This window comes from Prescottella equi (genome assembly GCF_020171745.1).
Lineage (GTDB): Bacteria > Actinomycetota > Actinomycetes > Mycobacteriales > Mycobacteriaceae > Prescottella > Prescottella equi_A.
Genome location: NZ_JAIVAH010000024.1, coordinates 1 through 57671, shown reverse-complemented (window position 1 = coordinate 57671; position 57671 = coordinate 1). Strand labels below are relative to the sequence as shown.

Annotated in this window: 55 protein-coding genes and 1 pseudogene (1 of these 56 running past the window's edge); 26 read left to right on the top strand and 30 right to left on the bottom strand. The window is 68.5% G+C overall.

What is annotated here, in order from left to right; all coding sequences use genetic code 11:
- On the bottom strand, positions 1 to 278 hold the beginning of the coding sequence (zapE, locus tag LCL87_RS20400; protein ID WP_225023252.1) for a cell division protein ZapE. Its footprint begins 736 nt before the window's first position; 278 of the gene's 1014 nt are visible here — the first part of the coding sequence; its start codon is at positions 276 to 278; its stop codon lies off the left edge, out of view.
- A 34-nt stretch (positions 279 to 312) separates the two neighbouring features.
- On the opposite strand from zapE, the gene LCL87_RS20395 reads away from it, so the two are divergent.
- The 6 genes from LCL87_RS20395 (at position 313) to LCL87_RS20370 (ending at position 5594) form a co-directional block, all read left to right on the top strand.
- Positions 313 to 1089 carry a pyrimidine reductase family protein gene (locus LCL87_RS20395; RefSeq protein ID WP_225023245.1) on the top strand — a complete coding sequence of 259 codons (777 nt, stop codon included), beginning with the start codon at positions 313 to 315 and terminating at the stop codon, positions 1087 to 1089.
- A gap of 29 nt (positions 1090 to 1118) precedes the next feature.
- Positions 1119 to 2660: an alpha/beta hydrolase gene (locus tag LCL87_RS20390; RefSeq protein ID WP_225023243.1), complete on the top strand. Its 1542-nt coding sequence runs from the start codon at positions 1119 to 1121 to the stop codon at positions 2658 to 2660.
- Positions 2661 to 2712: 52 nt separating this feature from the next.
- Positions 2713 to 3966, top strand: coding sequence for a glycosyltransferase family 87 protein (locus LCL87_RS20385; RefSeq protein ID WP_510850824.1), 1254 nt, complete (start codon positions 2713 to 2715; stop codon positions 3964 to 3966).
- Positions 3967 to 3997: 31 nt separating this feature from the next.
- On the top strand, positions 3998 to 4438 hold the full coding sequence (msrB, locus tag LCL87_RS20380) for a peptide-methionine (R)-S-oxide reductase MsrB (protein ID WP_225023239.1): 441 nt from the start codon (positions 3998 to 4000) through the stop codon (positions 4436 to 4438).
- 101 nt (positions 4439 to 4539) lie between these two features.
- Positions 4540 to 4902, top strand: a complete 363-nt coding sequence (locus LCL87_RS20375) for a PadR family transcriptional regulator (RefSeq protein WP_225023237.1) — start codon at positions 4540 to 4542, stop codon at positions 4900 to 4902.
- Entirely contained in the window at positions 4899 to 5594 is a 696-nt protein-coding gene (locus tag LCL87_RS20370) for a hypothetical protein (RefSeq protein ID WP_225023235.1), read from the top strand. The genes LCL87_RS20375 and LCL87_RS20370 overlap by 4 nt, the downstream gene beginning before the upstream one ends.
- Here the strand turns inward: LCL87_RS20370 and LCL87_RS20365 are convergent.
- The 9 genes from LCL87_RS20365 to hemE all read right to left on the bottom strand — a co-directional run bounded on the left by LCL87_RS20365 (position 5540) and on the right by hemE (position 13711).
- Positions 5540 to 6547, bottom strand: coding sequence for a DUF1648 domain-containing protein (locus tag LCL87_RS20365; protein WP_225023234.1), 1008 nt, complete (start codon positions 6545 to 6547; stop codon positions 5540 to 5542). The genes LCL87_RS20370 and LCL87_RS20365 overlap by 55 nt on opposite strands.
- Positions 6544 to 6894, bottom strand: a complete 351-nt coding sequence (locus LCL87_RS20360; RefSeq protein WP_225023232.1) for a GntR family transcriptional regulator — start codon at positions 6892 to 6894, stop codon at positions 6544 to 6546. Before LCL87_RS20360 ends, LCL87_RS20365 begins: the two co-directional genes overlap by 4 nt.
- Before the next feature lie 36 nt (positions 6895 to 6930).
- Entirely contained in the window at positions 6931 to 9201 is a 2271-nt protein-coding gene (locus LCL87_RS20355) for a molybdopterin guanine dinucleotide-containing S/N-oxide reductase (protein ID WP_225023285.1), read from the bottom strand.
- Between the two features lie 43 nt (positions 9202 to 9244).
- A complete protein-coding gene (locus LCL87_RS20350) occupies positions 9245 to 9613 on the bottom strand; it encodes a hypothetical protein (protein ID WP_225023223.1) in 369 nt (122 codons plus the stop codon).
- A 233-nt stretch (positions 9614 to 9846) separates the two neighbouring features.
- On the bottom strand, positions 9847 to 10224 hold the full coding sequence (locus tag LCL87_RS20345; protein ID WP_225023215.1) for a hypothetical protein: 378 nt from the start codon (positions 10222 to 10224) through the stop codon (positions 9847 to 9849).
- A gap of 139 nt (positions 10225 to 10363) precedes the next feature.
- Positions 10364 to 10525, bottom strand: a complete 162-nt coding sequence (locus LCL87_RS20340) for a hypothetical protein (protein ID WP_225023213.1) — start codon at positions 10523 to 10525, stop codon at positions 10364 to 10366.
- 57 nt (positions 10526 to 10582) lie between these two features.
- Complete coding sequence (gene hemQ / locus LCL87_RS20335) at positions 10583 to 11278, bottom strand: hydrogen peroxide-dependent heme synthase (RefSeq protein ID WP_225023212.1); 696 nt, start codon at positions 11276 to 11278, stop codon at positions 10583 to 10585.
- A gap of 4 nt (positions 11279 to 11282) precedes the next feature.
- The gene (locus LCL87_RS20330) at positions 11283 to 12647 is read right to left on the bottom strand and encodes a protoporphyrinogen oxidase (RefSeq protein ID WP_225023210.1); all 1365 of its coding nucleotides are present in this window, start codon (positions 12645 to 12647) and stop codon (positions 11283 to 11285) included.
- Positions 12644 to 13711, bottom strand: coding sequence for a uroporphyrinogen decarboxylase (gene hemE, locus LCL87_RS20325; RefSeq protein ID WP_225023208.1), 1068 nt, complete (start codon positions 13709 to 13711; stop codon positions 12644 to 12646). Before hemE ends, LCL87_RS20330 begins: the two co-directional genes overlap by 4 nt.
- A 118-nt stretch (positions 13712 to 13829) precedes the next feature.
- Between hemE and LCL87_RS20320 the strand changes: the two genes are divergently transcribed.
- Positions 13830 to 14420 carry a DUF3000 domain-containing protein gene (locus tag LCL87_RS20320; RefSeq protein WP_225023206.1) on the top strand — a complete coding sequence of 197 codons (591 nt, stop codon included), beginning with the start codon at positions 13830 to 13832 and terminating at the stop codon, positions 14418 to 14420.
- Here LCL87_RS20320 and LCL87_RS20315 read toward each other — a convergent pair.
- Positions 14417 to 15643 carry an alpha/beta hydrolase gene (locus LCL87_RS20315; RefSeq protein WP_225023198.1) on the bottom strand — a complete coding sequence of 409 codons (1227 nt, stop codon included), beginning with the start codon at positions 15641 to 15643 and terminating at the stop codon, positions 14417 to 14419. The genes LCL87_RS20320 and LCL87_RS20315 overlap by 4 nt on opposite strands.
- A 102-nt stretch (positions 15644 to 15745) precedes the next feature.
- Here LCL87_RS20315 and LCL87_RS20310 point away from each other — a divergent pair, with 102 nt between their 5' ends.
- Entirely contained in the window at positions 15746 to 17173 is a 1428-nt protein-coding gene (locus LCL87_RS20310; protein WP_225023196.1) for a WS/DGAT/MGAT family O-acyltransferase, read from the top strand.
- Here the strand turns inward: LCL87_RS20310 and LCL87_RS20305 are convergent.
- Positions 17118 to 17969 (bottom strand): alpha/beta fold hydrolase, encoded by an 852-nt coding sequence (locus LCL87_RS20305; RefSeq protein ID WP_225023194.1) that lies wholly within the window; start codon positions 17967 to 17969, stop codon positions 17118 to 17120. The two genes, LCL87_RS20310 and LCL87_RS20305, sit on opposite strands and share 56 nt — an antisense overlap.
- A gap of 267 nt (positions 17970 to 18236) precedes the next feature.
- On the opposite strand from LCL87_RS20305, the gene LCL87_RS20300 reads away from it, so the two are divergent.
- From LCL87_RS20300 to LCL87_RS20290, 3 genes are all read left to right on the top strand, one after another.
- The gene (locus tag LCL87_RS20300) at positions 18237 to 19478 is read left to right on the top strand and encodes a ribonuclease D (protein ID WP_225023192.1); all 1242 of its coding nucleotides are present in this window, start codon (positions 18237 to 18239) and stop codon (positions 19476 to 19478) included.
- Positions 19479 to 19598: 120 nt separating this feature from the next.
- Complete coding sequence (locus LCL87_RS20295) at positions 19599 to 20831, top strand: thiolase family protein (RefSeq protein ID WP_225023190.1); 1233 nt, start codon at positions 19599 to 19601, stop codon at positions 20829 to 20831.
- On the top strand, positions 20832 to 22937 hold the full coding sequence (locus LCL87_RS20290; protein ID WP_225023188.1) for a 3-hydroxyacyl-CoA dehydrogenase NAD-binding domain-containing protein: 2106 nt from the start codon (positions 20832 to 20834) through the stop codon (positions 22935 to 22937). It abuts the gene before it with no gap.
- Between the two features lie 9 nt (positions 22938 to 22946).
- Here LCL87_RS20290 and LCL87_RS20285 read toward each other — a convergent pair whose 3' ends face one another.
- Positions 22947 to 25190, bottom strand: coding sequence for an MMPL family transporter (locus tag LCL87_RS20285; protein WP_510850823.1), 2244 nt, complete (start codon positions 25188 to 25190; stop codon positions 22947 to 22949).
- A 213-nt stretch (positions 25191 to 25403) separates the two neighbouring features.
- Positions 25404 to 26816 carry a lipase family protein gene (locus LCL87_RS20280; protein WP_225023186.1) on the bottom strand — a complete coding sequence of 471 codons (1413 nt, stop codon included), beginning with the start codon at positions 26814 to 26816 and terminating at the stop codon, positions 25404 to 25406.
- Between the two features lie 179 nt (positions 26817 to 26995).
- Here LCL87_RS20280 and LCL87_RS20275 point away from each other — a divergent pair, with 179 nt between their 5' ends.
- A complete protein-coding gene (locus LCL87_RS20275; RefSeq protein WP_225023184.1) occupies positions 26996 to 28012 on the top strand; it encodes an iron-siderophore ABC transporter substrate-binding protein in 1017 nt (338 codons plus the stop codon).
- Positions 28013 to 28106: 94 nt separating this feature from the next.
- Positions 28107 to 29543 carry a sugar porter family MFS transporter gene (locus LCL87_RS20270; RefSeq protein ID WP_225023182.1) on the top strand — a complete coding sequence of 479 codons (1437 nt, stop codon included), beginning with the start codon at positions 28107 to 28109 and terminating at the stop codon, positions 29541 to 29543.
- 3 nt (positions 29544 to 29546) lie between these two features.
- Here the strand turns inward: LCL87_RS20270 and LCL87_RS20265 are convergent, their stop codons facing one another.
- Complete coding sequence (locus LCL87_RS20265; RefSeq protein ID WP_225023180.1) at positions 29547 to 30362, bottom strand: pentapeptide repeat-containing protein; 816 nt, start codon at positions 30360 to 30362, stop codon at positions 29547 to 29549.
- A gap of 222 nt (positions 30363 to 30584) precedes the next feature.
- Between LCL87_RS20265 and LCL87_RS20260 the strand changes: the two genes are divergently transcribed.
- Positions 30585 to 32180 (top strand): oleate hydratase, encoded by a 1596-nt coding sequence (locus LCL87_RS20260; RefSeq protein WP_237692533.1) that lies wholly within the window; start codon positions 30585 to 30587, stop codon positions 32178 to 32180.
- Positions 32181 to 32186: 6 nt separating this feature from the next.
- On the opposite strand, the gene dxs is transcribed toward LCL87_RS20260, so the two are convergent.
- Positions 32187 to 34130 (bottom strand): 1-deoxy-D-xylulose-5-phosphate synthase, encoded by a 1944-nt coding sequence (gene dxs / locus LCL87_RS20255; RefSeq protein ID WP_225023284.1) that lies wholly within the window; start codon positions 34128 to 34130, stop codon positions 32187 to 32189.
- Positions 34131 to 34295: 165 nt separating this feature from the next.
- Here dxs and glsA point away from each other — a divergent pair, with 165 nt between their 5' ends.
- On the top strand, positions 34296 to 36119 hold the full coding sequence (glsA, locus tag LCL87_RS20250; RefSeq protein WP_225023176.1) for a glutaminase A: 1824 nt from the start codon (positions 34296 to 34298) through the stop codon (positions 36117 to 36119).
- A 25-nt stretch (positions 36120 to 36144) separates the two neighbouring features.
- Here glsA and LCL87_RS20245 read toward each other — a convergent pair whose 3' ends face one another.
- The gene (locus tag LCL87_RS20245; RefSeq protein ID WP_225023174.1) at positions 36145 to 37023 is read right to left on the bottom strand and encodes a glycosyltransferase family 2 protein; all 879 of its coding nucleotides are present in this window, start codon (positions 37021 to 37023) and stop codon (positions 36145 to 36147) included.
- Between the two features lie 156 nt (positions 37024 to 37179).
- Between LCL87_RS20245 and LCL87_RS20240 the strand changes: the two genes are divergently transcribed.
- Both LCL87_RS20240 and LCL87_RS20235 read left to right on the top strand, forming a co-directional pair.
- Entirely contained in the window at positions 37180 to 38169 is a 990-nt protein-coding gene (locus LCL87_RS20240) for an ATP-binding cassette domain-containing protein (RefSeq protein WP_225023173.1), read from the top strand.
- Positions 38166 to 38996: an ABC transporter permease gene (locus LCL87_RS20235; RefSeq protein WP_225023171.1), complete on the top strand. Its 831-nt coding sequence runs from the start codon at positions 38166 to 38168 to the stop codon at positions 38994 to 38996. The genes LCL87_RS20240 and LCL87_RS20235 overlap by 4 nt, the downstream gene beginning before the upstream one ends.
- Positions 38997 to 39068: 72 nt before the next feature.
- On the opposite strand, the gene LCL87_RS20230 is transcribed toward LCL87_RS20235, so the two are convergent.
- The 4 genes from LCL87_RS20230 to LCL87_RS20215 all read right to left on the bottom strand — a co-directional run bounded on the left by LCL87_RS20230 (position 39069) and on the right by LCL87_RS20215 (position 44587).
- Positions 39069 to 40628 carry an MDR family MFS transporter gene (locus tag LCL87_RS20230; protein ID WP_225023282.1) on the bottom strand — a complete coding sequence of 520 codons (1560 nt, stop codon included), beginning with the start codon at positions 40626 to 40628 and terminating at the stop codon, positions 39069 to 39071.
- A gap of 44 nt (positions 40629 to 40672) precedes the next feature.
- Entirely contained in the window at positions 40673 to 41155 is a 483-nt protein-coding gene (locus tag LCL87_RS20225) for a MarR family transcriptional regulator (protein ID WP_225023163.1), read from the bottom strand.
- Between the two features lie 158 nt (positions 41156 to 41313).
- Positions 41314 to 42579 (bottom strand): class I SAM-dependent RNA methyltransferase, encoded by a 1266-nt coding sequence (locus tag LCL87_RS20220; RefSeq protein WP_225023161.1) that lies wholly within the window; start codon positions 42577 to 42579, stop codon positions 41314 to 41316.
- Positions 42580 to 42592: 13 nt separating this feature from the next.
- Complete coding sequence (locus LCL87_RS20215; RefSeq protein WP_225023158.1) at positions 42593 to 44587, bottom strand: APC family permease; 1995 nt, start codon at positions 44585 to 44587, stop codon at positions 42593 to 42595.
- 212 nt (positions 44588 to 44799) lie between these two features.
- Here LCL87_RS20215 and LCL87_RS20210 point away from each other — a divergent pair, with 212 nt between their 5' ends.
- Positions 44800 to 45465, top strand: coding sequence for a potassium channel family protein (locus LCL87_RS20210; RefSeq protein WP_510850822.1), 666 nt, complete (start codon positions 44800 to 44802; stop codon positions 45463 to 45465).
- Between the two features lie 46 nt (positions 45466 to 45511).
- The gene (locus LCL87_RS20205; RefSeq protein WP_225023156.1) at positions 45512 to 46168 is read left to right on the top strand and encodes a potassium channel family protein; all 657 of its coding nucleotides are present in this window, start codon (positions 45512 to 45514) and stop codon (positions 46166 to 46168) included.
- On the opposite strand, the gene LCL87_RS20200 is transcribed toward LCL87_RS20205, so the two are convergent.
- Together LCL87_RS20200 and LCL87_RS20195 are read right to left on the bottom strand one after the other, a co-directional pair.
- Complete coding sequence (locus tag LCL87_RS20200; RefSeq protein WP_225023154.1) at positions 46145 to 46852, bottom strand: DUF3159 domain-containing protein; 708 nt, start codon at positions 46850 to 46852, stop codon at positions 46145 to 46147. The two genes, LCL87_RS20205 and LCL87_RS20200, sit on opposite strands and share 24 nt — an antisense overlap.
- A gap of 72 nt (positions 46853 to 46924) precedes the next feature.
- Positions 46925 to 47302: an OB-fold nucleic acid binding domain-containing protein gene (locus tag LCL87_RS20195; protein ID WP_225023280.1), complete on the bottom strand. Its 378-nt coding sequence runs from the start codon at positions 47300 to 47302 to the stop codon at positions 46925 to 46927.
- A gap of 191 nt (positions 47303 to 47493) precedes the next feature.
- On the opposite strand from LCL87_RS20195, the gene LCL87_RS20190 reads away from it, so the two are divergent.
- Positions 47494 to 48216 carry an alpha/beta fold hydrolase gene (locus tag LCL87_RS20190; RefSeq protein ID WP_225023147.1) on the top strand — a complete coding sequence of 241 codons (723 nt, stop codon included), beginning with the start codon at positions 47494 to 47496 and terminating at the stop codon, positions 48214 to 48216.
- 7 nt (positions 48217 to 48223) lie between these two features.
- On the opposite strand, the gene LCL87_RS20185 is transcribed toward LCL87_RS20190, so the two are convergent.
- Positions 48224 to 49036, bottom strand: coding sequence for a DUF3710 domain-containing protein (locus LCL87_RS20185; protein WP_225023145.1), 813 nt, complete (start codon positions 49034 to 49036; stop codon positions 48224 to 48226).
- 2 nt (positions 49037 to 49038) lie between these two features.
- Positions 49039 to 49581: a dUTP diphosphatase gene (gene dut / locus LCL87_RS20180; protein WP_510850821.1), complete on the bottom strand. Its 543-nt coding sequence runs from the start codon at positions 49579 to 49581 to the stop codon at positions 49039 to 49041.
- Positions 49582 to 49600: 19 nt separating this feature from the next.
- On the opposite strand from dut, the gene LCL87_RS20175 reads away from it, so the two are divergent.
- Entirely contained in the window at positions 49601 to 50110 is a 510-nt protein-coding gene (locus LCL87_RS20175; protein ID WP_225023143.1) for a DUF3093 domain-containing protein, read from the top strand.
- Positions 50111 to 50145: 35 nt separating this feature from the next.
- Here LCL87_RS20175 and LCL87_RS20170 read toward each other — a convergent pair whose 3' ends face one another.
- Positions 50146 to 50448 (bottom strand): DUF4193 domain-containing protein, encoded by a 303-nt coding sequence (locus LCL87_RS20170; RefSeq protein WP_225023141.1) that lies wholly within the window; start codon positions 50446 to 50448, stop codon positions 50146 to 50148.
- A gap of 482 nt (positions 50449 to 50930) precedes the next feature.
- On the opposite strand from LCL87_RS20170, the gene cei reads away from it, so the two are divergent.
- On the top strand, positions 50931 to 51611 hold the full coding sequence (gene cei, locus LCL87_RS20165; RefSeq protein ID WP_225023139.1) for an envelope integrity protein Cei: 681 nt from the start codon (positions 50931 to 50933) through the stop codon (positions 51609 to 51611).
- A gap of 9 nt (positions 51612 to 51620) precedes the next feature.
- Here cei and LCL87_RS20160 read toward each other — a convergent pair whose 3' ends face one another.
- Positions 51621 to 52544, bottom strand: a complete 924-nt coding sequence (locus LCL87_RS20160) for an inositol monophosphatase family protein (protein ID WP_225023131.1) — start codon at positions 52542 to 52544, stop codon at positions 51621 to 51623.
- 145 nt (positions 52545 to 52689) lie between these two features.
- On the opposite strand from LCL87_RS20160, the gene ppgK reads away from it, so the two are divergent.
- Both ppgK and LCL87_RS20150 read left to right on the top strand, forming a co-directional pair.
- The gene (gene ppgK / locus LCL87_RS20155) at positions 52690 to 53466 is read left to right on the top strand and encodes a polyphosphate--glucose phosphotransferase (RefSeq protein ID WP_225023129.1); all 777 of its coding nucleotides are present in this window, start codon (positions 52690 to 52692) and stop codon (positions 53464 to 53466) included.
- Between the two features lie 123 nt (positions 53467 to 53589).
- A complete protein-coding gene (locus LCL87_RS20150; protein WP_225023127.1) occupies positions 53590 to 54966 on the top strand; it encodes an RNA polymerase sigma factor in 1377 nt (458 codons plus the stop codon).
- 15 nt (positions 54967 to 54981) lie between these two features.
- Here LCL87_RS20150 and LCL87_RS20145 read toward each other — a convergent pair whose 3' ends face one another.
- The 3 genes from LCL87_RS20145 to LCL87_RS20135 form a co-directional block, all read right to left on the bottom strand.
- Entirely contained in the window at positions 54982 to 56187 is a 1206-nt protein-coding gene (locus LCL87_RS20145; RefSeq protein ID WP_225023118.1) for a cation:proton antiporter, read from the bottom strand.
- Between the two features lie 21 nt (positions 56188 to 56208).
- A complete protein-coding gene (locus LCL87_RS20140; protein WP_225023116.1) occupies positions 56209 to 56691 on the bottom strand; it encodes a cation:proton antiporter regulatory subunit in 483 nt (160 codons plus the stop codon).
- Positions 56692 to 56767: 76 nt separating this feature from the next.
- On the bottom strand, positions 56768 to 57136 hold the full coding sequence (locus tag LCL87_RS20135) for a DUF952 domain-containing protein (protein WP_225023114.1): 369 nt from the start codon (positions 57134 to 57136) through the stop codon (positions 56768 to 56770).
- Between the two features lie 247 nt (positions 57137 to 57383).
- On the opposite strand from LCL87_RS20135, the gene LCL87_RS20130 reads away from it, so the two are divergent.
- Together LCL87_RS20130 and LCL87_RS25980 are read left to right on the top strand one after the other, a co-directional pair.
- Positions 57384 to 57587 carry a DUF7455 domain-containing protein gene (locus tag LCL87_RS20130; protein WP_225023112.1) on the top strand — a complete coding sequence of 68 codons (204 nt, stop codon included), beginning with the start codon at positions 57384 to 57386 and terminating at the stop codon, positions 57585 to 57587.
- A 12-nt stretch (positions 57588 to 57599) separates the two neighbouring features.
- Positions 57600 to 57671 (top strand): annotated as a pseudogene (locus LCL87_RS25980) (amidase family protein); the annotation flags it as partial.

Sequence of the window (57671 nt, the reverse complement as noted above, 5' to 3'; positions counted from 1 at the left end):
TGGGTCTTGCCGACACCGAAGCCGCCGTCGAGGTACAGACCGGCACCGGTGGACGGCGCCTTCTTGCCGAACAGTCCACGGCGTCCACCACTCCGGATCTTGGCGACCTTGCCCGAGAACTCCTCGGCCTTGGCGACCGCGGCGGCCTGGCTCGGCTCCTTCGGATCGGGAATGTAGGACGCGAAACTGACCTCGTCGAACATCGCCGGGGGCACCATCTGAGCAACCAATTGATCGGCCGGCACCACCGGATTGCGATCGACAAGACGTGCATGCATGCACTGAGCGTATCGACGTGCTGTGATCGAACACGTGCACCGTCTCGATATTGCGACCTACCTCACACGGGATGAAGGCAGCAGCGCGCGGCCGCCGGAGCTGAGCGACGACGACCTCCGTTCACTGTACGGATATCCGGACCAACTCGGCAGCCCTTGGATCCGCGCCAATTTCGTCGCGAGCGTCGACGGCGCCGTGTCCGTCGACGGTGTCAGCGCCGGACTCGGCACGCCCGCCGACAAGCGCGTGTTCACGGTGCTGCGCGAACTCGCCGACGTCATCGTGGTCGGCGCGGGCACCGCACGCAGCGAGAACTACGGGGGCGCCCGCACCGACACCGAGCTGGCCGCTCGACGGGAGCGATCCGGCCTGTCCGCGGTCCCGCCGATCGCGGTCGTCACAGCCGGCGCCCGACTGGATCCCGCATCGCGGCTGTTCACCGACACCACCGTCCCACCGCTGGTCCTGACCTCCGCGGGCGCCGATGCCGCACGCCTGCAGCGCCTTCGCGACGCCGGCGCCGACGTCGAGATCGTCGCCGAGCATGAGGTTCACGGAACGGATCTCGTGCGCGCCCTCGACCGCCGGGGGCTGCGGCGCGTGCTGTGCGAGGGCGGTCCCGGGCTGTTCGGCAACCTCGTCGCCGACGGCGTCGTGAACGAGCTGTGCCTGACGACGTCGCCGTTCCTGGTCGGCGGCGACGCCGGCCGGATCTCACTCTCCCCCACTGCCGTTCCGACGGCGATGACCCGAGGGCACGTGCTGGCCGACGCCGACGGCACGCTACTGACCCGGTGGGTACGGGCGTGACCGGTCACCGACCTGGCAGGCTGTCCGGCATGCGGAGAATCGGGATCGTCGCGATCGTGCTGGCCGTGTGCACCGCGTGCGGCGCGGGACCGTCGATCCGCCCGGACGTCGCGGTCGTCGAGCACGGCAGCGGATCCGCGCCGACGTCGGATTCGACGCCGGACGCGCCCGTGTTGCAGACGCCGACCCGCGATCTGGCGTGGTCCGACTGCACCGCGGCCACACTCACGCGGCTGGGGCTCGGCGCGGGACCCGCCGGTCTCGTCCTCGAATGCGGCAGCTACACCGCGCCGGTAGACCCGAGCGGCCCGGCCTCCGGCGCGATCGAGGTGGGCGCGCTACGCGCGCGGCTCGCCGCGACACCCGCCGATGCCGCCCCGCTCGTGCTCACCTCCGGCTCGGACATCGCGTCGGCGACGACGCTGGCCGCACTCGCCGCAGGCCCTGCGGCGGGCCTGCTCGAGCGGCATCCGATCGTGGCGATCGACCGGCGCGGCACCGGGTCGTCGACGCCGATCGACTGCGGCCGGACGTTCGATCGTCGTGTCCTCGCCGATCTCGGCCAGTCCGGCGGCGGCCCCGCCGACGCCGATCGGGTCGCAGAAGCGAGTCGTCACGCCACCACTGCCTGCACCGACACGCTGCAACCCGCCGAACTCGCCTTCGACACCGGCCATGCGGCGGACGACCTCGAACAGTTGCGCCGCACGTGGCAGGTCGACCGGCTGGGGCTGATCGGCACCGGGAACGGGGCGTCGGTCACGTTGGCGTACGCCGCGCGCTACCCGGACCGCGTCGGGCGGCTCGTGCTGGACTCGCCGCCCGCGACCACCGCGAACGCGGCAACCGTCGGCGAACAGCGCGTGCAGGGGCAGGAGGCCGCACTCACGGCCTTCGCCCGCCGCTGCGCCGCCCTCACCTGCTCCCTCGGCCCCGATCCGACCGCCGCCGTGATCTCGCTGCGCGACAAGGCGGCCACGGGCGGCGTGGGGACGGTGTCGGCGAGCGCGTTGCTCACGACGATCACGGCGTTCCTCGGCTCGCCCCGCAGCGATCAGCCGGACCGGGTCCGGGAGCTGTCCGACGTCCTCGCCGCTGCCGGGTCCGGCGACCCGGCTCCGTTGTCGGGTCTGGTCGCCGCGACCGAAGCGACGGTCGGCACCGACGGCCAGTTCGTCGCCCGGTGCAGCGACGGCCAGCAGTGGCCCGGGCCCGGCCGTGTCCGGGAACTGCAGACCGAGTGGGGCGCCCGCTACCCCACGTTCGGGTCGGATGCGGCCCTCGCCTTGCTGCGGTGTTCGGCATGGCCGACGATGCCCCCGCCGGCGCTGCCGAGCAGCATCCCGATCCCGGTCCTGGTGCTGTCCGGCGCGGCGGACCCGATCGTCGGCAACGCCGGGCTGCCGACCGTGACGGGCACGCTCACGAGCGCGGGCGCGAAGTGGTCCGGCATCTCGTGGGAGGGGTACGGCCATCCGGTGACGACCCATTCGGACTGTGCGCGCCAATTCCTCTCGCGCTACCTCGAATCCGGAGCCCTGCCGCCGAACGCGGGTGTGTGCCCCGCGTGACCGTACGGGGTGGCCGACCCCGACAATCACGGCGGCGGTGTACCGTGCCGTAGTGTTCCTTCGACGATTCGAGCCGCGTACGGGCCGCACCACCGCCGAGGTCATCAATTTCGTCATGTGGCCTCTGGCCGTCATGACCGTGATCCACCGGATAGTCGTCAAGGCTGTCAACGGTTCGATCACCGACGACTACGCGCCGGTCTACAACGCGGCACTGGCCTTCCTGAATCGTCAGGACGTCTACACCGCCAACTTCAACTCGGTGGACCCGCACTACCTCTACCCCCCGAGCGGCACCATGTTGCTCGCGCCGATCGCGGTCCTCGATCCGGAGAAGTCCCGCTGGCTGTTCATCCTGGCCAACGCGATCGCGGTGATCATCGCGCTGTTCGTCCTGCTGAAGATGTTCGACCTCGCGTGGAACTCGATCGCCGCGCCGATCCTGATCTTCGCCGCGTTCTCCACCGAGACGGTGTCGAACACCCTGATCTTCTCGAACATCAACGGCCTCGTCCTGCTCGCCGAGGTGTCTTTCCTCGCGCTGCTGTTGCGCCGCCGGGATCTGTGGGCGGGCACGGCGATCGGACTCACCTTCGCGATCAAGCCGATCCTCGCGCCACTGCTGCTGCTGCCGCTGGTTCGTGGCCAGTGGAAGGTGTTCGTCACCGCGATCGGCATCCCGCTGGTCCTCATGGCGGTGGCGTGGCCCCTGGCCGCCGACCCGATGGCGTATATCGAGCACACGCTGCCGTACCTGTCGGAGTCCCGCGACTACTTCAACAGCGCGATCGTCGGCAACGGCACCTACTTCGGACTGCCGGACGCGATGATCTGGGCACTTCGGATCGCGTTCGCGGCGATGGGCGCCGTGTCGCTGTGGCTGCTGTACCGCTACTACCGCCACGACGAACTGTTCTACGTGACCACGACGGCGGGCCTGCTGATGGTGGGATCGTTCCTGCTGCTGTCGCTGGGACAGATGTACTACTCGATGCTGCTGTTCCCGCTGCTGATGACAGTGGTGCTGCGCAACAGCGTGATGCGGAACTGGCCGGCGTGGCTCGCGGCGTACGGATTCCTCAGCGCCGACGCCTGGTTCTCGACCCGGTTCGTGGAGGAGGGCCGCGCCGTCGAGTACCTCAAGCCCACGTACGGCTGGAGTCTGCTGATCATCGTGATCTTCTCGGTGCTGGTCAATCGCTACTTCACCGCGAAGCGCGAGGGTCGGCTCGACAAGGGGATCGATCCGGACTTCCTGGTCGACGCCGACGGCCGTCCCGACTCCACGGTGCCCGCGAAGGTCTGAGCCGCGGGGCCGGACGTATTAGCGTGGTGCCATGAGTTCCACACAGGATTCCGGCCTGCCCGAACCGAAGTTCCGTCGCAACGACGGCGAGTGGCGCGCGCACCTCACGCCCGAGGAGTACCGCGTCCTCCGGCAGGCGGGCACCGAGCCGCCGCACGTCGGCGAGTACACGGACACCAAGACCGAGGGCGTCTACCGCTGCCGGGCGTGCGGGGCGGAGTTGTTCCGCAGCACCGAGAAGTTCGATTCGCACTGCGGGTGGCCGTCGTTCTTCGACCCGGCCGACTCCGACGCGGTGATTCTGCGCGCCGACGACACGCTGGGCATGCACCGCGTCGAGGTGCTGTGCAGCAACTGTCACAGCCACCTCGGTCACGTCTTCGAGGGTGAGGGCTACCCCACCCCGACCGACCAGCGGTACTGCATCAACAGCATCTCGCTCACGCTGCAGCCGGCCGAGGGAGAGGGATAACCGCTCCGCCCGAACACTGATGCCCCGTCGATCCCGGCGATCGGCGGGGCAGTTTTCCGAAACACTATCTTGCTTACCAAGATAGTGCTATCTTGCTGTGCATGAGTCCTTCGGTCGAGCGCCGCAGCCTGATCCTGCGGGGAGTGCTCGATCTCTGCCTGCTCGCTCTGCTTCAGGAAGAACCCGTCTACGGCTACGAACTCACCGAGCGACTGGCCGAGCGGGACCTACTGGTCGCGGGAGGTTCGTCCTACCCGCTGCTCGCCCGTCTCGAGAAGGCCGGATTGGTCGAATCCGAAAGCCGCCGATCCGATGCGGGGCCGCCACGGAAGTACTACTCGTTGACCGACTACGGCCGGACGGCGCTCGCGGAGGGCACCGCCGAGTGGTTCACCGTGGCCAAGAGTGTCACCGCACTACTGGATCCGATCTCGGAAACCACATCAGGGGAGGAAATTGAATGATCGAGGTAAACAGCGAGCACACGGACCCCTCAGGGCCGGATTCGACTCGGAAGATCCAGCGGGATGCCAGGCGCGTCTGGCGCCGGGCGGCCGTGCGACCCGCCGACCGCCGCGCCCTGCTCACCGAACTGTCGGAAGAACTCGCCGCGGCCGACGCGGACGGACTGCCGGCGAGCGCGGTTGTCGGCGAGGACCCCTCGGCAACGCTGCAGCAGTGGGCCGACGAACGCGGGTTGTCCGGGCGAGCGCTGCGCCTCGGCATCGTCCTGACCGCCGGACTCATCGGCGTCGGTGTCGGTTTCGCATTCCTGGGGGTGATTCTCTACGTGGGATTCACAACGGGTGAACTGCAAATCGAGCCGACGTACCTGATCGTCGGCATGTACGCGGCGGCCGGCCTGCTCGCGTATCTACTAGCGGTCAACTGCACGTTCGTGATGCTGCGCTGGGTAGGTGATCCCCGCTCCGGCAGCACCACGCGGTGGCTCGCCGCCCTCCTGCCCGCCGGCGCCGCGGTCGCGACGGCGGCGGGTGTCGGGGTGGCATATGCCCTCGGGTTCACTACCGAGCCCATCACCTTCGTCACGACGATCGGCGCGGTATGCATCACACTCGCGGCGACGGCGGCCGCGGCCCGCTACTGGGCGACCCGCCCCCGTGCTGCGAGCGAGTTGAGCACGGCGGCAGCCTGATCCGCGCCGTCGACGGTGACGGTGAACTTCGAACCGTCACCGCGGGTCACGCGCAGCGCCTCACCCGGTCGCACGAGTAGTCCGACACCGTCGGGGCCGACCCGGTAGCCGATGCCGCCGTAGCGGTTGATCAGCCCGATCTTCACGACATCCGCGCGGGCGATCTCGTCGAGCGGGATCCGGCGTCGGCCCCCGGTGAGCACATACCTCGTCTCGAGCCCGCGGCCGTCCACCACGACGTGCACGGGCGCGAGCGCGAGCCCCATCAGGATCGCGCCGACGACCGCCGCGACGAGCAGCATCGGCACCGCGTCCTCGGACGCCATCCAGACGGCGGACACGACGATCACGACCGGCACCAGCGCGAGCACCACGGCGAGCCAGCGCGGCATCGACGCCGTGCCCGTCCACACGACGGTCTCGGTGTCGGCGAGATCCATCCGCGCCGCATCCGACGGCGGAGCGACAACGACGGCGCCTACCGGGTCGGGGCGCCCGACCAGCGCGGACCCGACGACCGCAGCGACGACGCCGACGAGAACCGTCGGCACCAGCCACCACCCCGCGAACGATGCCGCGGCGGCGTCGGCGAGCCCGCGCTGGGATTCGAGCATGCCGACCGGCAGGACCGCGACGGCAGTTCCGGTGCCGGAGGCGATCGCCGCCCCGAGTCGGGCCGCCCGCACGTCGCGCCGCGTGAGCAGCAGCAGGATTCCGCCGAGCAGCACTGCGAACGCGAGACCGAGCATCGGCGACCACTGCGCGGCGCTGCTCGAGGCGAATCCGTCCGCCTCCCCGCCGGGCCCGAAGTGCACCGCTACCGGATCGGGCAGGTCTCCGGACCACGCCGCCAGTACCGCGATCGAACCCGCCGCCGCGACAACCGGGATCAGCAACGCACCGGCGAGCCCGCGGACCCACGAAACCGTCTGCGCCTGAATCGAGTCGTTCATGCCATCTCCTTCTTCACCAGATCCAGCAGGTCGGCCGCGCTCATGCCGTGACGTTTCGCCTCCGCGACGAGGCCGCGGACCGCCTCCTGCAACCGACCGCGGATCGAGGCGTCCTCTGCGACCACGGCACCGCGACCACGGCGAAGTTCGATGAGGCCCTCGTCGCGCAGCAGTTGGTATCCGCGGAGCACGGTGTGGATGTTGACGTCCAGCGACGTCGCGAGATCCCGGGCGGACGGCAGCCGCTCCCCGGCCGCGACCGAGCCGTCGGCAATGGCACCGCGCACGGAAGCGGCGAACTGCTCGTACAGCGGTACGGCGGACGACTGATCGATACGGATGAGCACACACCCACCCTATTGTTCTAGTTCAAATAGAACAAGTCAGAGCGGTGGATCGAACGCCTTGATCGGGGGCAGATCGCCATCGAAGCGCTCGACCTGCACCAGGACGTGCTGACCGGTGCAGCCGTGCGACAGACGCGACGCACCCACGTCGGCGGTGAGCACGTTGGGGTTGCCGTGCACGCACATCGAGTCGGGATCGGCCGGGTCGAGCGGGTCGTACCAGGCGCCCGTGGACAACTGCACCACCCCGCCCCGGACATCGGCGTCGATGACGACGCCGGCGAGACACGCTCCGCGATCGTTGAACACGCGGACCACGTCACCCGCCGCGAGCCCCCGCTCGGCGGCGTCGTCGGGGTGCAGCCGGATCGGTTCGCGCCCGCGAATCTTCGACGCCTGACTGGTCGCGCCGTGGTCGAGTTGCCCGTGCAGACGGGTGCGGGGCTGGTTCGCGATCAGGTGCAGCGGGAACTGCTGCGCGCGTTCGCCACCCAGCCACTCGTCGGGCTCGAACCAACGCGGGTGGCCGGCGCAGTCGTCGTAACCGAAGCCGTCGATGTCGGCGGAGAAGATCTCGATCCGCCCACTCGGCGTGGTCAACGGGTTCTTGCGTGGATCGTCGCGGAAGTCCGAGAACAGCGACAACCCGTCCTCGGTGCGCATCCGCACGTGGCCGCGCCGCCAGAACTCGTCGAACGCGGGCGCTTCCAGATGCGCCGGGTCCGTCAACACGAAGGCGCGCCACTGCTCGTACAGGTGCTCGATCCACTGCTGCGCGGTGCGGCCCTCGGTGAACCGCTCCCCGAACCCGAGCCGGTGCGCGAGCGCCGAGAACGTGTCGTAGTCGTCGCGCGCGCCGGCGTAGCGGGGCACCGCCTGCTGCATCGCGACCAGCAGCGGATCGTTGCGGGTGCAGGCCAGATCGTTGCGTTCGAGCGACGTGGTCGACGGCACCACGATGTCGGCGTGGCGGGCCATCGGCGTCCAGTACGGCTCGTGCACGACGATCGTGTCCGGCCGGGACAGCGCGCGCCGCAACCGGGCCAGGTCCTGGTGGTGGTGGAACGGGTTGCCGCCCGCCCAGTAGACGAGGCGGGTGTCCGGGTACGTGAGACGCCGGCCGTCGAAATCGAACTCCTCCCCCGGATGCAGCAGCAGGTCCGCGATCGCGGCAACCGGGATGAAGTCCGACACCGGATCGGCGCCCTGGAACAGCGTCGGCAGCGGGTACGGCACCGGCGCCAGACCGGGCTCGTTCATCGACCCGTAGCCGTGCCCGAATCCGCCTCCCGGAAGCCCGATCTGACCGAGCATCGCAGCGAGCGTCACCCCCATCCACGGGGCCTGCTCGCCGTGACGGACGCGCTGCAGCGACCACGTCACCGTCACCATCGTCCGCCCCGCGGCCATCCGGCGGGCCAGCGCGACGATCTGTTCGGCCGACATCCCGGACAGCGCCGCCGCCCACTCCGGCGACTTCGGGACGCCGTCGTCGATCCCCAGCAGATAGCGCTCGAACCGGTCGTAGCCCACGCAGTAAAGGTCGAGGAAGTCCTTGTCGTGCAGTCCTTCCGACGCCAGCACGTGCGCGAGGCCGAGCATGATCGCGACGTCCGATCCCGGGATCGGCGCAATCCATTCGCACCGACCGTGCAGGTCGTCGCGCAGCGGGCTGATCGAGACCACCTCACCGCCGCGCTCGCGCAGCCGATCCAGCGCGCTGCGGGTCGGATGTTCGCTGGTGCCACCGCCGTTCACGGCCGTGTTCTTCAGCGGTACTCCCCCAAAGCACACCATCAGATCGGTGTGGTCGGAGATGACGTCCCAGTTGGTGGAGCGGGCGAACAGCTTCCAGTGGGTGCCGACCACGCGCGGCATGATGACGCCGGTCGCGCCCAGCGAATAGGTGTGCACCGAGCGGGTGTAGCCGCCGAGCATGTTGAGGAACCGGTGGACCTGGCTCTGCGCGTGGTGGAATCGGCCGGCGCTGGCCCAGCCGTAGGAACCGCCGAAGATCGCCCGGTTGCCGTGCTGGTCGACGACGCGACGCAATTCGCGCGCCAGCAGTTCCGTCAGCTCGTCCCACGACACGGCCACGAACTCGTCGGCGCCGCGGACGTCGGACGGGCCGGGACCCGACTCGAGCCAGCCCCGCCGGACTGCCGGGCCGGTGATCCGGGCGCGGTGCCGCACCGACCCGGGCAGGTTGCCGAGAATCGGGGACGGATCGGCGTCACCCGCGTAAGGCTGCACGGCGCTCACGTCGCCGTCGGCGGACTCGACCTCGAACATGCCCCAGTGCGCCATGTGCTGGTACCGCGAACTCACGGGCCCAGTCTGCCAGCGGGACTCAGGGCACGATGAAGACGCCCGTTCCGGCGATGAAATCGAAGCCCGACGTCATCGAAGCCGTTGCGAGCCCCGGTCCGGTGTACACGCTGACCGCTTCGCTGACCTGAACCACCAAAGTCCCGGAGGTGCCGGTGCCGAGGTTCCTCCAGTGGACGAAATAGCTGCCCTTGACTGTCGGCTGTCCAGGCTCGGGCGGATACAGGGCGGGGAACGTCACCGTCCCAGGCGCCTCACCGGTGATCACCACCGGGGTGAACGAGCAGGGGAGAAAGAATGTGCTGCAATTCGCGACAATCGGAATCTGGAAGGTGTTCACGGTGGGCGCGGCCGATGCCTGGGGAATCGGGCCTGACGCCAGACCTGCCACGACGCCGGCCGCAATTACTCCCGCACCGAGAAACCGCCGTGACCGTCGCATCGCAATGCCCCTATCGTGGGCCCGCATGTTTGCTCAGAGTACGACAGCCGACCCACCTCGCATCGAGGTACACGAAAACACCCCGCACCTGTGAGGTGCGGGGTGTCGTCGGGTCGAGCGACGTTCGCGACGAGCCACTACAACCCGCCCAGGGGGAGGGAGGGCGTTCGGAAAGCCGGGGCTCAGTCGTCCAAAACCGACCAGCAGTCGTACCCCTTGTTCGGGTTCTGATCCTCCTCGACGGTGCACTCCATGTGGAGTGGCCGACCATTGTTGAAAAGCCGCGGATCATACGTCCACGTCGCGGCCGAGCGCGGGCCACGGAGGTTCGTGTAAATCACCCCTGAGTCCTGCCGGGTGATGGTGTTGACGGCCTCGACGACGTATTCGATCGCGTCCTCGGTCCGCTCGTCCACATCGTCGAACGTCACCACGACGCCCCCCTCCTCCTGGATGATCTCGGGCACCGCGAATGCGGAAGCCGGAGCGGCAAGTGCGATGCCGGCCGCGGCGACAGCGGTGGTCGAGGCGACGAGTGCACGTCGGATAGAGGGCTTCATGTGGAGTCCTTCCAATTGCGGACGGTGTCGAACACCATCGATTGGTAAAAACATACTTCGGTCATACCCATGTGCGGGCCCAAATGAGTTGTACTCGCTGCCAACTCGACGGAAGTCGCGGGTCGTGGACCACGCGGTCTCACGGCACGACGAAGACGCCCGCTCCGGCCATCGCCTGGTCGCGCGCCGCCGTCGACGCGGTCACGAGCCCGGCTCCCGTGAAGACAGTCGCCGAACGGTGCACGCCCAGGCGCGGCCGCAGCGTGGGGAATCGAACCTGCCGCGAGCCCGGCCACGACATCGAGGTACAAACGAGAACACCCCGCACCTTTCCGGTGCGGGGTGTTCTCGTATCAGGTCAGGGCAGCGAGTTGACCAGCTGCTCGACGCTCACGCGCGGACCGGTGAAGAACGGGGTCTCCTCGCGCACGTGCATGCGGGCCTCGGTGGCGCGCAGGTCGCGCATGAGGTCGACGATGCGGTCCAGCTTCGGGGCCTCGAACGCGAGGATCCACTCGTAGTCGCCGAGTGCGAACGCCGGGACCGTGTTGGCGCGGACGTCGGGGTAGGTGCGGCCGGCCATCCCATGATCGGCGAGCATCTTGCGACGCTCGGCGTCGGGCAGGAGGTACCACTCGTACGAGCGCACGAACGGGTACACGCAGATGTAGTCGCCCGGCTCCTCGCCGGCGATGAACGCCGGGACGTGGCTCTTGTTGAACTCGGCGGGACGATGCAGCGCGACGTTGGACCACACCGGATCGCAGGACTGCCCCAGGTCGGTGGTGCGGCGGAAGTCCGCGTACAGCTTCTGCAGATCCTCGAGGCGCTCCGCGTGCGTCCAGATCATGAAGTCTGCGTCGGCGCGGACACCCGCGACGTCGTAGATGCCGCGGACGACGGTGTCGGTGTCCTCGTAGGACGCGAAGAAGTCCTGCGCGTTCTTCACCGCGGCGGCGCGGTCCTCACCGAGGACACCCGGCTGGGCCTGGAAGACCGAGAACATCGCGTAGCGAAGGGTGGAATTGAGCTTGTCGAAATCGAGGCGTGCCATGGCCTCATCCTGCCACTCGGGCCGCGAGCCGTGTCGCGGCCGTCGTCGCCGACGCGACGCAGGCCGGAACCCCGACCCCGTGCAGATAGGCACCCGCCACCTCGAGGCCGTCGATGTCGGCGACCGCGGACTCGATCGCGGCCACCCGGTCCAGGTGTCCGGGCGCGTACTGCGGCAGCCCACCGTGCCAGCGCTGGACGAACGCCTCCACCGGCACGGTCGACACACCGGTCACCGTCTCGAGGTCGGCGCGGGCCATGGCGATGAGGTCGGCGTCGGAAGCGTCGACGACCGCGGCGTCCCCGAACCGGCCGTAGGACGCGCGTACCAGCGTGACGTCCCGTTCGGCCAGGTGCGGCCACTTGCGGCTCGACAGCGTGAAGGCCTTGGCGCCCAACGACTCCCCCGTCGCGACGAGGATGCCGGAGTTCTCCGGAACGCCGGTGTCGTCCGGCAGCGCGAGCGCGACGACCGCGGACGACGCGAGTTCGATACCGGCGGCCGCGTCGGACAGGCCGGGGACCGCGTCGGCGACCAGACCGACCATGTCGGGTGCGGGCGCGGCGAGAACGACGCCGTCGACGTGCCCGAGCGGGTCGAGCCACCAGCCGTCGCCGTCCCGGCGCAGACCGGTCGCGGCGGCGTCCAGGATCGTGCGCGGCCGGCCCGCGGCGCGCAGCGCGTCGAGCAGCGTGCCGTAGCCGTCGCGCAGGGTTCCGAACACCGGTCCGGGCGACGGCGTCGGCAGCGCTGCCGTGACGGCTGCGGTGAGGCTCGTCGCACCGCCGTCGAGCGCGGCCGCGAGCGTCGGCAGCGCGGCCCGGACGCCGATCGAGTCGGACAGTCCCGAGTAGACCCCGCCCAGCAGCGGGTCGACGGACCGGCGCACCACCTGCTCGCCGAACCGGTCGCCGACGAGTGTCGCGACGTCGACATCGGCGGACGGATCCCAGTCCAGCGGCACCGTCGGCTCCGCCGTGATGCGCGCGAGGGTGTCCGCGTCGACGAGCCCGGCCACGGACTGCGCGGTCGACGGGATACCCATGAGCGTCCGGGTGGGCAGCGGGTGCAGCGCACCCCCCGACCAGAGGAGCGGTTTCCGGCCGGCGGGATGGACCAGCTGGTCCTCGATGCCGAGTTCGACGATCAGCTCGGCGACCTCGGGCCGCCGGGCGATGAACGCCTCGGCGCCGACGTCGACGGGTCCGTCACCGAGGGAGACCGTCCGCAGCTTGCCGCCGAGCCGCGATCCCGCCTCCACGACGGTGATCTCGGCGTCGGCGCCCAACAGCTGACGCAACCGAAATGCGGCGACGAGCCCGGTGACGCCGCCACCGACGACCGCTACCGAGACGCGCCCACCGGTCACAGCGAATGCACCAGCTCCACGACGTCGGTCAGGATGGCCGGATCGGTGTCCGGGAGGACCCCGTGTCCGAGGTTGAAGATGTGTCCGGTGGCGCCGGCGGCGACGGCGGCGTCCGCCTCGCGACAGATGCGCCGGACCTCCTTCTCGGTCGCATCCCAGCCGGCGAACAGGACGGCCGGGTCCAGGTTGCCCTGGAGCGCCTTGCCCGGGCCGACACGCCGCGCGGCGACGTCGAGCGGGATGCGCCAGTCGACACCGACGACGTCGGCACCGGCCTCACCCATCGCACCGAGCAGCTCACCGGTACCGACACCGAAGTGGATGCGCGGCACGTGCGCGGACTCGACCTCGGCGAACACGCGCTCGGAGTGCGGCATCACGAACTCGCGGTACTCGGCCAGCGACAGCGCGCCCGCCCACGAGTCGAACAGCTGGACCGCGTCGACACCCGCGTGCAACTGGGCCTGCAGGAACGCGATCGTGATGTCGGTGATGCGGCCGAGCAGCGCGTGCCACGTCTTGGGGTCGGCGTGCATGAGCGCCTTGGTGCGCTCGTGATTGCGACTCGGACCGCCCTCGACGAGGTACGACGCGAGCGTGAAGGGTGCGCCGGCGAAACCGATCAGCGCCGTCTCGCCGAGCTCGGCGGTGAGCAGCCGGACGGCCTGCGCGACCGCGCCGACCTCGTCGGGCACCAGGCGCGGCAGGGCGGCGACGTCGGCCACCGTGCGCACCGGGTTCGCGACGACGGGGCCCACCCCGGCCACGATGTCGAGGTCGATGCCGGCCGCCTTGAGCGGAACGACGATGTCGGAGAACAGGATCGCCGCGTCCACCTTGTGCCGGCGGACGGGCTGCATGGTGATTTCGCAGACCAACTCCGGGTCGAAGCAGGACTCGAGCATCCCGATCCCCGCCCGGATCTCCCGGTACTCGGGCAGCGAGCGTCCGGCCTGACGCATGAACCACACGGGTCGATGCTTCACCGGACGGCCCGTGGCCGCCGCCAACAACGGTGCGTCGTCGAGAACCCGCCTGGCGGGGTACTCGGCGCGCCCGGTCATCCCTGCATTCGTATCTTCCAAGCCGCTCATCGGGGTCCATGCTGCCATGACGCGGCGCCGGGGCAGAATCGGCGCGCCTCCACCGCGCCACCAGGGGAGCCGTCTAACGTCCGCTGGTGTGACGACCCCGGGATTACCCAACGAACCCGCACCGTTCCGCGCCGCCGTCGACGCGATGAACTCGGCCGCGGGTCACCCGGATATCGAGGTCGGTCCGATCCGTCCGCCGCAGCGTCTCGCGCCCTTCAGCTACGCGATCGGCGCCGAGGTGCGGCACGACGAGACCGCGCCGGTCGCGGAACAGTCGGAGGGCGACGCCTTCGGACGTCTGATCCTGCTCTACGACCCCGACGGCGACGAGGCCTGGAACGGCACGATGCGCCTGGTCGCCTACATCCAGGCCGACGTCGAACCCGCGCTCGCCGCCGACCCTCTGCTTCCCGAGGTCGCCTGGAGTTGGCTGGTCGACGCGCTCGACGAGAAGGCCGACGAGATCGTCGCGCTGGGCGGCACCGTCACCGCCACCAGTTCGGTGCGCTACGGCGACATCGCCGGCCCCCCGCGCGCGCATCAGTTGGAGTTGCGCGCGTCCTGGACCGCGACGTCGACCGCCCTCTCGTCCCATGTCGAGGCGTTCTGCGACGTCCTCGCCTATGCCGCGGGCCTGCCCCCGGCCGGCGTCACCAAGCTCGGCAAGCGGGGTCGTTAACCCGCGTCCTCGCGTGCGCGCCCACTCTCGTCGCGCTGCGATGCCCGAGCCCAGCCCAGGAAGTCGGCAACCCCCTGCACGACGGCGGCGCTCCGGATCGACGGGAAGATGTCGAACGCGTGCTGCGCGCCACGCAGTTCCGCGTACGCGACCGGGTTCTCCGACACCTCACGCAGCCGGCGTACGAACTCCCGCGCCTCGCCGACCGGGATGAACGAATCGCTCGTGCCGTGCACGACGAAGAACGGCGGCGCGTCCGGACGCAGGTGGTTCAGCGGTGACGCGGCCTCGTAGTCCTCGGGGAAGCGCGCCTTCTTGCCGAGCACCATCGGCATGAGACCGGACTCGACGCGCTGGCGCGTCGCCTTGATTCCGGTCTCACCGGTGAAGTCGTAGACGCCGTAGTGCGGCGCGCACGCCTGGATCGACGTGTCGGCATCCTCGAAGCCCGGTTGCAGGCCCGGATCGTTCGCGGTCAGCGCCACCATCGCTGCCAGGTGCCCGCCCGCGGAGCCGCCGGTGACCGCGACGAATCCGGGATCGCCGCCGTAGCGGGCGACGTTGTCCCGCAACCACGCCACCGACTGCTTGACCGCGATCAGGTGCGCCGGCCACACCGCCCGCGGGGAGAGCGGGTAGTTGATCGCCGCGCACACCCACCCGCGCGAGGCCATCTCGAGCATGAGCGGGATCCCCTGGTGGTCCTTGCTCCCGATCACCCAGCCGCCGCCGTGGACCTGCAGGAGGACCGGCGCGTCCGACGGGACGTCGTTGCGGTGATAGATGTCGATCCGGAACCGGCGGCCGCCCGGCGCGTAGGCGAGGTTGCGTACGCGGACCACATCGTCGCGGCGCATCCGGAACGGCAGGGCGAGCTGCCGCCACGGCATCCCGACGGCCGGAGTCGGCTCACCGGCGACGGACCGGTAGTCGGGCCCGAGCGCCGACGTGAGCGCCGATTCGACCTCGAGGCGGGCGCCGCGGCCGGCCGCGATCACCGCCGCAAGGCCCGCGGCCGACATGCCGGCGACCGCGAGGCCTGCGACGTCGCCCTTGGTGCGCACGCCTCGGCGGGCGACGTGGAGGGCGGCGTCGGCCGCGGTTGCCGCGAGCAACTGCGGAGCAAGCTCGGCAGTGAGCCAGCCGGCCAGGAATGTGGGCACCGACAGCGGCATACCGGGAACCGGACGAAGCGCATTGGCGGTCAGTCCGGCGGTTGCCACCTGCCGTAACAAGAACCTGTTACTGATCCTCATAAACCTATTCAACCATGACCTTTGTCACAACGCACACGGTGAATTGGAACAGGTTCTACCGTTAGCTGCATGGAGAGACTCAGTGGAATGGATGCCAGCTTCCTCTACCTTGAAACCCCGACGCAGATGCTCCACGTGTGCGGCCTGATCATCCTGGACGGGTCGACCGTCCCGGGTGGCTATTCTTTCGCGAAACTGCGTGACGAACTCGCGATTCGCGTAAAAGCCATGCCGAGTTTCAAGCGGCGCCTCGCGGACAGCCGTTTCAATCTGGATCACCCGGTGTGGGTCGACGACACGGACTTCGACATCGACCGGCACTTCCACCGGATCGCCGTGCCGGCACCCGGCGGCCGCGACGAGCTGTCCGAGCTGTGCAGCTCGATCGCCAGCCAGCCGATGGACCGCTCTCGGCCGCTGTGGGAGATGTTCGTCATCGAGGGCCTCGAGGACGGCTCCGTCGCCGTCATGTCGAAGATGCATCACGCCAACGTCGACGGCGTCACCGGCTCCAACCTCATGTCGCAGCTGTGCGGGCTCGAACCCGACGCTCCTCGCCCCGACTTCGATCAGATCCCCGAGGGCGCCGGCCGCGCGAGCACGCTCGACATCGCAGTCGGCGGTCTGATGTCGTTCGCGTCCCGCCCCCTCAAGTTGGTCAAGCTGCTCCCGGAGAGCGCCACGCTGCTCCCCCGCTGGATCGGCCGGGCCCGCAAGGGCGAGGCGATGCCGACGCCGTTCACGGCGCCGCGGACCTCCTTCAACGGCGCGATCACCGGACGCCGGACGCTCGCCTACAAGGAACTGAGCCTCGACGACGTCAAGCTCGTGAAGAACACGTTCGGCGTGAAGGTGAACGACGTCGTGCTGACCCTGTGCGCGGGCGCGCTCCGCAAGTACCTCGAGGATCGCAACGAGCTCCCCGACAGCTCGCTGGTCGCGACGGTGCCGGTCTCGGTGCACGACAAGTCGGATCGGCCCGGCACCAACCAGATCTCGGTCATGTTCACCCAGCTCGGCACGGAGATCGCCGATCCGGTCGAGCGGTTGCACTTCATCGCCGAGCACAACGCGATCAACAAGAACCATCACGCGGAGTCGTTGGGCGCGACGCTGCTGCAGGACTGGGCGCAGTTCGCCGCGCCGGCCACGTTCGGCAGCGCGATGCGCGTGTACTCCAAGCTGAAGCTGGCCGAGCGGCACCCGGTGGTGCACAACCTGGTCGTCTCGAACGTCCCCGGGCCGCCGATGCCCCTCTACTTCCTGGGTGCACGCATCAAGCAGATGTACCCGCTCGGACCGGTCTTCCACGGCGCCGGACTGAACGTCACGGTGATGTCACTCGAGGGCCGGCTCGACGTGGGCCTCGTCTCGTGCAAGGAGCTCGCGCCCCGGCTGTGGGACCTCGCGGACGCCTTCCCCGAGGCCCTCGCCGAGCTGGTCAGCGCTGCACGCGCGCAAGCACCGAAGAAGAAGCAGCCAGCAGTCCCTCGGTGAACGGACCCGCGTTCATGACGCAGGACGAATGACCGCAGTCCACCTCGTACGTTGCGGCGCCGGCGATCTGGCGGGCGAGCCAGCGCTGGCGCCGCGGCGGGATGATCAGGTCCTTGGTGGGCACCACGACCGCGGTCGGGACGTCGATGTCGCCCACCCACGCCGTCGAATCGAACTTGCCGATCTCCGCGGTCGCCCGGCCGATCGCGCCGTAGCTCGTCTCCCGGAACTGGGCGTACGCCCACACCCGGTCGCCACCGAACCGCGGCCCGCCGACCGGTACCGGGCCGGGGCGTGGCTTGAGGGCCCCCAACCCGTAGCTGAGGGACTCGAGCGCCACCCGCTCGCGGGAGTTCCGCTTGAAATGCGCGGCACCGGCACACAACACCAGGCCCGCGACGCGATCGCGGTGCCGCTTCCACGTCAGCTGCGACACCAGCGAGCCCATCGAGTACCCGACCGGGACGACGCGGTCGAGGCCGAGCACGTCGGCCAGCGCGGCGACGTCGTCGGCGCAGTCCTCCAGGGTGAACCGCTCCGATCGGATGCCGCGCCCGTGCCAGCGCTGGTCGAGCACCACGACACGCGACTTCTCGGCGAGCTTGGCGATCGCCGGGTACCACGTCAGCGTCCCGGTGCACGCGAGCGCGTGCAGGAGCACGAGCGTCGGCTTGTCACTGTTCCGTTCGGTGGCGCCCGTGTCGATCACATAGGTGCTGCCACGCCCCGGTAACTCGACCATCGATCCGACCGGCACCTCGCCGACGGGAGCGACGGCGGCCGCAAGGTTGACCATCGAACTACCTCTCGATTCGTTTCCCGCCCCGCGGGCGATACCCACGAACGAGACCGGCAAAACTGGAACTTGTTCTACCTCATACCCCGGGACGACGCGCGGCATTCCGGCATTCCGGCCGAAGCCCCCGACCACCCGGGCCACGCCTACCGGCGCAATCGCCGTCGAAGAGTGTTCTTGGTCACACGTCCAACTCTTTGCCGAAATCCGGCCGGACACGCGTCCGCCGACATGGAAATCGTTCCTGCCCACGTAGAGTTCTGCCCTATGCCAGACAGCACCGAGCCCACCACCCCCGTGCCCCTGCTGGTTCCGGCCGACGGTGTGCCACCGGTGATCGAGACCGCGGCCGGCGTCCGCGACGCCGCCGAACGACTCGCGGCCGGGACCGGCCCGCTGGCCGTCGACGCCGAGCGCGCCTCCGGCTTCCGGTATTCGTCGCGCGCCTACCTCGTCCAGCTCCGCCGCGAGGGCGCCGGTTCGTTCCTGCTCGACCCGATCCCGACGGTGGACGACCTCGAACCACTCCGCGAAGCGATCAACGGCCTCGAATGGGTGCTGCACTCCGCCGACCAGGACCTGCCGTGCCTGGCCGAACTCGGCCTCGAACCGGCCGCCCTCTTCGACACCGAACTCGCCGGGCGCCTCGCAGGCTTCGATCGGGTCGGGTTGGCCGCGATCGTGGAACGCACGCTCGGACTCGAGCTCCGCAAGGGCCACGGCGCCGCCGACTGGTCCACCCGCCCGCTCCCGGACGCCTGGCTCAACTACGCCGCGCTCGACGTCGAGGTCCTCCTCGAACTGCGCGACGCGATGGCGAAGGAACTCGCCGAGCAGGACAAGACGGAATGGGCCGCACAGGAATTCGAGCACGTCCGGCTGGCCGGGCCGCCGCAGCCCAAACCCGACCGCTGGCGGCGGACCTCGCAGATCCACAGCCTCAAGAGTCCGCGCCAGCTCGCCGCGGTGCGCGAACTGTGGACCGCCCGCGACGAGATCGCCCGCAAGCGCGACATCTCCCCCAGCCGGATCCTGCCGGACTCGGCGATCGTCGCGGCCGCGACCGCAGACCCCAAGACCATCGACGCCCTGCGTGCGCTCCCGGTATTCGGAGGTCCGCGTCAGCGCCGGTCGTCGCGGATCTGGCTGGGGGCGCTCGAGCGCGCGCGAGCACTGCCGCAGGACGAGTTGCCCCCGATCAACCAGCCGTTCACGGGCCCGCCGCCGCCGAGCCGGTGGGCCAAGCGCGATCCCGAAGCGGCAGCGCGCCTGGCCGCGGCGAAGGCGGGGATCACGGAGCTGAGCGAGCGCGTGCACGTGCCGGTCGAGAACCTGCTCAGCCCGGACCTCGTGCGCCGGGTGTGCTGGGAACCGCCCGCGACGCCGTCGATGTCCGATGCCGACGCGGAGGCCGCCGTCGACGCTGCGCTCACCGCGGCCGGGGCACGTCCGTGGCAACGCGATCTGATGACGCCGATCCTGGTCGACGCCATCCGCACGGAGGCCTGACCAGCAGATACGAGCTGTCGGTCGCCCCGTATGTTACTGGCGGGTAATTAGCGCTACAGTGGTGCGTGTCGGGTCATCGCACCCGCGTGACCGCATCGTTCCCGCCAGGAGGAATCCAGCGTGGCTGCTTCCGCTAACTCCAGAAACGTCGTCTTCGTCGACGGCATCCGCACGCCGTTCGGCAAGGCCGGACCGAAGGGCATCTACGCCGAGACCCGCGCCGACGACCTGGTCGTCAAGGCCATTCGCGAGTTGCTGCGCCGCAACCCTCAGCTCGATCCCGCCCGGGTCGACGAGGTCGCGATCGCCGCGACGACGCAGACCGGCGACCAGGGCCTGACCATCGGCCGCACGTCCGCGATCCTCGCGGGCCTGCCCGAGACGGTCCCCGGCTTCGCAATCGACCGCATGTGTGCCGGCGCGATGACCGCCGTGACCACCACCGCGTCCGGCATCGGGTTCGGCCAGTACGACGTCGTCATCGCCGGCGGTGTCGAGCACATGGGCCGGCACCCGATGGGCCAGGGCGCCGACCCGAACCCGCGTTTCCTCGCCGACCGCCTGGTCGACCCGAGCGCGCTGGTGATGGGCAACACCGCCGAGAACCTGCACGACCGGTTCCCGTCGATCACCAAGGAGCGCACCGACGCCTACGCCGTCTCGTCGCAGAACAAGTACGAGGCCGCCAAGAAGGCCGGCTACATCGCCGACACCCTCGTGCCGGTCGCGACCCGCTCGGAGGCCGGTTGGGGCCTGGCCACCGAGGACGAGCCGCCGCGCCCGGGCACCACGCTCGAGGACCTCGCCAAGCTCAAGACCCCGTTCCGTCCCGCCGGCCGCATCACCGCCGGTAACGCTGCGGGTCTCAACGACGGCGCCACCGCGGCGATCCTCGCCGGCGAGGACACCGCCACCGAGCTGGGCCTGCCGATCGGCATGCGCATGGTCGGCTTCGCCTTCCAGGGCGTCGATCCCGCGGTCATGGGCATCGGCCCCGTCCCGGCCACCGAGAAGCTGCTGGCCCGTACGGGTCTGAAGATCGAGGACATCGGGCTGTTCGAGATCAACGAGGCGTTCGCCGTGCAGGTGCTCGCGTTCCTCGAGCACTTCGGCATCGCCGACGACGACCCGCGGGTCAACCAGTGGGGCGGCGCCATCGCGTGCGGCCACCCGCTCGCGTCGTCCGGTGTGCGCCTCATGACGCAGCTGTCGCGCCAGTTCGCGCAGAACCCGGGCGTCCGCTACGGCCTGACCACGATGTGCATCGGCCTCGGCATGGGCGGCACCGTCATCTGGGAGAACCCCAACCATGCCGACTACGCTGCGTCGATCCAAGAGCCGGGAGCCAAGTAGATGACCGACATCGCAACCGCATTCGCCGACGAGGTCGTGACGAACGCCTTCACGAAGCTGATCTCGGTCCCGGGCATCGACGGCCCGGTCGCGCTGATCACGCTCGACAACGGCTTCGACCACACCAAGCCGAACTCGTTCGGTCCGCGCGGACTCCTGGCGTTCGACAAGGCGCTGGACGAGGCGTTCGAGGCCAACCCGGCCGCGATCGCCGTCACCGGCAAGCCGTTCATCTTCGCGGCCGGCGCCGACCTCAAGGGCGTCCCGTCGATCACCACCCGCGAGCAGGGCATCGAGCTCGGCCGCCTGGGCCACAAGGTGTTCCGCCGGCTGCGCGAGTCCGAGGTTCCGACGTTCGCGTTCGTGAACGGCGTCGCGCTCGGCGGCGGCCTCGAGGTGGGCCTGCACTGCCACTACCGCACGTTCGCCGACAACGTCGGCGCCCTCGGTCTGCCCGAGGCGATGCTCGGCCTGGTGCCCGGCTGGGGCGGAACGCAGTTGCTGCCCAACCTGATCGGGCCGTCGAACGCCGTCACCGTCGCGATCGAGAACCCGCTCAACAACGGCAAGGTGATCAACTCGAAGAAGGCGCTCGACCTCGGCATCGCCGACGTCGTGCTCGGCTCCGCCGACTTCATCGAGCAGTCCCTCGCATGGGCCACGAAGGTCCTCGCCGGCGACATCACCCCGGCTCGTCCGGAGATCGACCGCGGCGCCGGCTGGGACGAGGCGATCGCGCGCGCCAAGGCGATCGTCGACGGCAAGACCAAGAACAACGCGCCGGGCGCGGTCCGCACCGTCGAGCTGCTCGAGCTGGCCCGCACCACCGACATCACCGACGCGAAGTCACTCGACGCCGGTTTCGCGGCCGAGGACGACGCGCTCGCCGACCTGCTCATGACCGACGAGCTGCGTGCCGGCCTGTACGCCTTCGATCTGGTGAACCGCCGGGCCAAGCGCCCGGCCGGCGCGCCGGACAAGTCGTTGGCGCGCAAGATTTCCGGTGTCGGCATCGTCGGCGCCGGACTGATGGCGAGCCAGCTGGCGATGCTGTTCGTCAAGCAGCTGAAGGTGCCGGTGATCCTCACCGACATCGATCAGGAGCGCATCGACAAGGGCGTCGGCTACGTGCACGGCGAGATCGACAAGCTGCTCGCCAAGGGCCGCCTGTCGCCGGACGGCGCGAACCGTCTCAAGGCGCTGGTCACGGGGTCGCTCGACAAGGCCGCGTTCGCGAAGACCGACTTCGTCATCGAGGCCGTCTTCGAGAACATGGACGTCAAGAAGAAGGTGTTCGCCGAGCTCGAGGAGCACATCTCCCCCGAGACCGTCCTGGCGACCAACACCTCGTCGCTGTCGATCACCGAGATGGCCGCGGACCTGAAGCACCCCGAGCGGGTGGTGGGCTTCCACTTCTTCAACCCGGTCGCGGTGCTCCCGCTGCTCGAGGTCATCAAGGGCGAGCAGACCGACGACGCAACGCTCGCAACGGCGTTCGCGACGGCGAAGGCGCTCAAGAAGTCGGCCGTCGGCTCCGCCGACCTGCCCGGGTTCGTGTTCAACCGCCTGCTCATCCGCGCCCTCGGCGAGGTCATGAACGCGGTCGACGAGGGCACCCCGTTCGATGTGGCCGACAACGCGATCGCCGAACTCGGCATGCCGATGACGCCGTTCACGCTGCTCGCGCTCGTCGGTCCGGCCATCGCGCTGCACACCGGTGAGACCCTCAACGCCGCCTACCCGGAGCGGTTCAAGCCGTCCCCCGGACTCGAGGCGATCGTCGAGGCCCGCAAGCCCGGCGTGTGGTCCTGGACCGACAAGGGCCAGGTCGTCGACCCCGAGGTCGCCGCGCTGTGGCAGCAGGGCGACAACCCGTCGACGTCCGAGCAGGTGCTCGAGCGCACCCGCCGCGCGTTCGCCGAGGAGATCCGGATCATGCTCGAGGAGGGCGTCGTCGCCGGACCCGAGGACATCGATCTGTGCCTGATCCTCGGTGGCGGCTTCGGTTTCTGGAACGGCGGCATCACGCCGTACCTGGACCGCACCGGCACGTCGGAGGCCGTGAACGGCAAGACGTTCCTGGCCAAGGGTGTCGCGAGCGTCTGACCCGACCGATCACGACAGGAGCGCGTCCCCCTCAGCGGGGACGCGCTCCTCTTCGGATGGGTCGACCGGTACCACGAGCTCGGGTACGCCCTCCCCGGTCAGTTCGTCGTCCAGGATCGGCTCGCCCAGCCCGATCTTCTGCTGGATGCGCTTCATCCAGGCCGGGGCCCACCAGCAGTCGTCGCCGAGAAGTTTCATCACGGCCGGCACCAGGAACATGCGGATCAGCGTCGCGTCGATGATCAGCGCGGCGATCATGCCGTAGGCGATGTACTTCATCATCACCAGCTCGGAGAATCCGAACGCGCCGGTGACGACGATGAGGATCAGCGCGGCCGCGGTGATGATCCGGCCGGTGTGCGCGGTCCCGATCCGGATCGCCTCGGTGGTGGAGGCGCCCTGCGATCTCGCCTCGACCATGCGGGAGAGCAGGAACACCTCGTAGTCGATCGACAGGCCGTAGACGATCGCGACGATCAGCACCAGCATCGGCGACGTGATCGGCCCGGGCGTGAAACCCAGCACGCCCGCACCGTGCCCGTCCACGAAGATCCAGGTGAGGATGCCGAGCGTCGCGCCGAGACCGAGCGCGCTCATCAGCACGGCTTTGACGGGCAGCACGATCGAACCGAACGCCAGGAACATCAGCAGCGTCGTGATGGTCAGGACCGTGACAATCATCAGCGGCAGGTTGTCCAGGAGCGCGCTGATGCTGTCCTGCTCGATCGCCGGGGTGCCGCCGACGAGCACCTGCACGCCGTCCGGAACATCGATGGCACGGAGGTAGTCGATCGTCGGGGCGGCATCGTTGCGGTCCACCAGGCCGGCCTTGAGAACCTGGACGCCGTCCTTCGCGGGGCCGGTGATCGCGAACTTCTCGACCAGGCCCGGCGCCGCGCTCGCGGACTTCATGATCTGTCCCACCTCGGCGCCCTCGGCACCCTGGATCACCAACTTCACCGGCTCGGTGCGGCTGCCCGGGAACAATTCGTCGAACTGCTCCTGTGCGACACGGGTCGGGTTGTCCGGCGGCAGGTACTCCTCGTTGATACCGCCGAACTTGATGCCCGTCATCGGCATCATGAGCAGCAGCAACCCGACGACGATCGGGATCGTCACCTTGAGCGGATTGCGCATCACCCAGCGGGTGAGCCGGCCCCAGATGCTCGACTCGATCTCCTCGGTCGACCTGATCTGACCGAACCGTTCGAGACCGAACTTGTCGATCCGACGGCCGAGCATGCTCAGGATCGCCGGCAGCACCGTCACGGACGTGAACGCCGCCAACAACACCGTCGCGATCGCACCGTAGGCCATCGACTGCAGGAATCCCTGCGGGAACAACAGCAGGCCACCGAGACTCGCGATGATCATCGTCGAGGAGAACAACACCGTCCGGCCCGCGGTCATGACACTGCGCCGCACGGCATCGCGCGTGGTGCGACCGTCGCCGAGCTCCTCGCGGAACCTGCTGACGATGAACAGGCCGTAGTCGATCGCAAGCCCCAGGCCGATCAGCGACACCACCGACACCACGAACGCATTGACGTCGGTGAAGTGCGTGATCACCCGCACGATGCCGTTGGCCCCGAGGATCGTCAGGCCACCGACGATCAAAGGCAACGAAGCCGCGACCGCGCCGCCGAACACGAAGAACAGCAGCACCGCGACCGCGGGGATCGCGAGGATCTCCATGCGGTGGATGTCGTTGGCGATGGTGTCGTTGATCGCGCTCGCCACCGGCTGCATGCCGGCGAGCTGAACCTCGACGCCGTCGATCGCGAACGCGTCCCGGATCTCACGGAAGTTGTTCGTGATCGCGGTGTCGTCGTCGCCCTTCAACGCGATGCTCGCGATCGCGTGCGAGCGGTCCGCCGTGGCCATCGCCGGCAACCGCGGGGTGTTCGGCAGCTGGAAGTAGCTGCCGTTCACCTTCGCGACCTGATCCGGATGGTCCTGCAGAAGTCGCTGCAGACTGTCGGAGACCTGCGCACTGAATATCGGATCGTCCACCGTCTTGCCCTCGGGGGCGGTGTACATCGCCACGACGTCCCCTGTGGCGTCCCGGCCGAACATGCCGTCCGCGAGTCTCGCGGCAGCGACGGACTCGGAACCGGGATCGTCCAGACCGCTCTGGCTGAGGTGTGCACCGAGGCCGGAACCGTAGGCGCCCAACGCCAACAGCCCGGCCACCATCACCGCAAGAACCGTGAATCTGGCCCGATAGACCAGATCCCCCCAACGAGCGAACACGTATCAACTCCTCGACGCCCGACGAGCAGGGCAGACAGTAGACGGAACCGGTTGCGCCCGAACTCCCTTCGAGGCGCGCCCGGTCAGGAACCGAAGATGCGCCCGAAGGCCTCGAGAAATGCAACGGGCCCCAGGGAGAACATGTAGCTGCTCCCGGTGAGCATGGCGTCGACCATGTCGGTCACCTCCTTCCCGTCGTGGGTCGTCTGCGGCTCATTCGACGAAGCTCCGTTCGATCCAGTCGATGGTCTGCATCCCGAACAGATCGGTGCCCCACCCGTACAGATCCGTCAGCATCCGAACCATGCTGCAGTCGCTCGGCGCATACGTCACATCGGTGCCCCCGGCCCGGTACTTGTCGGCCAGCTCCCATGAGTCCTTCGCCGGGACGAGCGACATCGGTGAATCGTCCTTGGCACACGATGTGATGAGAACCTTCGACGCCGGAGCCGCGGTCCCGAGGAGGTTGTCGTCGTAGACGGGCTGGAACTCCGGAATGTCGGCGGGACTACGCCCACCGACGAACAGCGCCTCCAGGGGAACGAACGGCATCGTGAAGTACGCGGGCGTCTGACACTGCGTACGGTACGCAGCCGCGATCGCCCTGCCGACCGGGTTCAGCTTCTCGTCGATCCGCATCTCCGGATACTTCGGCTCGAGACCGAGCAACGTCGCGAAGGCGAAACCGGACCCGATCGAACCGTCCGCCGTGCGCATGAAGTTCCGCTGGTCGACCACCATGCCTTCGAGGACGGTGGAGCGGACGTTCAACTCGGGGGCGTACCGAGCCTGCGATTCGGCCGCGAAACCGGCTCCGACGCCGCCTCCCGCGATACCGAACAGCGAGATGGGGGCGTCGGCGCTCAGCCCCGTGCCCGGGGTCGACAGGGCCGCGCGGACCGCATCGAGTTGCGCGTGGCCCGCGTACTTTCCGGCGAAGACGGCATGCGGATCGGGATCACCGTCGTTGCCGACGTCCGAGATGACCACCGCGTAGCCCTTGCCGAACATCAGGGCCAACGGCCCGAGCGCCGACCAGGCGGAGCCGTCGAGCGGGTTGCCACCCGTCCACTGCGTGCTCGGGTGACAGTAGGCGCCGACGCTGTCGTTGGCCTGCTGATAGCTGACCACCTTCTTCGCCGGCGCGGGTGTGCCATCGACCGGGATCATCACGATCCCGGTGCTGACCTCGGGGGTGGTTCCGTCGAGGCCGGTGGTGACGTACATCAACTTGTAGGCGTCGATCCTGCCCGGCTGGTAGCCCAGGAACATGACGTCGACCGGCTTGACCTTCAGCACGGTGCCCGGACTCTCCGCCCCGGTCAGTGGGGGTTCGTCGTAGAACGGGTCGCGCGCCGTCAGCGCCCTGAACGCGTCGACGCGCGATGCGGGCGATCCGGCGTCGAGCGCTCCGACCACGAACCCGTTGAACACCTCCCCGAGTTGCGGCGTCCGCACCGGCGACGGATCGTTCGGCGTCACCGAACCCACCGAACCCACCGAACTCGCCGAGCCGTCAACCGATTCGGCGTACACGACTCCGGGAGCCGCGATCGCCGCCGACACCCCCACCGCGCACGCCACGCACACGCGCGCAAACCGGCTTCTCCCCCATCCAGCTTCCATGTCGCTCCCCAGGGCTCATCGCGAAAAGGACCCCCGACACACGCTCGATCACCGGTGACAGTACTCAGCGACCGGTTTGTATTGTCGTGAATCCCGCGAATCGTCACCCTGGACGACCCCTCCCTCCGCCGCCAAGCCGGTAGGTTAGGCTTCCCTTCACCCCAACGAAGGAGTCCCAGGTGTTCGCGTTCACCAAGCGGCGTCGGATCGCCGCGACCATCGCCGCGCTCGGCGCCACCGCACTCGTCGCCGGCTGTTCGTCCGGCGACGATTCGACCTCGGCCGGAGCGGCGTCCGACGGCGCCTTCCCCGTCACGATCGCGAACACGTTCGGCTCCACCACGATCGACGCGGCGCCCGAGCGCATCGTCACCCTCGGCTGGAACGCCGAGGACATCGTGTACGCGCTCGGCGGCACCCCCGTCGGCATGCCGAAGAACAGCTACGGCGCAGACGAGAACGGCGTCATGCCGTGGCTGTCCGACAAGTTCGACGCGAGCAAGACCACGCTCCTCGACACCGCGACGTCGACGCCGATCGAGGCGATCGCCACGCTCGGCCCCGACGCGATCCTCGCGCCGTACGAGGGCTTCGACCAGGCCACCTACGGCCAGTTGTCCACGCTCGCGCCCACCGTCGCCTACCCCGGCAAGGCGTGGCAGACGACGTGGCAGGACCAGACCACCATCGTCGGACAGGCGATGGGCAAGCCCGACGAGGCCGCAGCGCTGATCGACGGCATGGACAAGATGCTCGCCGACACCGCGGCCGCACACCCCGAGTTCGCCGGCAAGACGCTCTCGGTGATCAACCTCGACACCACCAACGGTCAGATCAACGTCTACAAGCCGACCGACCCGCGCGTGCAGGTCCTCACCGAACTCGGCTTCGTGAACTCGCCCGGCGTCGAGAAGATCGCCGCCGAGAGCGACCCCGACAGCTTCTTCGCGAGCATCTCCGCGGAACGCATCAACGAGGTGGACGCCGACGTCGTGATCGCGTTCGTCTCGGATGAGGCCGAGGCCGCGAAGAACCCCGGCTACAACTCGCTGGCCGCCGTCCAGCGCGGCAGCGCCGTGCCGCTGTCCGACACCCAGGTGGTCGCCGGGCTGAGCCGCACCGGTGTCCTGGCCACCCCGTGGGTGATCGACCAGATCACCCCGCAGCTGTCGGCGGCGGCCGCGAAGGTCGGCTGACCACCGGGTCGCACACCAGTCCGGATAATCCCCGCGACAAGTACATTCGGCGTAGCGTCCCGCCTGAAGGATTCTCTTCGGCGGGAGGCGAGCCATGTCGAATCTCGACACCACCGGCCAGCCCCCGGCCGCTCACGCGGCCGTCGGGCTGGCCGTGCTGTTCTCGGCGGCGGCCGCACTCGGCGGCTTCCTGTTCGGCTACGACACCGCGGTCATCAACGGGGCCGTGAACGCGATCCGCGACCGCTACGACATCGGCGCTGGGGCGACCGGGCTGTCGGTGTCGCTGACGCTCCTCGGTGCGGCTCTGGGCGCGTGGGTGGCCGGCAGCATCGCCGACCGACTCGGCCGCATCCGGGTCATGCAGATCGCGGCCGTGTTGTTCGTCGTCGGCGCCTTCGGTTCGGCGTTCCCGTTCGGAATCGTCGACCTGACGCTCTGGCGGATCCTCGGCGGCATCGCGGTCGGTTTCGCGTCGGTGATCGCCCCCGCCTACATCGCCGAGATCGCGCCGGCCGCGATCCGTGGCCGGCTCGGCTCGATGTATCAGCTCGCGATCGTCCTCGGCATCGCCGTCTCGCAACTCGTGAACTACGCGATCTCCGACGCCGCCGGCGGCGGACGGGGTGAGCTGTTCGGCGTCGAGGCGTGGCAGTGGATGCTCGCCATCGAGTCGGTACCCGCCCTGCTCTATCTCGTCATGACGTTCACGATCCCGGAGTCGCCCCGGCACCTGGTGCGCTGCGGCCGGGAGGATGCCGCCCGCAAGATCATCAGCGAGCTCGAGGGCGGCGACGACGAGGCCGTCGGCCACCGGATCGAGGAGATCCGGACGTCCCTGGGAGCCGAGCGGTCCCGGGTGGGTGTGCGCGCCCTGTTCGCCAAGAGCACCGGGGTGTCCGCACTGGTCTGGGTGGGTATCGCGCTCGCCGCGCTCCAGCAGTTCGTCGGGATCAACGTGATCTTCTACTACTCCAGCACGCTGTGGCAGGCCGTCGGCTTCGGCGAGGACCGCTCGCTGCTGATCAGTGTCGTCAGCGCGCTGGTCAACATCGTCGGCACGTTCGTCGCCATCGCGGTGATCGATCGCATCGGCCGCAAGCCCCTACTGCTGGTCGGATCGGTGGGCATGGCCGTCTCGCTCGGGACCGCCGCCGTCTGTTTCCATTCGGCAACGGTCACCACGAACGAGATCGGCGAATCCGTCGCGACGCTGGAAGGGGCGGCGGGAACGGTCGCCCTGATCGCCGCCAACGCCTTCGTGTTCTTCTTCGCCCTGTCCTGGGGCCCCGTGGTGTGGGTGCTCATCAGCGAGTTGTTCCCGAACCGGGTCCGCGCCGCGGCCGTCGGGATCGCCACCGCCTCCAACTGGGTCGCCAATTTCCTGGTGTCCGCGACCTTCCCGTCACTGGCCGACTGGAACCTGTCGCTCACGTACGGGGGCTACGCCGTGATGGCGGTGGTCTCGATCTTCGTCGTCAGCAGGTTCGTCACCGAGACCCGCGGGCGCACCCTCGAACAGGCCGGCTGACCGCTACGTCCAGTGCGACGGCCTGGACAGCGATTCCGGGAGCATCGTGCGGGCGTCGCCGCGCGCCGCATTGATCTGGAACTGGCTGAGGAACAAGGTGTCCGCGAGGTTTGCGCCGCGCACGTCCGCGCCGCGCAGATCGGCACCGATCAGATCGGCCCACCGTAGGTCCGCCCCACGCAGGTTCGCGCCGATCAGCCATGCGCCCCGCAGATTCGCCCCGCGCAGGTCCTTGCCCGCCAGCTTCGCCCCCATCAGATCCGCGCCGCGATGATTGCGGCGGCGGCCCGGGGCCTGCGCGCGGACCAACTCGCTCACCTGCAACAGCACCGCGTTCACCGCGTCGCGCTGCTTACCCACGTCGAGACCCGCGAGCCCGGAGGCCGGCTGCCCGGTGAGCCGCCGTGTCGCGTCGCGAAGCGTCGCCAGCTCGGGACGGAGCTTCTCGGCGACACGCAGCCGCAGCGATTCCTCCAGGTACCACAGCAGCTCGTGCAACTGCCGCATCACCGGGAACACGTCGAACATCTCACGCGCAATGCCCGGGGACTCCCGCCAGCTTGTGCCGCCGAACGTCACCTGCGACACCTGCTGGCCGGCACCGAAGCAGTCGTACACGGTGCATCCGGCGAATCCCTTGTCCCGCAGCTGCGGGTGGATGCCGCACCGGGAGTCGGCGAGCAGATTGCGGCAGGGCACGCCCCCGGGCTTGTCCACGGCGAAGTCACTCGACGCCGCGAAGGGCAGCGCTACACAGCACAGCCCGAAACAGCTCGAGCAGTCCGAGACCAACTCGGGTGACGCGATCGGCTCCGGCACCGGGACCTCCTGACGGATCGGGAATCACCATTTCCGCACGATCCGGACCATGCGTGCAAATCATTTGCCGGACAGCGATACTCGACCCGGCCACCACGACCACCGGTTGACGGGCCCGAACGGCCCGGCCGACACTGGTCGTGGATCCCGCGACGTTGCACCGAGCGGCACCGGACGCCGTCGGGACGAATGCCACCGGGCGTGCCGCGGCGGGAGGAACCCATGAGCGTCGACCCGAAACAGGCCCACATCTGGATCGTCGGCGGCGGCATTGCCGGAATGGCCGCCGCCGCCTTCGCAGTCCGAGATGCCGGGGTACCGGGCGAGAACGTGCACATCCTCGAACAACTCGACATCGAAGGCGGCTCCCTCGACGGTGCCCGCTCCCCCGCCGTCACCGACGGCTGGGTCACCCGAGGGGGACGCATGCTCGAGGAGGAGGCGTACCAGTGCACGTGGAATCTGTTCGAGTCGATCCCCTCGCTCGAGAATCCCGACATCAGCGTCCGGCAGGAGATCCTCGACTTCAACGAGAGGGTCAAGACGAACGACAAAGCGCGCCTGATCGATTCGCGGCACAACATCATCGACGCGTCGCAGCTCGGACTCGACAACAGGGATCGACTCGAGATGATGCGCCTGCTGGGCCTGCCCGAACGCGCCCTCGGCGCCCGGCGCATCGACGAGATGTTCGGTGAGCACTTCTTCACCACCAACTTCTGGCAGATGTGGCGCACCACGTTCGCGTTCCAGAAGTGGCACTCCGCCGCCGAACTCCGGCGCTACTTCCTGCGTTTCGTCCAGGAGTTCCCCCGGATCCACACGCTCTCCGGCGTCCGGCGCACCGTCTACAACCAGTACGACTCGATGGTCGTTCCACTGCAGCGCTGGATGTGGACCCGGGGTGTCGACGTCCGGTTCGCGACCCGGGTCGTCGACATCGACTTCGCACAGGCAGGACAGCCCCGCCGGGCGACCCGACTGCACATCGAGGACGCCGACGGAACCTCGACGATCGAACTGGGCGAGAACGACTTCATGTTCGCCACGCTCGGGTCGATCACGGCGGACACCACCTACGGGGGCAACGACGACGTGCCCGCACTGATCCGCGACCGCGTCGATCGCAGTTGGTCGCTGTGGGAGGAGGTCGCGAAGAAGGCGTCCGACTTCGGCCGGCCCAACACCTTCTACGGGAACATCGACGAGAACAAGTGGGAGTCGTTCACCCTCACGATGCGCGGCGACAAACTGCTCCGCCGCATCACCGAGTACACCGGCAACGAACCCGGAACCGGTGCCCTGTCCACGTGGTTCGAGTCGGGCTGGCACCTGTCGACGGTGATCGCCTACCAGCCGCATTTCCCGCAGCAACCCGAGGACGTCACCACGCTGTGGGGATACGGCTTCGACATCGACAACGAGGGCGACTACATCAAGAAGAAGATGTCGCAGGCCACCGGGAAGGAGATCCTCACCGAACTGATCCACCAGTTCGGCTTCGAGGACATGCTCGACGAGGTGCTCGCCACCACCGACGTGACGACGGTGATGATGCCGTACGCGTCCGCGCTGTTCAGCCGCCGTGTCCCGGAGGACCGCCCGAAGGTGATCCCAGACGGGGCGCAGAACTTCGCGTTCCTCGGACAGTTCACCTCACTGCCCGAGGACGTCGTGTTCACCGTCGAGTACTCGGTCCACGGCGCAATGCACGCCGTCTACACGCTGTTCGCCGTCGACAAGCCCATTCCGCCGATCTACCACGGACTGCTCGACCCCAAGGTCGGGGTCAAGGCACTCGAGGCTGCCTTCCGATAGGCCCGGTCAGCCGATGGCGGGATTCGACTTGTCCGCGTCCTCGTCGATCCCGCCGCCGGTGCGAGCGCGGTCCAGGCCGACGACCCACCCGGTGATCTGGCGGGTGATGTCCTGCGCGGTGAGGCCGAGTTCGCGATGAATCTGGTCGCGCGACGCGTGGTCGAGGAACTGCTGCGGCACACCGAGATCCCGGCACGGCACATCCACGCCGGCGGCCCGGAGCGCCGCCGACACCGTGGACCCGATGCCGCCGTGCAGTCCGCTGTCCTCGATCGTGACGACCATCCGGAAGCTGTCGGCGAGCTTGATCACGGACTCGGGCACCGGCAGCACCCAGCGCGGATCGATCACCGCTGCGGTGATGCCGTGCTGCGCGAGACGTTCGGCCGCCTCCATCGCGACGCCGGCGAACGAGCCCACCGCGACGAGGAGCACGTCGCCGCGATCCCCCTCCGGCATCTGCAGTACGTCCACCACACCGTCGAGGCGTCGGATCGCCGGGACGTCGTCGCCGACGGCACCCTTGGGGAACCGGATGACGGTCGGTCCGTCGGTCACCGCCAGCGCCTCGTCCAGTTCCTCGCGCAGCGTCGCCGCATCGCGCGGGGCCGCGACCCGGATGCCGGGGACGATGCCGAGGAGCGACAGATCCCACATGCCGTTGTGGCTCGCGCCGTCGGCGCCGGTCACGCCGGAGCGGTCGAGGACGATCGTCACGGGCTGCTTCAGCAGCGCGACGTCCATGAGGAGCTGATCGAACGCCCGGTTGAGGAACGTCGAGTAGATCGCGACGACGGGGTGCATCCCGCCGAGAGCGAGACCCGCGGCCGAGGTGACGGCGTGCTGCTCGGCAATGCCGACGTCGAACATCCGCTCCGGGAATCGCTCGCCGAACGCCGCGAGCCCGGTGGGGCCGGGCATCGCCGCGGTGATCGCGACGACGTCGTCCCGCTGCTCGGCCTGCGCGACCAGCTCGGCGGAGAAGACCGACGTCCAGTCGGGTGCGGATGTTCCACGGGCCCGACCCGTGAGCGGGTCGATGACGCCGGTGGCGTGCATCTGGTCGGCGAGATGGTTCTCGGCGGGCGCGTAGCCCATGCCCTTGCGGGTGACCGCGTGGACGATCACCGGGCCGCCGAACGCCTTCGCGCGACGCAGCGCCGACTCCATCGCGGCCTCGTCGTGCCCGTCGACCGGGCCGAGGTACTTGATCCCGAGATCGGTGAACATCACCTGCGGGCTGACGGCGTCCTTGAGGCCCGCCTTCATCCCGTGCAGCAGCTGGTACGCGGCGCGCCCGACCCACGGCATCTTCTTGACCATGCGCCGGCCGTTGTCGAGGATCCGCTCGTAGCCGGGCTGCAGGCGCAGCGACGCGAGATGGTCGGCGAGGCCGCCGATCGTGGGCGCATACGACCGGCCGTTGTCGTTGACGACGATGACGACCGAACGGTCCTTGCCGGCAGCGATGTTGTTGAGCGCCTCCCAGCACATGCCGCCGGTCAGGGCACCGTCGCCCACCACGGCCACCACGTGGCGGTCACGCTGTCCCGACAGCTCGAACGCCTTCGCCAGCCCGTCCGCGTAGGACAGCGCCGCCGACGCGTGCGACGACTCGACCCAGTCGTGTTCGCTCTCGGCGCGCGACGGATAGCCGGAGAGTCCGCCCTGCTTGCGCAGCGAATCGAACTCGTCCTTGCGACCGGTGAGGATCTTGTGGACGTAGGCCTGGTGGCCGGTGTCGAAGATGATCGGGTCGGAGGGGGACTCGAACACCCGGTGCAGCGCGAGCGTCAACTCGACGACACCGAGGTTGGGACCGAGATGGCCGCCGGTCGCGGACACCTTCTGCACCAGGAACTCGCGGATCTCCGAGGCGAGCTCGCGGAGCTCCTCCGGGTCGAGCCGACGCAGGTCGTCAGGCGTCTGGATGCGGGCAAGGACACCCAACGAGATCGCTCCCTCCAGCAGGTTCACAGGCTGTCACGCGACAGCCCGACAAGTCTACGGAGCCACCGGAGACGGCGCCGTCCGGCACCGATTCCACGACACCGCCGCGGCCGATCCGTGCCGGATGACACAACCAAGACTGTTCGCTCATCCTACTGTTGCTCCATGGGCAACGTGGTCGACGAGTTCATCACCCGCGTGTACGACGTCGTCCGGACCGACCGGAACGGCGAGGTCGCCGACTACATCCCGGAACTGGCGGCCGTGGCGCCCGACGGCCTCGGCATCGCGGTGGCCACTGCAGACGGGCACGTCTACGAGGTCGGCGACACGTCCGTGCCGTTCACGATCCAGTCCATCTCGAAGCCGTTCACCTACGCGCTCGCGCTCGCCGACCGTGGTGTCGATGCCGTCGCCGAGAAGATCGACGTCGAACCGTCCGGGGAGCCGTTCAACGAGATCAGCCTGGATCCGGACACCGAACGCCCGCGCAACCCGATGATCAACGCCGGCGCGATCACCGCGGCCTCGCTCGTGACGGGCGCGAATCCTGCCGAGCAGTTCGAGCGCATTCGTACGCTGTACTCGCGCTGCGCGGGACGCAGCCTCACCCTCGACGAGGCCGTGTACGACTCCGAGGCCCGCACCGGACACCGCAACCGCGCGATCGGCTACATGCTCCGGTCCTTCGGCGTCATCACCGGCGATCCCGACGACGCCGTCGACGTCTACTTCCGGCAGTGCTCGATCGACGTCACGGGTCGCGACCTCGCCCTGATGGCGGCGACCCTCGCCAACAACGGCGTCAACCCACTCACCCGGGACCGCGTGCTCAACCCGGCACTGGTCGAACGGGTGCTCAGCGTCATGACGACGTGCGGAATGTACGACGCCGCCGGAGAGTGGGTGACCGAGGTGGGCATGCCCGCCAAGAGCGGCGTCGGAGGCGGCGTCCTGGCCGTGCTGCCCGGCCAGTTGGGAATCGCGGTCTACTCGCCCCGGCTGGACCGGCACGGCAACAGCGTTCGCGGAGTGCAGGCGTGCCGTGAACTCTCCCGCGATCTGGAACTGCACTTCCTGCACGTCACCCGCGCGGCCCGGTCGTCGATCAGGGCACGGTACAGCGTCTCCGAGGCCCCCTCGCGTACGCGGCGCACCGAGGCCGAGCAGCAGTCCCTGGAGGCGTTCGGCGATCGCGGACGGATCTACGAGTTGCACGGCGACCTGCTGTTCGCAGGCGCCGAAACCGCGGTCCGCGAGATCGATGCCGAGCGGACGGACCTCGAAGTGGTCGTGGTCGACGTGCGCCGGGTCGACGACGTCAGCGGCGTCGCCCGGCGGATGATCGAGGCGTTGCGTGCCGATCTCGCCACCTCCGGGTGCCGCACGGCCCTCGTCGACCCCGACGGCCTGTTCGGGCACGCCGTATCGAGCCTGACTCCCGACGATCCACACGGACGGGTGTTCGTGGACCTCGACTCGGCGACCCGCTGGTGCGAGGACGTCCTGTTGGACGGCCACTGCGGCGCCGGCCGGCAGCCGGAGTCGATCGAACTCGAGGAACATCCGCTCCTGGCCGACCTGACCGCCGCCCAGTTCGAGCGCTTCACCGACGAATTGGAACTACGGACCAGCGCGCGCGGCGAGATCATCGCGCGGCGCGGCGCACCCGCGTCGGGCATCCACCTCATCCTGTCCGGGCGGGCGAGCACCACCGTGACCACCGACGACGGCGCGATCCACCGGATCACCACGCTGTCCGCCGGAATGTCGTTCGGGGAGATGCCGACCCTGCTCGGGTCCACCTATCTCAACGACGTCCGCGCCGACACCACGCTCACCCTCGCCGTCCTGCCGCCGGACGGGTTCGCCCGGCTCACCGGGAGCGCGCCGGGGGTCAAGGCGGCGCTGCTCGAACGTCTCGCCGCGGTGGCCTACGGACAGCTGGAAGTGCTGTTGCGGACGTTCGAGCAGCACGGGCGGCCCTGACGCTGCTCCCGGCTCCCCGCCGTGTCTACCGGTCGACGGTTGCGACGACCGGCATGGTCCGCGCCGGCCCACCGAAGAACAATCGTCGGACGGTGAACCTGCCCAGATCGGGGTCGTACGGGCGATATGCAAGGTACGCACCGAGATGTGTGAACCAGTGCAGCCGCAGCATCCGACGATGCTGCGGGGTCAGCGCGCCGTGACGCTCGAGCGTCTTGATACCCGCGTCGATGTAGCGCGAGAACTCGAACGGCGGCGTCAGCGCGCGCCGCGGCGACACATCGGCCCGCATCTCGGTCAACTGGACGATACCGATGTCCTCGGCGCAGACGCACAACGCGAGATCCGCGTCCTCGTGTACGTCGAGGTCGGTGCTGACCGCGCCGCGCACCCGATCCCAGGTCGACCTGCGCAGCGCCATGTTGGCCCCGTGGAGGTTCCGGATCCGTTGCCCGCCACCCAGAATCCCCTTCCGGACGAGGCGGTCCACGTACCAGCCCTTGAAGCCGCGGTACGGCGAGTCGTACGAGTTGCTCAGCCCGGTGATCGCCCCGATGTCGGCGGTGTCGGGGCGAGCGAAGAAGTCCAGAACCGCACGGGCCCAATCGGACGCGACGCGGGTGTCCGCATCGACGCGCCCGACGATGTCACCGGTCGCGGCGTCGAATCCGGCGTTGCGGGCGTGGACCGCACCGGGCCGCGATTCCCGGATCAGCCGCACCATCGGGTGTCGTTCGGCGAACTCCTCGACGATCCCGGCGGTGCCGTCGGTCGAGTTGTTGTCGACCACGATGATCTCGTGCAGGTCCCGTTCCTGCGCGAGCAGCGACACGAGGCAGGCACCGATATAGGTTTCTTCGTTGTAGGCGGGTACGACGACGGTCAACGTAAGCGCGGAATCCACTTGTCCCGTATACCGCAAGACCGGTCCGTACGCGAGTCGGCGAGTTCGTCCGCGGACCGAAAAGTGTTTGCGCCCGGCACCCGCATCCGCGAGGCTGGGTCAGCGATCGAAAAGTGACGTCAACCAACCGCGCACCACGCAGACCACGAGGACCTGATGATCCCCGACAACGCACTGGCCATCGAAACGCACGGCTTGATCAAACGATTCGGCTCCAACACCGCCGTCGACGGCGTCGACCTCGCGGTACCGACGGGCGGCGTGTACGGCGTGCTCGGCCCCAACGGCGCCGGGAAGACGACGACGATCCGCATGCTCGCGACGCTGCTGCCGATCGACGGCGGCTCGGCGCGAGTGCTGGGCCACGACGTCACCAAAGAGGCCGAGACGGTCCGCGGCAAGGTCTCCCTGACCGGTCAGTTCGCGTCGCTCGACGAGGACCTGACGGGCACCGAGAACCTCATCCTGCTCGGCCGCCTCTACGGGTACTCGCGGGCCGCGGCACGATCTCGCTGCGACCAGCTGCTCGACGCATTCGGCCTCCGGGAGGCCGGCGGTCGCCAGGTCAAGACCTACTCGGGCGGCATGCGCCGACGCATCGACATCGCCGCGAGCATCATCGTCACCCCCGAACTGATCTTCCTCGACGAGCCGACCACCGGTCTCGATCCCCGCAGCCGCAACCAGGTGTGGGAGATCGTCCGCGCGCTGGTCGCGGGGGGAACCACCGTCCTGCTCACGACGCAGTACCTCGACGAAGCGGACCAGCTGGCCGACCGGATCGCCGTGATCGACCACGGCAAGGTCATCGCCGAGGGCACCACCGGCGAACTCAAGGCGTCGGTGGGATCGGGGGCGCTGCACGTCCGGGTCGCGGAACCGTCCCGGCGGGCCGACGCTGCCGCCACCCTCGAACGCACACTCGGCGTCCCCGTCACCCTGGAATCCGATCCCGCGGCGCTGACGGCGCGCCTCGACGACCCGCAGCGGGTAGCCCGCGCCCTCGCGGCCCTGGACGACGAGAACCTCGCCGTCACGACGTTCGCACTCGGCCAGCCCAGCCTGGACGAGGTCTTCCTCGCCCTGACCGGGCACGGCACCGAGACCACCGCAGACTCCGACACCCTCGAGGGGACCTCGTCATGACCGACACCATCACCACCTCGGCGCAGGCGGTCGGCAACGTCCTGCAGATGCCGGGGCCCCGCCCGCCGCGACCGAACGCGCTGTCGACCTCGATGTCGTTCGGCTGGCGCGCCCTGCTCAAGATCAAGCACGTGCCGGAGCAACTGTTCGACGTGACGATGTTCCCGATCATGTTCACGCTGATGTTCACGTTCCTGTTCGGCGGCGCCCTCGCCGGCTCGACCGACGCCTACGTGCAGTACCTGATCCCGGGAATCCTGGTCCAGACCGTCGTCATGATCACGATGTACACCGGCCTGACGCTGAACAAGGACATCGAGAAGGGCGTGTTCGACCGCTTCCGGTCGCTGCCGATCTGGCGACCGTCGCCGCTGGTCGGCGCCCTGTTCGGCGATATCGTCCGCTATACGATCGCGTCGATCATCGTGCTGATCCTGGGCCTGATCCTCGGATTCCGACCGGCCGGCGGCGTGGTCGGCGTGGTTCTCTCGGTCCTGCTGTTGCTGTTGTTCTCGTTCAGCCTGTCGTGGGTGTGGACGATGTTCGCGATGCTGATGCGGACCGAACAGGCCGTCATGGGCGTGTCGATGTTCATCCTGTTCCCGCTCACGTTCGCCAGCAACATCTTCGTCGACCCGTCGACGATGCCCGGCTGGCTGCAGGCGTTCGTCGAGGTCAACCCGATCAGCCACCTGGTCACGACTCTGCGCGCACTGTGCGACGGCTCGTTCGAGGTCGGCCAGATGTCGGGCGTGCTGCTCTGGTGCGCCGGATTCATCGTCGTCTTCGGTCCGCTGACGATGCGCCTGTACAACCGCAAGACCTAGACGGAATCGACCCACGAAAGCGGCCCGCAACCTCTCCGGTTGCGGGCCGCTTTCGTAGCTGTCGGGCGGGCGTCAGGCCTTGACGTCCGCGGACTCCACAGCCTCCGCCGCCTCGTCCGAGTCCACCGGCTTCTGGATGTCGATGGTCTTCCGGAGCGGCGTGTTCGGGATGAAGATCACGCAGGCGAGCGTGATCAGCGCGACAGCCGCCGCGATCAGGAACAACAGTCCGGTGGCATCGCCGTAGGCGCCGCGGATGATGTCCGCGATCGGGGCCGGCAGGGCATTCAGGTCGAGGTTGCCGCCGCTGCCCGGCGAATGCGTGTCGATGCCGAGCTTCTCGAACCCTTCGGCGGACAGCGTCGTCACCCGGGTGGCGAGCACCGAACCGAGGACCGACACGCCGATCGCACCACCGAAGGTCCGGAAGAACGCGACCGAGCTACTCGCCGAGCCGATGTTCTGGACGCTGACGGTGTTCTGAACCGCGAGCACCAGGTTCTGCATCAGGCTGCCGACGCCGACACCGACGATCGCGATGTACACGCCGATGAGCCACAGGCTGGTCTCGTGATCGATCGTGCCGAGCAGTCCGAACCCGATGACCAGCAGCACCGCGCCGCCGACGATGAACGGCTTCCACTTCCCGAATCGGGTGATCAGCTGGCCGGAGACGACCGACGAGACGAGCATGCCCATCACCATCGGGATGGTCAGGACACCGGCGATCGTCGGGGAGTGCCCGCGTGCGGTCTGGAAGTACTGGCCGAGGAACGTCGTGGCACCGAACATGCCCACGCCGACCGCGATGGACGCGATGATCGCCAGACCCGTGGTCTTCTCGGTGATGATCTTCAGCGGGATGATCGGCGACTTGACCTTCGACTCGACGATCACGGTCGCGATCAGCAGCAGGACGCCGACGCCCACGTAGATCGCCGACTCCCTCGAGATCCAGTCGTAGTAGTCCGCCTTGCCCGCGAACGACACCCAGATGAGCAGGATGCTCACACCGGCAGTGAGCAGCGTCGCGCCCAGCCAGTCGATGGAGACGTCCTCCTTGCGCTCCGTCGCGATGTGCAGCGTGCGCTGCAGCAGGAACAGGGCGACGACGGCGATCGGCACACACACGAAGAAGCACCAGCGCCAGCCCAGCGGACTGTCGACGATGACACCACCGAGGATCGGCCCACCCGACATCGACACCGCCATCGCGGCACCCATGTAGCCCGAGTAGCGACCGCGGTCACGCGGCGGGATGATGCTGCCGATGATCGCGACGACCAGCGCGGTCAGGCCGCCCATGCCGATGCCCTGCACGACGCGCGCGGCCAGCAGCACCGGCACGTTGTGTGCGAAGCCGGCGATGACCGAACCGATCACGAAGATCACGATCGAGGTCTGGACCAGGATCTTCTTGTTGAACAGGTCGGCGAGCTTGCCCCAGATCGGCGTCGACGCCGCGTTCGCGAGCAGTGCGGTGGTGATGACCCACGCGTACTGCGTCTGGTTGCCCTTCAGGTCACCGATGATCGTCGGCAACGCCGTGGAGACGATGGTCGAACTGAGCAGCGCAGTGAACAGCGCCGCGATGAGGCCCGCCAGGACCTCCAGGATCTGGCGATGGGTCATCGCCTCCTCACCGGTACCTGCCCGGCTCTCCCCCACTGATGTCGTCATCGAAGTGCTCTCCCACATTGATCGGCTACTAGAAGCGAGGGTTCGGGGCGCCCGGTGAGGGTGTCGGTAAGTCGTTCGACGGCGGTCAACGCCGCCGCCGCCTCGTCCTGACTCCACTCCCCGAGCAGGGCGCGCAATCGCGCGGACCTGTGTTCCTTGGTGGCACGCAACGCCTCGTCCCCCTTTTCGGAGACCTGGACGCGGAAAGCCCGCCTGTCGTCCGGGTCCGGGTGACGCTCGACCAGTCCGGCATCGACCAATTCGGTCATCTGCCGACTCAGTCCCGACTGACTCAGGCACAACATCGACGCGAGTTCGTTCTGCCGGCACGGACCCCGCGCCGACAGGGCGACCAACACCGCGACCAGCGCGGGGGCGATCGGATCGTCCGTCGCGCTCGCGAGCGCGTTCTTCAGAGAACGGCCGAACAGGAAGATCGCATCGACCAGGGCCTGCGCTGTGTCTGCCTGCACAGCCATCCGTGCACCCCGCATCCCTCGTAATTACTTGCAGAGCGCAACTATATGCATAGTTGCGTGTGTCAAGCAATTACTTCTCAAATGCGACATACCGCTTTTTATCGTCCTGACCAGCAGGTTCTTAAAAACAGACCGATAGGTACGTGTGCGGAGACACGTCAGCGGGTGAGCAGCGCGAGGCTCTCGACGTGGTGTGTGAGGGGGAAGGCGTCGAACGCACGGACCTGTTCGAGCCGGTAGCCACCCGCGCGGAAGAGGGAGATGTCCCGCGCGAACGAGGCCGGATCGCATCCGATGTGGACGATCCGCTGTGGGCCCGCGGCGACGATCGTCTCGACCACCTCGCGGCCGGCGCCGGTCCGCGGCGGATCCAGGACCACGACATCCGGCGTGGGCAGATCGTGCAGAGCCCGCTCGACCCGGGTGGCGTGCAGGTGAACCTGCGGGACGTCGGCCAGCGCGGCGGTGCCGTCGGCCACGGCCTGCTTCGAGAACTCGACGGAATCGACCCGCCCGGTCACCCCGACCTGGTCGGCCAGCGTGGCCGCGAACACTCCGACACCGCCGTAGAGATCCCACACGTCGTCGCCCGCGGACGCCTGCGCCCACTCCCCCACGACGTTCGCGTACGTCTCGGCGGCACCTCGGTGCGCCTGCCAGAAGCCGGTGGCGGCCAGATGCCATTCCCGGTCCCCGACCCGCTCGACGGGCCGGCCGGAACCGATGACGACCCGTTCGGCCCGAGTGCCCGACGACGCCGCCCGCCGCGCCGTAGCGCCCCGCCGTCCGGGACTGCGGCGACCGGTGCGCGACACCTTGGCAGGAGCGATTTCCACGACGTGACGGTCACCGTCCGCGTCGAGCACGATCTGAACCTCGGCACCGGGCTGCCACGACCGTTCGGAGAGCCCCACGTACGCGGACGGGTCGATCTGCGGGCATGCCAGGAACGTCTCGATGTCGAGGCTGCGGTAGCGGTGGAAGCCCGGCCGTCCCGCCGCGTCCACCGCGAGCCGAACGCGCGAGCGCCAGCCGACGCCCTTGCCGGTTCCGGGCAACTCCTCGACGACGACCTCTTGCTCGACACCCGCGATCCGGCGCAGCTGCTCGGCCACGACGAACGACTTCATCGCCCGGCCCGCCTCGAGGGTGGCGTGCGAATAGTCGCAGCATCCCGCACCGCCCGGACCCGCGATGGGGCACAGCGACTCGATCCGGTCGGGCGACGGGGCGAGGATCTCGACGGCGTCGGCGCGGCAGAACGAGCCACCGCGATCCTCGGTCACGAGTGCGACCACCTTCTCGCCGGGCAGGCCGTGCCGGACGAAGAGCACACGGCCCTCGTGCCGGGCGACACAGAATCCGCCGTGGCCGGGATTGCCCAACTCGACCTCGAGCCGACGCCCCGTCCAGTCCTCACTCACCACGTACCGCCAATCACTTGTCTTCGGTCTCGAATCCACGCCGAATCGCGCCGGGAGCATTGTCCACCCGTTCGCGCTTGACCTTCTCCGAGGAGCTCAACTGCCACGGCACACTCGTGACCATCACACCGGGCTGGAACAGCAACCGGCTCTTGAGGCGCAGGGCACTCTGGTTGTGCAGGATCTGCTCCCACCAGTGGCCCACGACGTACTCGGGGATGAACACGGTGACGACGTCGCGCGGCGAGTCCCTCCGGACTCGGCGGACATAGTCGAGCACCGGTTTGGTGATCTCGCGGTACGGCGACTCGATCACCTTGAGCGGCACGGTGATGTCGCTGCTCTCCCACTCACGCACCAGCGCGCGGGTGTCCGGCTCGTCGACGTTGACGGTGACCGCCTCGATGGTGTCGGGACGGGTGGCGCGCGCATACGCGAGCGCCCGCATCGTCGGCATGTGCATCTTCGACACCAGCACGATCGAATGCGTGCGGCTCGGCAGCACGCCGTCCCACTCCTGCTCCTCGAGTTCCGCTGCGACGCTGTCGTAGTGACGCCGGATCGACTTCATCACGATGAAGATCAGGATCATCGCGACGATCGCGATCCAGGCACCGGCGGCGAACTTCGTCAGCAGCACGATGATCAGAACCGCGCCGGTCATCGCGAGGCCGATCGAGTTGATGACCCGCGAACGCTGCATGCGCCGACGCTGCGCCGGGTCCGTCTCGGCCCGCAGATGCCGGGTCCAGTGCCGGATCATGCCGGTCTGGCTGAGCACGAACGAGACGAACACACCGACGATGTAGAGCTGGATGAGCTTCGTCACCTCGGCGCCGAAAGCGACCACGAAGGCGATCGCCGCACCCGAGAGGAACAGGATGCCGTTGCTGAATGCGAGGCGGTCGCCGCGCGTATGCAGCTGACGCGGCAGGTAGCGGTCCTGCGCGAGCACCGAGCCGAGCACGGGGAAACCGTTGAACGCCGTGTTCGCGGCGAGCACGAGGATCAATGCCGTCACGATCGCCATGAAGTAGAAGCCGACCGGGAACCCGGAGAAGACGGCCTCCGCGAGCTGCGCGATCAGTGTCTTCTGGTGGTAACCCTCGGGCGCGCCGACGAGCTGCGTCTCGGGGTCGTGCGCGTAGACGATGCCGATCTTCTGCGCCAGCATGATGATGCCCATCAGCAGCACGATCGCGAAGGTACCCAGCAGCAGGAGGGTGGTCGCGGCGTTGCGGGACTTGGGCTTCTGGAACGCCGGCACACCGTTACTGATGGCCTCGACACCCGTGAGCGCAGCACAGCCCGACGAGAACGCCCTGGCGATGAGGAACGCGAACGCGATGCCGTACAGGTGGGAATCCTCCGCCTGCAGGTCGAACGCAGCCGACTCGGCCTGCACGTCGTCGCCGAAGATGTAGATCCGCGCGAATCCCCAGCCGAGCATGATCAGCATGCCGACGATGAACGCGTACGTCGGAAGTGCGAAGGCCGAGCCCGACTCGCGGATACCGCGCAGGTTGATCGCGGTGAGCAGCGCGATCGCCGCGATCGCGAACAGCACCTTGTGCTGCGCGACGAACGGCACGGCGGATCCGATGTTCGACGCTGCCGACGAGATCGACACCGCGACAGTGAGCACGTAGTCGACCATGAGTGCACTGCCGACCGTCAGGCCGGCGTTCGGCCCCAGGTTCACGGTCGCGACCTCGTAGTCGCCGCCACCAGACGGGTAGGCGTGCACGTTCTGGCGGTAGCTGGCGACCACGACCGCCATCACGACGGCGACGGCCAGGCCGATCCATGGGGTGTACGCGTACGCGGAGATGCCCGCGACGGACAGGACCAGGAAGATCTCCTCGGGCGCGTACGCAACCGAAGACATTGCATCCGAGGCGAAAACGGGTAGCGCGATGCGCTTGGGCAGAAGCGTGTGCCCGAGCTTGTCGCTACGGAACGGCCGCCCCAGGATCAGCCGCTTTGCAGCTGTGGAAACCTTCGACACCGCCAAAGCGTAAGCCGTCCGAAGCGCTCCGCGACACGGGGGCGGCTGCCGTGAGCATTTCATCGACATTACTCTGCGTCCGAACTGGGGCGACACGCGGCCTCCCGCACACCACGACCGCGGATACTTGCTCTTCCCCGGGTGCGCTGTACGGTTCGATTCGACGCCGGCGGCAACCCGTCGGCTCTGAGTGCGATGAACGGAGTGGACGGGTGTACGTAGTCGTCATGGGGTGTGGCCGGGTCGGCTCGTCCCTCGCTACAGCACTGAGCCGGATCGGCCATGAGGTTGCGGTCATCGACCGCGACGCGAGCGCCTTCCTCCGCCTCGGGTCCGATTTCTCGGGTCACACCGTGGTCGGTATGGGATTCGACCGTGATGTGCTGGTCCGCGCCGGGATCGAACGCGCCGAAGCATTCGCCGCGGTGTCCTCGGGCGACAACTCGAACATCATCTCCGCGCGGGTCGCGCGGGAGAACTTCGGCGTCGACCGTGTCGTCGCACGCATCTACGACGCCAAGCGCGCCGCGGTCTACGAGCGCCTCGGCATTCCCACCATCGCGACGGTGCCCTGGACCACCGATCGCTTCATGCTCGCTCTCGCGCAGGACGACCAGATCTCGAAGTGGCGCGATCCGTCGGGCACCGTGGTCGTCACCGAACTGCCGCTGCACGAGGACTGGGTCGGCCGCAACATCGCAGAACTCGAGACCGCGACGAGCTCGCGTGTGTCGTTCGTCATTCGCTTCGGATCGGGCATCCTTCCCGACCGCAAGACCGTCATCCAGGCCCAGGACCAGGTGTACGTCGCCGCAGTGTCCGGGACCGTCGCCGAGGCCGTCGCCCTGGCCGGCAACCCGCCTCCGTCGGACGACTGAGCCCGCCGATGTCCCACTTCTCGCACGACCCGATTGGATGCCCCCGATGAGAGTCGCCATCGCAGGAGCCGGCGCTGTCGGCCGCTCCATCGCCCGTGAGCTCGTCCGCAGCGAGCACCACGTGATGCTGCTGGAACGCAAGCTCGAACACGTCGAACCAGAGGTGATCCCTCAGGCCGAGTGGGTGCATGCGGACGCCTGCGAGCTGAGCCTGCTCGAATCCGCCCAGTTGGAGACCTACGACGTCGTCATCGCCGCCACCGGCGACGACAAGGCCAACATCGTGGTGAGCCTGCTCGCGAAGACGGAGTTCGGGGTCCCCCGGGTCGTCGCCCGCGTCAACGATCCCCGCAACGAATGGCTCTTCGACGAGTCCTGGGGCGTGGACGTCGCGGTGTCGACGCCCCGAATGCTCGCCTCACTCGTCGAGGAGGCGGTCACGGTGGGCGATCTGGTGCGCCTCATGACTTTCCGTCAGGGGCAGGCGAACCTGGTCGAGATCACCCTGCCGGACGACACTCCACTGGCCGGCAAGCCGGTGCGCAAGATCAAGCTGCCACGCGACGTGGCGCTCGTGACGATCCTGCGCGGCGGCCGGGTCATCGTCCCCCAGCCGGACGATCCGGTCGAGGGCGGAGACGAACTACTGTTCGTCGCCGCGGTGGAGGTCGAGGACGAGCTACGCGCCGCGATCGATATCTGAGTCGGCCGGAGGCCCCGCCTCACTGGCGGGGTCGGGCATCTCGGATCCCGGCTCGGCCACCGCATCCGACAGTACGGGCGCCGGCTCGACCAGCCGGTCCGCCCGGCGCACCGCCCAGATCGTCACGAGCAGCACCAGTCCGGTGAGCGGCCATCCCATGCCGATCCGCGCGGCAGCGAGCCAGCCGGTCTGATCCGCGTCGTACAGCTCGGACTGCACGAGGTAACGCGCCCCGAACACCAGCGCCCATGCAGCCGTGGCGATGTCGTAGGCGTGCACGGCGCCCTTGTGGGACTTCCAGGTGTTCCGGTGACCGTTCAGATAGCCCCACACGACACCCACGAGCGGCCATCGCACCAGGATGGAGACCAGGAACGCGGCCCCGTACAGCAGGCTCGTATAGATGCCGAAGAGGAAGTAGCCCTTGGCGTCGCCGGTGCGGTAGGCGATGAAGGCACACACGCCGACCCCGAGGAATCCGGAGATCGCCGGCTGGATCGCGCCCCGCCGAACCACTCGCCAGACGAGGATCGCGGCCGCCACGCCGAGCGCGGTCCACACCGCGGGCGCCAGGCCCCACAGGCTGTTCGCCGGGACGAATACGACGATGGGCAGCGACGAATAGACCAGCCCGCTCAGCCCACCGAGCTGTTCGAGGATCGTCTTCTGCTTCGTTTCGGTCACGCGACGAGGGTGCCACATTCGGACGGCAAGCCGTCGACAGCGCTGAATTGCGCGTGCCGAGACGGACTGACGTCAGGAGTCGCCACGAAGCTCGTAATACGGATTGAAGATCACCTTCTGACCGTCGCGGTCACCGATCCGCCCACGGACCATGAGAGTCTTGCCCGGTTCGATACCCGGAATTCGGCGGCGCCCGATCCATACCAGGGTGATCGGATCGGTGCCGTCGAAGAACTCGGCCCGGACGCTGGCGTTCGCCGACTTCGGACACGCCTCGACACTTCGGAGCCGGCCGAACATGGTGACTTCTTCACCTCGCGCGCAATCACACGCACGGGTAGCGCCGGACGCCTGGGAGGTCTCGACCATCTCCTCCGCATCGAGCTGCTCGAGATCTTCGGTGAGTCGGCGAGTCAGCCTGCGAAAGTAGCCTGCCGCGGCGGGGGCCATAGCGCGCTCCTGGAGCAAATGGCGACGCGTCGAGCGTCGCACGAAGGGTTGTATCTGGGTGTTGCTTCGGGTCCCGAGCGGGATCCGGTGAGGGTCCCGTTCGTGTCCATGAGGGTCACTGTAACCCTAAAGTGACCCGACAACCACAGCCGTCCGGATCTCCCGCGAAACGGACAGTGCAAGATCGAACCATGCAGCTGCAGCAGTGGCCCTCGGTGGCCGTCGCCCTCCCCGGAACAGGCTCCGATGCAAGCTTCGCCGAACGCGCCTTCCGGGCCGCATTGTCGCAGGTAGGAGTTGCGACGATCGCGGTGGAACCCGATCCGAGGCGCGTGGTCGGCAGCTACCGCGACGCCATGGATCGTGCGGCCCGGGAACACGGGACGATCGTCGTCGCGGGCGTGTCGATCGGCGCGGCCGTCGCCCTCGAATGGGCGGCCGACAATCCCGACCGCGTCCATGCCGTTCTCGCGGCACTCCCGGCGTGGACCGGATCGCCCGTGGATGCGCCCGCGGCGGCCAGTGCCATCTTCACCGCGTCCCGCCTACGCGCCGACGGACTCGATGCCGTCACCGCCGAGATGACCGCGTCGAGCCCGCCGTGGCTCGCGGACGAACTGAGCCGCTCGTGGCGATCCCAGTGGCCCGACCTGCCCTCCGCGCTCGAGGAGGCGGCGTCCTACCACGCTCCCGATGTCGACGCCCTCCGGCGGCTGCGAGTGCCCGTGGGCATCGCCGCCGCCGTCGACGACGCCGTGCATCCCTTCACGGTGGCGCAGCAGTGGGCCTCGACGATGCCGGCCGCCGAACTCGTCGAACTGGAGCTCCAGTCGATCGGAGACGATCCCGGCGTGCTCGGACGGGCCTGCCTGACCGCACTGGGGCGCCGGATCCGGACATCCGATCCGGTCTAGGCGCCCGTCAGAGACCGAGCTGCTGCATCGCCGAACCGGACTCACCGCGCCGCGGTGGCTCGGAACCGTTCCCGGACGGCTGCTGCTGCATCGCAGCGGACTGGGCTGCCTGCTCCTGCGCGGCCTGCTGCTGGGCCGCCAGCTGCTGGGCCTGAGCCGCCTGCAACTGCTCGACCAGGACCTGGGGCAGCACGATGGGCAGCGGCGTCCGCACCGGGTGCGGATCGCTCCCCCGCGCGATGACCGTGTTCAACAGGACGGCACGCGCGGTCGCGACGAGCGGCCCGTCGCTCACGACGGCACCGGACGGACCCGCCACGACGCAGCGGACCATCCAACGCGGTCCGTCCACGCCGATGAAACGCAGATCGGCGTTGGGCGTCGCAGCCGCCACCTCGCGGCCCCAGGGACCGGACTCGATGCTGACCTCCGCGTTGTCCGCACGCAGCGACTCGGCCAGCTCCGACGCGACCTCGCGCCACTGGCCGGGAGACTTGGGCGCCGCATAGGCAGAGACCGTGATACGGCCGTACTGGGTCACGAGGTGGACGTTCTGCGGTGCACCCTCCGGCGACATCTCGACCTGCAGCTGGGCGCCGTCGGGCATCGGCAGGAAGACGGACCCGAGATCGAGTCGGGTCGCCCCCGGCTCCTCGCCCTCGGCGAGCTCGGTGACGTCGTACGGACCGCCGTCGAGGGCTCCGACGGGAGCATCCAGTTCGGACTCCACGTCGCTTTCGACGTCCTGGTCGACCGGGGTGGCCTCGACCGATGCGGTGTCCGCCTGCTCGGCTTCCTTCTTCTTGCGACGTCCGAACATGATCAGGCCCCTTCCCTCGGCTGCCGCGTCAACTCGTGCGGGCGGCCTTCCGTACCGTCGACAGCTCGATCGGCATTGTGCGCGTCGAGGATCGCATGCCCACCGCTCGATCCGTAACCACCTGTCCCACGGACCGTTTCGTCGAGCGTGTCGACCTCGACGAAGTCGACGAGTTCCACCTTCTGCACCACGAGTTGCGCGATGCGGTCGCCGCGACGGAGTTCGATCGGAGTCTCGAGGTCGTGGTTGATCAGGCAGACCTTGATCTCGCCTCGGTAGCCGGCGTCGATCGTGCCGGGGGTGTTCACGACGGACAGTCCGGTCTTGGCCGCCAGGCCCGAGCGGGGATGGATCAGACCGACCGTGCCGATCGGGAGGGCGACTGCGATGCCGGTGCCGACCAGGACCCGGCGGCCGGGCTCGATCGTGACGTCGGTCGTAGTGCAGAGGTCGACGCCGGCGTCACCGTCGTGGGCCCGCCTGGGCAGCGGAATACCGGAGTCAAGTCGCATCAACGCGATGGCAGGAAGATCGCTCACGTGCACCGAGACTACTCTTGAAGGCGTGCCCGAATCGTCTCAGCCCGCAGCGACCACACCCGATACCCGCGCGCCGATCTACTCGGAACGTCTGTGGGTGCCGTTGTGGTGGTGGCCTGCCGGATTGTTCATCGCAGGACTCCTGGCCGCCGAGATCCACATGGGGTCTCCGGGCGTCCGGGCCTGGCTGCCGTACGTGCTTCTGTTCCCGTTCCCGGTGTGGGCGCTGCTCTGGGTGTCGCGCCTACGGATCGAGGTGTTCGACGGGCCGGACGGCGAGCTTCGTGTGGGTCGTGCGCATCTGCCGCTGTCGGTGATCTCGCGGACCGCGACCATCCCGCCGTCCGCGAAGAGCGCCGCGCTGGGCCGCCAGCTCGACCCGGCCGCGTTCGTGACCAATCGGTCCTGGGTCAAGCAGACCGCTCTGATCGTCCTCGACGATCCCGAGGATCCGACGCCGTACTGGCTTGTCAGCACGAGGCGGCCAGCCGAACTGCTGGCCGCCATCGGTAGCGGAAGTTCGCCGAAGGCGTAGCCCCACTTCCTCGTGCGTGTCCGAAGGGACCGGCGTCAGACCGCGCAGTCCATGCAGATCATGACGCCGTTCTCTTCGGTCGCGAGCCGGCTGCGGTGGTGTACCAGGAAGCAGCTAGCGCAGGTGAATTCGTCGGCCTGCTTGGGCACCACCCGTACCGACAGCTCTTCGCCGGACAGATCTGCGCCCGGGAGTTCGAAAGACTCCGCGGTATCTGACTCGTCCACATCGACGACCGCGGACTGCGCCTCGTTACGTCGTGCCTTCAGTTCTTCGAGCGAGTCCTCGGAGACCTCGTCGGTCTCCGAGCGCCTCGGTGCGTCGTAGTCGGTTGCCATTTCCTCTTCCCCTCGTCCTCGTGCGTACATCCCCGGTGTCCGGGCCGTCACCCCTCAGCGGGTGTGACGATCCTTGGGAAACCGACGATCAGGCAGATACATTCCTGCGGCTGGAACAACGCCCCAGAACTTCCGGAAGTGCCCGAAACACCTTCCGGAAAACATGACCTGCGCCTCACTTCCGTCTTCCTCCGGACCCATTCGAAATCGTGTGTTCTCACGACTGGGGCCGCCAGACAATAGCCGACGCACCGGGAAAAGTGGCAACCGAACCGGACACAGTCGGAAACTGTCCACCAATCGTCACCAACAACAGTTCGAGCCGAGACATTCCTGCACGCGGCATGTGCACGACGGTGGCGGGGCGTCGATCTACAGTGATCAGGAGTTCGGTCGCAGTAGGCGGATCGTGGCCGGAACCACATCGATTCCCCCGCGGGCCACCGCATCCGCGTTCATCTACGGAGAGGTCGACAGACACCGTGGTTTCCCTGATCACCGAAGGCAGCTCGACCGACGATCAGGGTCGGAGGTTCCGCCGGCGCCGCCTTCTGCCCGCGATCGCCCTCCTCTCGGTGCTTGCGCTCGTCGGCATCACGGTCTGGGCCCGCATCCTGACCGAACCCGAGGTGTACGCGACCACCGTCGACTGCAATCCGCCGGTGAAGCCGAAATCTGCGGACGCCCCCGCACCACTACCGCTCGGCGAGAAGGTGGGGCGCGCCACCCTGCTCGACGTGGCCCCGGCAGCCCTCTCGTCGACACAGGTGCGCGTGTTCAACGCGAGCGGCGAGCGCGGACAGGCCGCGCACGTCGCAGCGCAGCTGGGCGAGTACGGCTTCGCCAGCGCGCCCGACGTCCAGGCCGGCAACGATCCCGTCTACGTCGATCAGACACTCCAGTGCTACGGCCAGATCCGCTTCGGCGAACAGGGACTGGCCGCTGCCAGTGCGCTGTGGCTCGTCGCGCCGTGCGCCGAACTGATCCAGGACGGCCGGACCGACGACACCGTCGACCTGGCACTGGGCACGTACTCGAAGGACATCGCACCCAGTGCCGACGCCGACGAGGTCCTCAAGTCGCTGAAGGACCCGGTCGCCGGGGCCGAGCCCGCGCCGCTCGACAGCGGACTGCTCGACGCCGCCCGCACGGCGCGCTGCTGACGCACCGGATCACGGAATCGGCGCGTACGCCCCCACCGATCGCATGACGGCCTCGAGCTCGTCCGCGATGCCCGGGGCCATCGCGACCACCACTTCACCGGAAGCGCCGCCCACGTCGGGTCCGGGCAGGTGCACCCGCGCACCGGCCTCGCTCGCGATGAGTCCGCCGGCCGCCCAGTCCCACGGGTTGAGGCCGTGTTCGAAGTGGGCGTCGACGCGGCCCGAGGCGACCATGCACAGGTCCAGCGCGGCAGAACCCACGCGGCGGATGTCGCGAACGTGTGGGAGCAGGTCCCCGATCAGCCGCCCCTGAGCGCGGCGGCGCTCGACGCCGTAACCGAATCCGGTGGCCAGAAGCACCGAGGAGGCATCGGTGATCGGGTTGCACGACAGGGTTCCCTCTACGCTCCCGTCCGGCGCACCCGAGTCGACGAACCGGGCCCCCTCCCCCTTCGCAGCCGAATAGGTGACTCGCGCAGCGACGTCCACGACGGCACCGGCGACGGAGACACCGTCGATCTGAGCAGCGACGGAAACCGAGTACGCGGGAATTCCGTAGAGGAAGTTCACCGTCCCGTCGATCGGATCGACCACCCAGCGCACCCCCTCGAGCACGTCCCGGGCACCGCCGCCCTCCTCGCCGAGCACGGCGTCGTGCGGGCGCAATTCGGCGAGGTGCGCCCGGATCAACTGCTCGGCCTCGGTGTCGACGACGGTGACCGGATCCGTCGGAGTGCTCTTCGCCCGCACCGACTGCCCGTCGCTTCCGTCCACACGCGCGCCCATCACGCCGAACACCTCGGGACGACGCACCCGCACGTGTTCAGCGGCGGCCTCGGCGACGGTGACGGCGACCCTCAGGAGGTCTCCAGGGGCGGTCGAGGTCGGATTCGGATCGGTCTGATCGACAGACGAACTGTTCATGCGGTGCATGTGTGTATCGCACCACACCCACGAACCACCCCACCACCGGTATCGCGGACCTGCTATCCCGCGGCCGAATGCTGCGGAAGCAACTACTGTTTCGACGCAGACGGTCATCTCGGCAGACGAGGATCTCGATCGAAGGGAGACGGTGGTGGGCGCACGCGGGTTCGGCGTCGACGTCGGCGGCAGCGGCATCAAGGGGGCCCTGGTCGATCTCGTGACCGGTGAACTGGTCGAGGAACGCATCAAGATCGAAACGCCCCGTCCGGCGACGCCGACCGCCGTCGCGGCAACCGTCGCCGAGATCGTTTCGCGCGCCGACTGGAGCGGGCCGGTCGGTATCACCCTCCCGAGCGTCGTAACCGCGGGCGTTGCCCGTACTGCCGCGAACATCGACCCGTCGTGGATCGGAACCGACGCACGTGCCCTGCTGTCCGAGGCGCTCGGCGGCCGCGACGTCACAGTCCTCAACGACGCCGACGCCGCCGGCATCGCCGAGGACCGATTCGGCGCCGGCAAGGACGTCGACGGCGTCGTCGTGCTGCTGACGTTCGGCACCGGGATCGGATCGGCGATCCTGCACCGCGGCGTCCTCCTTCCGAACACCGAACTCGGCCACCTGGAGGTCGACGGCAAGGAGGCCGAACACCGTGCCGCGTCGTCGGTCAAGGACGAGAAGGGACTCTCGTACAAGGAGTGGGCCACCGAGGTGACCCGCGTACTGCGTCGCTACGAGGACCTGTTGTGGCCGGACCTGTTCATCGCCGGTGGCGGTATCAGTCGCAAGCACGACAAGTGGATTCCGCGTCTCGAGAACCGCACGCCGGTCGTTCCCGCAGCTCTGCTCAACACGGCGGGCATCGTCGGTGCCGCACTGGCCTCGGCGAACGGCATGCCCGACGCGGTGGAAACCGGCATCGCTCCGTAACATTTTCCTAGCTGTCGTTACAATGGATGGCGGCCGACTGTGAGTCGGCGAAACCCGACAGACCTCTCCGCCGGAATTCCACTCTGGCGTGACGCCGCACGACACCGTCACGAAAGGGCGTACGTGGCAGCCACCGATACGCGTCAGACCGCAGATTCAACACCCGAATCCGCGACCACTGCTTCCACTGCCGAGGCCACTACCGGTAGCGCGCCCGCCGCCAAGAAGGCTCCTGCGAAGAAGGCCGCCGCCAAGAAGGCGCCCGCCAAGAAGGCCGCCGCCAAGAAGGCGCCTGCGAAGAAGGCCGCCGCCAAGAAGACCGCGGCGAAGAAGGCGACCAAGAAGGCCAGCACCAAGGCTGCCAAGGGCGACGACATCGGCGAGGACGAAGACATCGACATGGCCGACCTCGATGTCGCCGCCGGCGACCTCGTCGAGGAAGAGGTCGAGGACGTCGTCGTCGAAGACGAGGAAGAGACCGCGGAGCCGTCCGAGAAGGACAAGGCGTCCGGCGACTTCGTCTGGGACGAGGAAGAATCCGAGGCCCTCCGCCAGGCCCGCAAGGACGCCGAACTGACGGCTTCGGCCGACTCGGTCCGCGCCTACCTCAAGCAGATCGGCAAGGTTGCGCTCCTCAACGCGGAGGAGGAGGTCGAACTCGCCAAGCGCATCGAGGCCGGCCTGTTCGCGACGCACAAGATGAGCGAGATGGCGGAGAAGGGCGAGAAGCCCACCCCCACCGATCGCCGCAATCTGAACTGGATCACACGCGACGGCAACCGCGCGAAGAACCACCTGCTCGAGGCGAACCTGCGACTGGTCGTCTCGCTGGCCAAGCGCTACACGGGCCGCGGCATGGCGTTCCTGGACCTGATCCAGGAAGGCAACCTCGGTCTGATCCGCGCGGTCGAGAAGTTCGACTACACCAAGGGCTACAAGTTCTCGACGTACGCCACGTGGTGGATCCGTCAGGCGATCACCCGCGCGATGGCCGACCAGGCCCGCACCATCCGTATTCCGGTGCACATGGTCGAGGTCATCAACAAGCTCGGCCGCATCCAGCGTGAGCTGCTCCAGGACCTGGGCCGCGAGCCCACCCCCGAGGAGCTCGCCAAGGAAATGGACATCACGCCGGAGAAGGTGCTGGAGATCCAGCAGTACGCGCGTGAGCCGATCTCGCTCGACCAGACCATCGGCGACGAGGGCGACAGCCAGCTCGGCGACTTCATCGAGGACTCCGAGGCCGTCGTCGCGGTCGACGCGGTGAGCTTCACGCTGCTGCAGGATCAGCTGCAGTCGGTGCTCGAGACGCTCTCCGAGCGCGAGGCCGGCGTGGTGCGACTGCGGTTCGGTCTCACCGACGGCCAGCCGCGGACTTTAGACGAAATCGGTCAGGTCTACGGCGTCACGCGCGAGCGTATCCGCCAGATCGAGTCGAAGACGATGTCGAAGCTGCGCCACCCGTCGCGGTCGCAGGTGCTGCGCGACTACCTCGACTAGAGGTCGGCCAGCACGTCAGCTCGTGAGGAAGGGGTCCTTCGGGGCCCCTTCCTCTTTTGGTCGGGGAGGCTGGAACAGCCGGACGATCGGCTCGGCGATGCGGGCCCCGACCGGCCCCAGAACGGCCATCAGCAGCACGTAGGCCGTGGCGAGCGCCGCCAACTCCCCCTCGACCGCCCCTGCGGACACAGCGAGGCCGGCGATGACGATCGAGAACTCGCCGCGAGCGATCAGCGCGGCTCCGGCGCGGGCCCGGCCCATCACGCCGATGCCCTGGCGTCCGGCCGCCCACCACCCGGTGAGCACCTTGGTGGCGGTCGTGAGGACGGCCAGGCCGATCGCGGGCAGCAGCACCGGCGGGATGGTGGTCGGATCGGTGTTGAGCCCGAAGACGACGAAGAACATCGCCGCGAACAGGTCCCGCAGCGGCTCGAGGAGTCGCGTCGCGTTCCGTGCCGTGGACCCGGAGATCGCGATACCGAGCAGGAACGCGCCGACGGCCGCAGACACCTGCAGCGACGACGCGAAGCCGGCGACCAGGAGTGCCGCACCCAGCAGCTTCAGCAGGAACACCTCGCGGTCGGTGCTGTCCACGATGGCGGAGACGACACTGCCGTAGCGGAGAGCGACGACGAGCACGACGGTGATGACCGCGAACGAGATGGCCACGGCCTGGAGCCCGCCGAGGAAACTCACACCCGCGAGCACCGCGGTGAGGATCGGCAGGTACACCGCCATCGCGAGATCCTCGAAGACGAGAATCGACAGGATCACCGGGGTTTCGCGGTTACCGAGCCGGCCGAGGTCGCCGAGCACCTTCGCGACGATGCCCGACGACGAGATGTAGGTGACGCCGCCGAGGGTCAACGCCCCCACGGGCCCCCACCCGAGCATGAATGCCATCACGGCGCCGGGCGCGGCGTTGAGGACGAGGTCGACCACACCGGCGAACCACGATCTCCTGAGGCCGGTGACGAGTTCGGACGCCGTGTACTCCAGGCCGAGCAGCAACAGCAGCAGGACGACACCGATCTCGCTCGCGAGATGGCTGAACTCGCCGATGTCGCCGAGTTGGATGAACCCGCCTTCGCCGAAGCACAGACCGCCGATGAGATACAGCGGGATCGGCGACATGCCGATGCGTCCGGCCAGCCGGCCGAGCACCCCGAGTGCGAAGAAGACAGCGCCGAGTTCGACGAGTGCCAGTGCAGTGCCAGTCATCGTGGGTCGATCGCGCCGGGATCAGCCGTGCGCGAGGATCTTGGCGGCGTGGTCGAGGCCCTCCTGGGTGCCGACCGCGACCAGAAGGTCGCCCTCCGTGAAGGTGAAGTCGGGATTGGGTGACGGCGCCACCTGACCGGCCCGCATCACTGCGACGACGGAGACGCCGGTGCGCGTACGCATCGCGGTCTCGCCGAGCGTCCGGCCGTCCCACGGCGAATTCTCGCCGATCGGCAGTTGGCGGGTGCTGATACCGGGCAGGTCCCGGTGTTCCTCGCGCAGCTGCGCGACCAGTTGCGGCGCGCCCAGGAGGTTCGCGAGGACCGACGCCTCCTCCGACTCGAGCGGGATCGATGCCATGCAGGCGTCCGGGTCGTCGAGCTTGGAGACGATCAGATCGGTGCGCCCGTCACGGTGGGTGACCACCCCGATGCGCCGGCCAGTGGCGAGCGCGAAGTCCTTGCGGACCCCGATGCCGGGAAGCGGCGTCACTTCGACGTTCATGAATAAACGGTAGCGCTCCGCGGGGGCCGCGAACCACGACCCCTCTCGGCGAGCCCCCGTCCGTTTCGCCGAGCCGTCAGCCCACGGGTGGGAACACCCCGTCGGCGCCGGGCCGGTAGTCGGTGACCTCGACCACGGCTGCGGCGGGCAGCGGCCCGTACAGGTGCGGGAAGCGCATCGATGCAGGATCCGACGGCACGCCCGGCTCCCACCTGATCTCGGCGCCGACACGCGCGGGATCGAGGTGCAGCAGCACGAGATCGGTCCGCCCCGCGAACAGGCGATTCGCGGGCAGGTGGACCTGCGCCGGCGTCGACAGGTGAACGAAACCGTCGACGTCGAAACCGGGCGGGATCCGGCGGCCTGTGCGGCTCAGGGCGTCCCACTCGGCCCGCGAACACAGGTGGACCAGCACCGGGTCAGGGGCGGACTCGCTGTTCGACATGTACGGTTCCTCTCGGCCGATACCCCGGACATCCGGGACAATTCTCAGCTGTTAGCGAACACCCGTATCCTCCCGGATCGCATCGTGCGAGTTCAGGGCGGGTGGTGTTACGGACGACACACCGAGCGCGAATCGGGAACAACCCGATCAAGTCGAACGTCTGACAGAGTGGACCTACCGCGTCACTCCCGACGCGGCGGAAGACCCCAGGCGGCGGGCGCGAGCCCACAGCCAGTTCGGAGGAGTCATGCCCGGAACCCTGACCAGCCCCCCGTTGACCGCTGCCGACCGGTGCGACCGGTGCAGCGCAGGAGCCCGCGTGCGCGCCGTGCTCGCGAGCGGAGGAGAGCTTCTCTTCTGCCAGCATCACGCCAACGAGCATGCAGATCGCCTTCGTGAGATGAACGCGACCATCGTGAGCGACTCCGAAGAACCTGCGGCGGCAATCTAGCGCGTCAGCCCTCTCGGGTCCGACGGCGCCGGGTCGGTGCGTATTCCGGCGGCGTGGACGCATCTGGTCGGCATCAAGCCGCAG

Coding starts and splice junctions, on each gene's coding strand:
- LCL87_RS20240 (WP_225023173.1), top strand. CDS start 37,180: ATGATCCCCGACAACGCACTGGCCATCGAAACGCACGGCTTGATCAAA.
- LCL87_RS20370 (WP_225023235.1), top strand. CDS start 4,899: ATGATCGAGGTAAACAGCGAGCACACGGACCCCTCAGGGCCGGATTCG.
- LCL87_RS20205 (WP_225023156.1), top strand. CDS start 45,512: ATGAGAGTCGCCATCGCAGGAGCCGGCGCTGTCGGCCGCTCCATCGCC.
- hemQ (WP_225023212.1), bottom strand. CDS start 11,278: ATGGCACGCCTCGATTTCGACAAGCTCAATTCCACCCTTCGCTACGCG.
- LCL87_RS20355 (WP_225023285.1), bottom strand. CDS start 9,201: ATGGCGCACTGGGGCATGTTCGAGGTCGAGTCCGCCGACGGCGACGTG.
- LCL87_RS20270 (WP_225023182.1), top strand. CDS start 28,107: ATGTCGAATCTCGACACCACCGGCCAGCCCCCGGCCGCTCACGCGGCC.
- LCL87_RS20135 (WP_225023114.1), bottom strand. CDS start 57,136: ATGTCGAACAGCGAGTCCGCCCCTGACCCGGTGCTGGTCCACCTGTGT.
- LCL87_RS20390 (WP_225023243.1), top strand. CDS start 1,119: ATGCGGAGAATCGGGATCGTCGCGATCGTGCTGGCCGTGTGCACCGCG.
- LCL87_RS20300 (WP_225023192.1), top strand. CDS start 18,237: ATGCCAGACAGCACCGAGCCCACCACCCCCGTGCCCCTGCTGGTTCCG.
- LCL87_RS20375 (WP_225023237.1), top strand. CDS start 4,540: ATGAGTCCTTCGGTCGAGCGCCGCAGCCTGATCCTGCGGGGAGTGCTC.
- LCL87_RS20230 (WP_225023282.1), bottom strand. CDS start 40,628: ATGACCCATCGCCAGATCCTGGAGGTCCTGGCGGGCCTCATCGCGGCG.
- LCL87_RS20235 (WP_225023171.1), top strand. CDS start 38,166: ATGACCGACACCATCACCACCTCGGCGCAGGCGGTCGGCAACGTCCTG.
- LCL87_RS20365 (WP_225023234.1), bottom strand. CDS start 6,547: ATGAACGACTCGATTCAGGCGCAGACGGTTTCGTGGGTCCGCGGGCTC.
- LCL87_RS20185 (WP_225023145.1), bottom strand. CDS start 49,036: ATGTTCGGACGTCGCAAGAAGAAGGAAGCCGAGCAGGCGGACACCGCA.
- LCL87_RS20195 (WP_225023280.1), bottom strand. CDS start 47,302: ATGGCCCCCGCCGCGGCAGGCTACTTTCGCAGGCTGACTCGCCGACTC.
- LCL87_RS20190 (WP_225023147.1), top strand. CDS start 47,494: ATGCAGCTGCAGCAGTGGCCCTCGGTGGCCGTCGCCCTCCCCGGAACA.
- LCL87_RS20260 (WP_237692533.1), top strand. CDS start 30,585: ATGAGCGTCGACCCGAAACAGGCCCACATCTGGATCGTCGGCGGCGGC.
- LCL87_RS20130 (WP_225023112.1), top strand. CDS start 57,384: ATGCCCGGAACCCTGACCAGCCCCCCGTTGACCGCTGCCGACCGGTGC.
- LCL87_RS20345 (WP_225023215.1), bottom strand. CDS start 10,224: ATGAAGCCCTCTATCCGACGTGCACTCGTCGCCTCGACCACCGCTGTC.
- LCL87_RS20310 (WP_225023196.1), top strand. CDS start 15,746: ATGGAGAGACTCAGTGGAATGGATGCCAGCTTCCTCTACCTTGAAACC.
- LCL87_RS20170 (WP_225023141.1), bottom strand. CDS start 50,448: ATGGCAACCGACTACGACGCACCGAGGCGCTCGGAGACCGACGAGGTC.
- LCL87_RS20160 (WP_225023131.1), bottom strand. CDS start 52,544: ATGCACCGCATGAACAGTTCGTCTGTCGATCAGACCGATCCGAATCCG.
- LCL87_RS20225 (WP_225023163.1), bottom strand. CDS start 41,155: ATGGCTGTGCAGGCAGACACAGCGCAGGCCCTGGTCGATGCGATCTTC.
- hemE (WP_225023208.1), bottom strand. CDS start 13,711: ATGACCGGGCGCGCCGAGTACCCCGCCAGGCGGGTTCTCGACGACGCA.
- msrB (WP_225023239.1), top strand. CDS start 3,998: ATGAGTTCCACACAGGATTCCGGCCTGCCCGAACCGAAGTTCCGTCGC.
- glsA (WP_225023176.1), top strand. CDS start 34,296: ATGGGCAACGTGGTCGACGAGTTCATCACCCGCGTGTACGACGTCGTC.
- LCL87_RS20140 (WP_225023116.1), bottom strand. CDS start 56,691: ATGAACGTCGAAGTGACGCCGCTTCCCGGCATCGGGGTCCGCAAGGAC.
- LCL87_RS20305 (WP_225023194.1), bottom strand. CDS start 17,969: ATGGTCAACCTTGCGGCCGCCGTCGCTCCCGTCGGCGAGGTGCCGGTC.
- LCL87_RS20340 (WP_225023213.1), bottom strand. CDS start 10,525: ATGTCGTGGCCGGGCTCGCGGCAGGTTCGATTCCCCACGCTGCGGCCG.
- LCL87_RS20280 (WP_225023186.1), bottom strand. CDS start 26,816: ATGGAAGCTGGATGGGGGAGAAGCCGGTTTGCGCGCGTGTGCGTGGCG.
- LCL87_RS20145 (WP_225023118.1), bottom strand. CDS start 56,187: ATGACTGGCACTGCACTGGCACTCGTCGAACTCGGCGCTGTCTTCTTC.
- LCL87_RS20290 (WP_225023188.1), top strand. CDS start 20,832: ATGACCGACATCGCAACCGCATTCGCCGACGAGGTCGTGACGAACGCC.